Source organism: Paracoccus benzoatiresistens, assembly GCF_026913015.1.
GTDB classification, from domain to species: Bacteria; Pseudomonadota; Alphaproteobacteria; order Rhodobacterales; family Rhodobacteraceae; genus Paracoccus; species Paracoccus benzoatiresistens.
In genome coordinates this window covers 111,266-165,866 of the sequence record NZ_JAPTYD010000003.1, presented here as the reverse complement: position 1 = coordinate 165,866, position 54,601 = coordinate 111,266, and the positions used below count along the sequence as shown (strand labels likewise).

The 54,601-nt window shown below is 67.3% G+C and carries 60 protein-coding genes, 3 tRNA genes and 1 pseudogene (2 of these 64 cut by a window edge); 24 read left to right on the top strand and 40 right to left on the bottom strand.

Features of this window, described 5'->3' with window-relative positions; translation table 11 throughout:
• Positions 1–988: the 5' portion of a bifunctional metallophosphatase/5'-nucleotidase gene (locus OU682_RS04275; RefSeq protein WP_268940823.1), read on the bottom strand. It extends 614 nt beyond the left edge of the window; the window shows 988 of its 1,602 coding nt (coding positions 1–988); its start codon is at positions 986–988; the stop codon falls past the left edge of the window.
• A gap of 133 nt (positions 989–1,121) precedes the next feature.
• On the opposite strand from OU682_RS04275, the gene OU682_RS04270 reads away from it, so the two are divergent.
• Positions 1,122–1,454, top strand: coding sequence for a DUF952 domain-containing protein (locus tag OU682_RS04270; RefSeq protein ID WP_371832202.1), 333 nt, complete (start codon positions 1,122–1,124; stop codon positions 1,452–1,454).
• Positions 1,451–2,515 (top strand): quinone-dependent dihydroorotate dehydrogenase, encoded by a 1,065-nt coding sequence (locus OU682_RS04265; protein WP_268940821.1) that lies wholly within the window; start codon positions 1,451–1,453, stop codon positions 2,513–2,515. Before OU682_RS04270 ends, OU682_RS04265 begins: the two co-directional genes overlap by 4 nt.
• Here OU682_RS04265 and cysE read toward each other — a convergent pair.
• From cysE to nth, 24 genes are all read right to left on the bottom strand, one after another.
• Entirely contained in the window at positions 2,506–3,327 is an 822-nt protein-coding gene (gene cysE, locus OU682_RS04260; RefSeq protein WP_268940902.1) for a serine O-acetyltransferase, read from the bottom strand. The genes OU682_RS04265 and cysE overlap by 10 nt on opposite strands.
• A gap of 73 nt (positions 3,328–3,400) precedes the next feature.
• The gene (locus OU682_RS04255; protein WP_268940820.1) at positions 3,401–4,111 is read right to left on the bottom strand and encodes a DUF2793 domain-containing protein; all 711 of its coding nucleotides are present in this window, start codon (positions 4,109–4,111) and stop codon (positions 3,401–3,403) included.
• Positions 4,101–7,985: a baseplate multidomain protein megatron gene (locus tag OU682_RS04250; protein WP_268940819.1), complete on the bottom strand. Its 3,885-nt coding sequence runs from the start codon at positions 7,983–7,985 to the stop codon at positions 4,101–4,103. Before OU682_RS04250 ends, OU682_RS04255 begins: the two co-directional genes overlap by 11 nt.
• Positions 7,986–8,007: 22 nt before the next feature.
• Complete coding sequence (locus OU682_RS04245) at positions 8,008–8,436, bottom strand: C40 family peptidase (protein ID WP_268940818.1); 429 nt, start codon at positions 8,434–8,436, stop codon at positions 8,008–8,010.
• Complete coding sequence (locus OU682_RS04240; RefSeq protein WP_268940817.1) at positions 8,429–9,262, bottom strand: phage/gene transfer agent baseplate hub protein; 834 nt, start codon at positions 9,260–9,262, stop codon at positions 8,429–8,431. The genes OU682_RS04245 and OU682_RS04240 overlap by 8 nt, the downstream gene beginning before the upstream one ends.
• Positions 9,259–9,891, bottom strand: a complete 633-nt coding sequence (locus OU682_RS04235; RefSeq protein ID WP_268940816.1) for a DUF2460 domain-containing protein — start codon at positions 9,889–9,891, stop codon at positions 9,259–9,261. The genes OU682_RS04240 and OU682_RS04235 overlap by 4 nt, the downstream gene beginning before the upstream one ends.
• A 14-nt stretch (positions 9,892–9,905) precedes the next feature.
• Positions 9,906–10,562, bottom strand: coding sequence for an RcGTA-type gene transfer agent tail tape measure protein (locus tag OU682_RS04230; RefSeq protein ID WP_371832201.1), 657 nt, complete (start codon positions 10,560–10,562; stop codon positions 9,906–9,908).
• Between the two features lie 13 nt (positions 10,563–10,575).
• Entirely contained in the window at positions 10,576–10,779 is a 204-nt protein-coding gene (locus OU682_RS04225; RefSeq protein WP_268940815.1) for a phage tail assembly chaperone, read from the bottom strand.
• Positions 10,776–11,090 carry a gene transfer agent family protein gene (locus tag OU682_RS04220; protein ID WP_268940814.1) on the bottom strand — a complete coding sequence of 105 codons (315 nt, stop codon included), beginning with the start codon at positions 11,088–11,090 and terminating at the stop codon, positions 10,776–10,778. The genes OU682_RS04225 and OU682_RS04220 overlap by 4 nt, the downstream gene beginning before the upstream one ends.
• Complete coding sequence (locus tag OU682_RS04215; RefSeq protein WP_207465775.1) at positions 11,087–11,503, bottom strand: phage major tail protein, TP901-1 family; 417 nt, start codon at positions 11,501–11,503, stop codon at positions 11,087–11,089. The genes OU682_RS04220 and OU682_RS04215 overlap by 4 nt, the downstream gene beginning before the upstream one ends.
• Before the next feature lie 12 nt (positions 11,504–11,515).
• Positions 11,516–11,935, bottom strand: coding sequence for a DUF3168 domain-containing protein (locus tag OU682_RS04210; RefSeq protein WP_268940813.1), 420 nt, complete (start codon positions 11,933–11,935; stop codon positions 11,516–11,518).
• Positions 11,932–12,270 (bottom strand): head-tail adaptor protein, encoded by a 339-nt coding sequence (locus tag OU682_RS04205; RefSeq protein ID WP_268940812.1) that lies wholly within the window; start codon positions 12,268–12,270, stop codon positions 11,932–11,934. Before OU682_RS04205 ends, OU682_RS04210 begins: the two co-directional genes overlap by 4 nt.
• Complete coding sequence (locus OU682_RS04200; RefSeq protein WP_268940811.1) at positions 12,267–12,884, bottom strand: head-tail connector protein; 618 nt, start codon at positions 12,882–12,884, stop codon at positions 12,267–12,269. Before OU682_RS04200 ends, OU682_RS04205 begins: the two co-directional genes overlap by 4 nt.
• 190 nt (positions 12,885–13,074) lie before the next feature.
• Positions 13,075–14,238, bottom strand: coding sequence for a phage major capsid protein (locus OU682_RS04195; RefSeq protein ID WP_268940810.1), 1,164 nt, complete (start codon positions 14,236–14,238; stop codon positions 13,075–13,077).
• A 102-nt stretch (positions 14,239–14,340) separates the two neighbouring features.
• Positions 14,341–14,868: an HK97 family phage prohead protease gene (locus OU682_RS04190; protein ID WP_268940809.1), complete on the bottom strand. Its 528-nt coding sequence runs from the start codon at positions 14,866–14,868 to the stop codon at positions 14,341–14,343.
• 3 nt (positions 14,869–14,871) lie between these two features.
• Positions 14,872–15,105, bottom strand: a complete 234-nt coding sequence (locus OU682_RS04185; protein ID WP_268940808.1) for a GTA head formation protein, RCAP_rcc01685 family — start codon at positions 15,103–15,105, stop codon at positions 14,872–14,874.
• A 3-nt stretch (positions 15,106–15,108) separates the two neighbouring features.
• Complete coding sequence (locus tag OU682_RS04180) at positions 15,109–16,293, bottom strand: phage portal protein (RefSeq protein ID WP_268940807.1); 1,185 nt, start codon at positions 16,291–16,293, stop codon at positions 15,109–15,111.
• 95 nt (positions 16,294–16,388) lie between these two features.
• Positions 16,389–17,729, bottom strand: coding sequence for a DNA-packaging protein (locus OU682_RS04175; RefSeq protein WP_268940900.1), 1,341 nt, complete (start codon positions 17,727–17,729; stop codon positions 16,389–16,391).
• Positions 17,680–18,099 carry a permease gene (locus OU682_RS04170; protein ID WP_268940806.1) on the bottom strand — a complete coding sequence of 140 codons (420 nt, stop codon included), beginning with the start codon at positions 18,097–18,099 and terminating at the stop codon, positions 17,680–17,682. The genes OU682_RS04175 and OU682_RS04170 overlap by 50 nt, the downstream gene beginning before the upstream one ends.
• Before the next feature lie 277 nt (positions 18,100–18,376).
• Positions 18,377–18,814: a hypothetical protein gene (locus OU682_RS04165; RefSeq protein WP_268940805.1), complete on the bottom strand. Its 438-nt coding sequence runs from the start codon at positions 18,812–18,814 to the stop codon at positions 18,377–18,379.
• Between the two features lie 123 nt (positions 18,815–18,937).
• Positions 18,938–20,122 (bottom strand): endolytic transglycosylase MltG, encoded by a 1,185-nt coding sequence (mltG, locus tag OU682_RS04160; protein WP_268940804.1) that lies wholly within the window; start codon positions 20,120–20,122, stop codon positions 18,938–18,940.
• On the bottom strand, positions 20,119–21,381 hold the full coding sequence (gene fabF / locus OU682_RS04155; protein WP_268940803.1) for a beta-ketoacyl-ACP synthase II: 1,263 nt from the start codon (positions 21,379–21,381) through the stop codon (positions 20,119–20,121). The genes mltG and fabF overlap by 4 nt, the downstream gene beginning before the upstream one ends.
• A gap of 227 nt (positions 21,382–21,608) precedes the next feature.
• Complete coding sequence (locus OU682_RS04150; protein WP_268940802.1) at positions 21,609–22,622, bottom strand: adenosine kinase; 1,014 nt, start codon at positions 22,620–22,622, stop codon at positions 21,609–21,611.
• Positions 22,619–23,281 carry an endonuclease III gene (gene nth / locus OU682_RS04145; protein ID WP_268940801.1) on the bottom strand — a complete coding sequence of 221 codons (663 nt, stop codon included), beginning with the start codon at positions 23,279–23,281 and terminating at the stop codon, positions 22,619–22,621. Before nth ends, OU682_RS04150 begins: the two co-directional genes overlap by 4 nt.
• Before the next feature lie 213 nt (positions 23,282–23,494).
• Between nth and OU682_RS04140 the strand changes: the two genes are divergently transcribed.
• Positions 23,495–24,160 (top strand): YiaD family glycine zipper/OmpA-like lipoprotein, encoded by a 666-nt coding sequence (locus OU682_RS04140; RefSeq protein WP_268940800.1) that lies wholly within the window; start codon positions 23,495–23,497, stop codon positions 24,158–24,160.
• Positions 24,161–24,288: 128 nt separating this feature from the next.
• Here the strand turns inward: OU682_RS04140 and OU682_RS04135 are convergent, their stop codons facing one another.
• The 5 genes from OU682_RS04135 to OU682_RS04115 all read right to left on the bottom strand — a co-directional run bounded on the left by OU682_RS04135 (position 24,289) and on the right by OU682_RS04115 (position 26,937).
• Positions 24,289–24,849, bottom strand: coding sequence for a F0F1 ATP synthase subunit B (locus OU682_RS04135; RefSeq protein WP_268940799.1), 561 nt, complete (start codon positions 24,847–24,849; stop codon positions 24,289–24,291).
• Positions 24,846–25,436 carry a F0F1 ATP synthase subunit B' gene (locus tag OU682_RS04130; protein ID WP_268940798.1) on the bottom strand — a complete coding sequence of 197 codons (591 nt, stop codon included), beginning with the start codon at positions 25,434–25,436 and terminating at the stop codon, positions 24,846–24,848. Before OU682_RS04130 ends, OU682_RS04135 begins: the two co-directional genes overlap by 4 nt.
• 75 nt (positions 25,437–25,511) lie before the next feature.
• On the bottom strand, positions 25,512–25,748 hold the full coding sequence (locus OU682_RS04125) for a F0F1 ATP synthase subunit C (RefSeq protein ID WP_089388724.1): 237 nt from the start codon (positions 25,746–25,748) through the stop codon (positions 25,512–25,514).
• Between the two features lie 62 nt (positions 25,749–25,810).
• Positions 25,811–26,590 (bottom strand): F0F1 ATP synthase subunit A, encoded by a 780-nt coding sequence (locus OU682_RS04120; protein WP_268940797.1) that lies wholly within the window; start codon positions 26,588–26,590, stop codon positions 25,811–25,813.
• A 2-nt stretch (positions 26,591–26,592) separates the two neighbouring features.
• The gene (locus tag OU682_RS04115) at positions 26,593–26,937 is read right to left on the bottom strand and encodes an AtpZ/AtpI family protein (protein WP_268940796.1); all 345 of its coding nucleotides are present in this window, start codon (positions 26,935–26,937) and stop codon (positions 26,593–26,595) included.
• A 208-nt stretch (positions 26,938–27,145) separates the two neighbouring features.
• Here OU682_RS04115 and OU682_RS04110 point away from each other — a divergent pair, with 208 nt between their 5' ends.
• From OU682_RS04110 to OU682_RS04055, 13 genes and pseudogenes are all read left to right on the top strand, one after another.
• Entirely contained in the window at positions 27,146–27,493 is a 348-nt protein-coding gene (locus OU682_RS04110) for an ArsR/SmtB family transcription factor (protein WP_268940795.1), read from the top strand.
• The gene (locus OU682_RS04105; protein WP_268940794.1) at positions 27,490–28,371 is read left to right on the top strand and encodes a PfkB family carbohydrate kinase; all 882 of its coding nucleotides are present in this window, start codon (positions 27,490–27,492) and stop codon (positions 28,369–28,371) included. The genes OU682_RS04110 and OU682_RS04105 overlap by 4 nt, the downstream gene beginning before the upstream one ends.
• Positions 28,368–29,282 carry a pseudouridine-5'-phosphate glycosidase gene (locus tag OU682_RS04100; protein ID WP_268940793.1) on the top strand — a complete coding sequence of 305 codons (915 nt, stop codon included), beginning with the start codon at positions 28,368–28,370 and terminating at the stop codon, positions 29,280–29,282. The genes OU682_RS04105 and OU682_RS04100 overlap by 4 nt, the downstream gene beginning before the upstream one ends.
• 35 nt (positions 29,283–29,317) lie before the next feature.
• Positions 29,318–29,400: transfer RNA gene (locus OU682_RS04095), tRNA-Leu, on the top strand.
• 139 nt (positions 29,401–29,539) lie between these two features.
• Complete coding sequence (locus tag OU682_RS24540; protein ID WP_503634212.1) at positions 29,540–30,139, top strand: twin-arginine translocation signal domain-containing protein; 600 nt, start codon at positions 29,540–29,542, stop codon at positions 30,137–30,139.
• A 12-nt stretch (positions 30,140–30,151) separates the two neighbouring features.
• Positions 30,152–32,629: a formate dehydrogenase-N subunit alpha gene (gene fdnG / locus OU682_RS04090; RefSeq protein ID WP_503634210.1), complete on the top strand. Its 2,478-nt coding sequence runs from the start codon at positions 30,152–30,154 to the stop codon at positions 32,627–32,629.
• Positions 32,626–33,606, top strand: coding sequence for a formate dehydrogenase subunit beta (fdxH, locus tag OU682_RS04085; RefSeq protein ID WP_268940791.1), 981 nt, complete (start codon positions 32,626–32,628; stop codon positions 33,604–33,606). Before fdnG ends, fdxH begins: the two co-directional genes overlap by 4 nt.
• Positions 33,606–34,292, top strand: coding sequence for a formate dehydrogenase subunit gamma (locus OU682_RS04080; RefSeq protein ID WP_268940790.1), 687 nt, complete (start codon positions 33,606–33,608; stop codon positions 34,290–34,292). The genes fdxH and OU682_RS04080 overlap by 1 nt, the downstream gene beginning before the upstream one ends.
• A 36-nt stretch (positions 34,293–34,328) precedes the next feature.
• Positions 34,329–35,243, top strand: a complete 915-nt coding sequence (gene fdhE / locus OU682_RS04075; protein ID WP_268940789.1) for a formate dehydrogenase accessory protein FdhE — start codon at positions 34,329–34,331, stop codon at positions 35,241–35,243.
• Positions 35,243–36,619: an L-seryl-tRNA(Sec) selenium transferase gene (selA, locus tag OU682_RS04070; protein WP_268940788.1), complete on the top strand. Its 1,377-nt coding sequence runs from the start codon at positions 35,243–35,245 to the stop codon at positions 36,617–36,619. The genes fdhE and selA overlap by 1 nt, the downstream gene beginning before the upstream one ends.
• Positions 36,616–38,427 (top strand): annotated as a pseudogene (gene selB, locus OU682_RS04065) (selenocysteine-specific translation elongation factor); the annotation flags it as partial. The gene selA and the pseudogene selB, both read left to right, overlap by 4 nt.
• Before the next feature lie 105 nt (positions 38,428–38,532).
• Positions 38,533–38,628 (top strand) — tRNA-Sec (locus OU682_RS04060).
• Between the two features lie 17 nt (positions 38,629–38,645).
• Positions 38,646–39,032, top strand: a complete 387-nt coding sequence (locus OU682_RS04055; RefSeq protein ID WP_268940787.1) for a hypothetical protein — start codon at positions 38,646–38,648, stop codon at positions 39,030–39,032.
• Here OU682_RS04055 and OU682_RS04050 read toward each other — a convergent pair whose 3' ends face one another.
• Complete coding sequence (locus OU682_RS04050; protein WP_268940786.1) at positions 39,033–39,347, bottom strand: hypothetical protein; 315 nt, start codon at positions 39,345–39,347, stop codon at positions 39,033–39,035.
• Between the two features lie 238 nt (positions 39,348–39,585).
• On the opposite strand from OU682_RS04050, the gene tig reads away from it, so the two are divergent.
• From tig to OU682_RS04035, 3 genes are all read left to right on the top strand, one after another.
• Positions 39,586–40,920 carry a trigger factor gene (tig, locus tag OU682_RS04045; RefSeq protein WP_268940899.1) on the top strand — a complete coding sequence of 445 codons (1,335 nt, stop codon included), beginning with the start codon at positions 39,586–39,588 and terminating at the stop codon, positions 40,918–40,920.
• A gap of 100 nt (positions 40,921–41,020) precedes the next feature.
• Positions 41,021–41,440 carry a DUF1489 family protein gene (locus OU682_RS04040; protein WP_268940898.1) on the top strand — a complete coding sequence of 140 codons (420 nt, stop codon included), beginning with the start codon at positions 41,021–41,023 and terminating at the stop codon, positions 41,438–41,440.
• A 41-nt stretch (positions 41,441–41,481) separates the two neighbouring features.
• Positions 41,482–41,555 (top strand) — tRNA-Gly (locus OU682_RS04035).
• 144 nt (positions 41,556–41,699) lie between these two features.
• Here OU682_RS04035 and OU682_RS04030 read toward each other — a convergent pair.
• The 3 genes from OU682_RS04030 to OU682_RS04020 form a co-directional block, all read right to left on the bottom strand.
• Positions 41,700–42,443: a MipA/OmpV family protein gene (locus OU682_RS04030; protein WP_268940785.1), complete on the bottom strand. Its 744-nt coding sequence runs from the start codon at positions 42,441–42,443 to the stop codon at positions 41,700–41,702.
• A 125-nt stretch (positions 42,444–42,568) separates the two neighbouring features.
• On the bottom strand, positions 42,569–44,416 hold the full coding sequence (locus tag OU682_RS04025) for an ABC-F family ATP-binding cassette domain-containing protein (RefSeq protein WP_268940784.1): 1,848 nt from the start codon (positions 44,414–44,416) through the stop codon (positions 42,569–42,571).
• An 81-nt stretch (positions 44,417–44,497) separates the two neighbouring features.
• Complete coding sequence (locus OU682_RS04020; protein WP_268940783.1) at positions 44,498–44,695, bottom strand: hypothetical protein; 198 nt, start codon at positions 44,693–44,695, stop codon at positions 44,498–44,500.
• Positions 44,696–44,864: 169 nt separating this feature from the next.
• Between OU682_RS04020 and OU682_RS04015 the strand changes: the two genes are divergently transcribed.
• Positions 44,865–45,842 (top strand): zinc-binding dehydrogenase, encoded by a 978-nt coding sequence (locus OU682_RS04015; RefSeq protein ID WP_268940782.1) that lies wholly within the window; start codon positions 44,865–44,867, stop codon positions 45,840–45,842.
• 59 nt (positions 45,843–45,901) lie between these two features.
• Here the strand turns inward: OU682_RS04015 and OU682_RS04010 are convergent, their stop codons facing one another.
• From OU682_RS04010 to OU682_RS03995, 4 genes are read right to left on the bottom strand one after another with little or no spacing between them, the layout of a single operon-like run.
• A complete protein-coding gene (locus tag OU682_RS04010; RefSeq protein ID WP_371832200.1) occupies positions 45,902–46,756 on the bottom strand; it encodes an ATP-binding protein in 855 nt (284 codons plus the stop codon).
• Positions 46,756–47,604, bottom strand: coding sequence for a twin-arginine translocase subunit TatC (gene tatC, locus OU682_RS04005; protein WP_268940781.1), 849 nt, complete (start codon positions 47,602–47,604; stop codon positions 46,756–46,758). Before tatC ends, OU682_RS04010 begins: the two co-directional genes overlap by 1 nt.
• On the bottom strand, positions 47,605–48,093 hold the full coding sequence (gene tatB, locus OU682_RS04000) for a Sec-independent protein translocase protein TatB (protein ID WP_268940780.1): 489 nt from the start codon (positions 48,091–48,093) through the stop codon (positions 47,605–47,607).
• A gap of 28 nt (positions 48,094–48,121) precedes the next feature.
• On the bottom strand, positions 48,122–48,385 hold the full coding sequence (locus tag OU682_RS03995) for a twin-arginine translocase TatA/TatE family subunit (protein ID WP_268940779.1): 264 nt from the start codon (positions 48,383–48,385) through the stop codon (positions 48,122–48,124).
• A gap of 202 nt (positions 48,386–48,587) precedes the next feature.
• Between OU682_RS03995 and OU682_RS03990 the strand changes: the two genes are divergently transcribed.
• Both OU682_RS03990 and OU682_RS03985 read left to right on the top strand, forming a co-directional pair.
• Entirely contained in the window at positions 48,588–49,208 is a 621-nt protein-coding gene (locus OU682_RS03990; protein WP_268940778.1) for a MarC family protein, read from the top strand.
• Positions 49,205–49,774, top strand: a complete 570-nt coding sequence (locus tag OU682_RS03985; RefSeq protein ID WP_268940777.1) for a retropepsin-like aspartic protease family protein — start codon at positions 49,205–49,207, stop codon at positions 49,772–49,774. The genes OU682_RS03990 and OU682_RS03985 overlap by 4 nt, the downstream gene beginning before the upstream one ends.
• Before the next feature lie 147 nt (positions 49,775–49,921).
• Here OU682_RS03985 and OU682_RS03980 read toward each other — a convergent pair whose 3' ends face one another.
• Positions 49,922–51,346 carry an alkaline phosphatase D family protein gene (locus tag OU682_RS03980; RefSeq protein ID WP_268940776.1) on the bottom strand — a complete coding sequence of 475 codons (1,425 nt, stop codon included), beginning with the start codon at positions 51,344–51,346 and terminating at the stop codon, positions 49,922–49,924.
• A gap of 70 nt (positions 51,347–51,416) precedes the next feature.
• Positions 51,417–52,658 carry an AGE family epimerase/isomerase gene (locus tag OU682_RS03975; RefSeq protein WP_268940775.1) on the bottom strand — a complete coding sequence of 414 codons (1,242 nt, stop codon included), beginning with the start codon at positions 52,656–52,658 and terminating at the stop codon, positions 51,417–51,419.
• A gap of 243 nt (positions 52,659–52,901) precedes the next feature.
• On the opposite strand from OU682_RS03975, the gene OU682_RS03970 reads away from it, so the two are divergent.
• Entirely contained in the window at positions 52,902–53,903 is a 1,002-nt protein-coding gene (locus OU682_RS03970) for a TerC family protein (protein WP_268940774.1), read from the top strand.
• Positions 53,904–54,038: 135 nt separating this feature from the next.
• Positions 54,039–54,601, top strand: partial view of a hemolysin family protein gene (locus tag OU682_RS03965; RefSeq protein ID WP_268940773.1) — the 5' portion only. The gene runs 709 nt beyond the window's last position; only the first 563 of its 1,272 coding nucleotides appear in the window; its start codon is at positions 54,039–54,041; its stop codon lies off the right edge, out of view.

Below are 54,601 nucleotides of genomic sequence, written 5' to 3'. Positions count from 1 at the left end.
GTTCCTCGATGGGGGCGGCCATTTCCTTGACGCGGGCGGCAATCGCCTCGTCCTCGGGAACCGAGTTGTCCAGCAGGATCGGCTCGCCCTCGACCTTGGTCAGCTTGCCGGCGTCGTCGAAGGTCAGCGTCAGGTGGCCCAGATATTTGGAATAGGCATAGGCGGTGGCGATCGGAACCTCGGTCCCGTCCGGCCCGGCCACCATGGTGGGATAGGGTCCCTCGGCCTTTTCCATGCTGCCCAGAAGCGTGTGCGAATGCCCCCCGATGATGGCATCCAGCCCCGGAACCTCCTTGGCGAAGTCCTGGTCGCGCAGATAGCCGACATGGGTCAACGCAATGATCTTGTCGACGCCCTGGTCGGTCAGTTCCTGCACATCGGCCTTGAGGCTTTCGATGTCGTCCTGGAAAATCACCGACGGGCCGGGCGAGGATGTTTCCGGCGTGTCCATCGCAAGCGCGGACACGATGCCGATCTTCTCGCCGCCAACGTCAAGGGTGACGACATTCTCGACCTTGCCCTTCAGCACGTTCGACCGTGACAGATCCAGGTTTCCGGACAGGACCGGGAAGGCCACCCCGTCGGCAAGGACGGCCAGCCCCTCGGGGCCATCGTCGAATTCGTGGTTGCCGACCGCCATCGCGTCATAGCCGATGTGGGTCATGAACTCGACCACATCCTTGCCCTTGTAGGTCATGTAGAACAGCGAACCCTGGTACTGGTCGCCCGCATCCAGCACGATGACATTGCCACCCTCGGCGCGGATTCCGTCGCGAAGTTCCTTGACCTTGGACGCCAGCCGCGCCACGCCGCCGAAGCACTCGCCCGCATCCTTCGCTTCCTGCTCGCAGGTGCTGTCGTATTCGTTGATCGCCTCGATCCGGCTGTGCAGGTCGTTCGTGTGAAGGATATGCAGCACCGTTTCGGCCTGCGCCGATCCTGCGAAAAGCGCCGCAGCGGACACAGCGGTCAAAAGGCGGAATGCCATCGGTGATTCCTTTCTTCCCCAAGGGACTGGACGAAGGGAAGATTGGCGCAGCCCGCTCGGTGGGTCAAATGACGGAATCTTGGCGGTCCGGTCCCTTGACCCGCTGCATGACCACAGGGCAAATGCCCTCATGATGATCTACAAGGTTCTCCGCCCCGCCGAGTGGGCGCAGCTTCAGGCCGATGGCTCGACGCAGGGTGCGCCGGTCGATCTGGCCGATGGCTTCGTTCATTTCTCGACCGCCAGCCAGCTTGGCGCGACCCTGTCCAGGCATTTCGCGGCCGAGCGGGAACTGGTGCTGCTGGCCTGCCCTGCCGCAGGATTCGGCGATGATCTTCGGTGGGAACCTTCGCGCGGAGGGGGTCTGTTCCCGCATCTTTACCGCCCGCTGAGGCTGGATGACATCGCCTGGTCGCGCGACATCCTGCCCTGCGGCAATGGCCACGACACGGGACCGCTGGAATGAAGCTTGTTGAAAAGATCGGCCTGGCTGCCCTGCACAGGCTGGACCCGGAACACGCGCATGACCTGTCGATCCGTGCGCTTTCGTCCGGTCTGGTTCCGCTGCCGGGGGCGCCGGTCACGTCCGACAGGCTCCGCACCAGGCTTGCGGGGTTGAAGCTGCCGAACCCGGTCGGGCTTGCCGCCGGCTACGACAAGAACGCAAGGGCGGTGGCGCCCCTGATGCGCGCAGGCTTCGGCTTCATCGAACTGGGCGCCGCGACCCCCCGCCCGCAGCCCGGAAATCCGCAGCCTCGCCTATTCCGCCTGACCGAGGATCGCGCGATCATCAATCGCTTTGGCTTCAACAATGAAGGGGCGCAGGCGATAGCGGCGCGCATGGCGGCGCGGCCGGCAGGCATCCCGGTCGGGCTGAACATCGGCGCGAACAAGGACAGCAACGACCGCGCCGCGGATTTCGCGGCGGTGGTGGATATCGCCGGGGCCGCTGCCGATTTCCTGACCGTCAACGTGTCCTCTCCGAACACCGAACGCCTGCGCGATCTGCAAGGGGCGGATGCCTTGGCGGCCCTGCTGGACGGCGTCCTTCAGGCGCGCGACCGGCTGCCGCAGCGTCGTCCCGTCTTCCTGAAGATCGCCCCCGATCTGAATGACCGCGAAATAGGGGACATCGCGGCTGTCGCCGGCAAGTGCCGGGTCGATGGCATCATCGCGACAAACACGACCCTGTCGCGCGACGGCCTGTCCAGCCCCCACGCGGCCGAGACAGGCGGGCTTTCGGGCCGGCCGCTTTTCAAACGCTCGACCGTTGTTCTGGCAAGGCTCTACCGGGCGACGAACGGCGCGATCCCCCTGATCGGCGTTGGCGGCATCGCCTCGGCCGAGGACGCGTGGGAAAAGATCCGCGCCGGCGCCAGCGCGGTGCAGATCTATTCGGCGCTGATCTATCAGGGCCTTTCGCTGGTCACGCAGCTCGCGAACAGCCTGGATGACCGGCTGCGCGCCGCAGGCATGACCCTCAACGACCTCCGCGGCAGCGGAGCCGCCGACTGGTCTCAAAGATAGTCTTCGCCCAGTCCCAAGAGCTGGTTCATGCTGTGCGACGGCTCGGAACATCCCGCGTCACCGACGACGCGGGCAGGAACGCCAGCAACGGTCTTGCAGGAGGGAACCTCGTGCAGGACCACCGAACCGGCGGCGATTCGTGAATGGTGGCCAATCCGGATATTGCCCAGGACCTTGGCCCCTGCCCCAATCATCACCCCGTCGCCGATCTTCGGATGGCGGTCGCCATCCTCCTTGCCGGTTCCGCCAAGCGTGACGGAATGCAGCATCGACACGTCATTGCCGACGGTCGCCGTCTCGCCGATGACGATAGAATGGGCGTGGTCGATCATGACCCCGATGCCGATGACCGCCGCCGGATGAATGTCCACGCCAAAGCATTCCGAACAGCGCATCTGGACGAAATAGGCCATGTCGCACCGTCCCTGCTGCCACAGCCAATGCGCTATGCGATAGGCCTGCAGCGCCTGAAAGCCCTTGTAGAACAGGATCGGCTGCAACAGCCGGTGTGTCGCCGGATCGCGGTCATAGACCGCCATCAGGTCGGCACGCGCCGCATCCCCCAGTTCGGGCGAGGTGCGATAGGCTTGGTCTGCGATCTCGCGCAGGATCTGCTCGCTCATCTCGCCGCTGGCCAGCTTCAGGGAAAAGCGATAGGCCAGCGCGGCCTCCAGGCTGGGATGATGCAGCAGCCCCGCATGGATCAAGGATCCAAGCAGCGGCTCGTCACGAACCGCCGCCCGCGCCTCGTCGCGCAACTGCGACCAGATCGCATCGCGGTCAAGTCCCAGGTTCTTCTTGGTGCCTTGCATGTTCATGCCACGGGTCCATGCCAGTCTTCTGTCCCTTCTTAGCGCGAAGCATCGGCAGTTGAAAGCACGGCTGTCAGTCGGGCAGCCGCAGTTCCAGCCAGTGAACGGCAAGCCTCACGGCCCCGCCGGTGAACGCGCCGCCTTCGCCCGTCATCAGCAGGTTCGAGCCAGAGTAATAGGTCATGGGCGTCCCCAGCATGCCGCGTGCCCAGGAACCCGCGCCCTTGCCCAAGCCCTGGCCAAAGCGGTTGCTGGAATCCGCTGTGCCCAGGCGCCAGGTCTGGAGCGAACCGGTCAGCGCCTTCGTGACCCGCGCAACTGCGCCGATCACCATGACGCTGGCCGGAATCGTGATGCCGGTGTCGAAGGTTGCGCCCGCCCCGACATTCACCTCGCCTTCGGCCATGCCGAATGCCAGGCCCGAACCCATGGTGCCAAGGGTGGCCGCGCCAATGAACCACGACTGGCCGTCAAAGATGGCTTCGGCCCCACGGTCGGCCACAAATGCACGCATTCCGCGAAAAGGGCTGACAAAGATCCACCCCCCGTTCGCGCCCACCGCAATCTGCCCTGCCTTTCCCGACCAGGCACCGGTCGCGCCCGGCGGCACCGCCCAGCACTGGCCATCGATTACTACTTCGGGCAGGGTCGGGGTCGAGCAGCTTTCCAGGACGGCATTGGTCAGACCGTCCAGCCGCATCAGCGCCTCGTTGACGGTGACATGCTTCTGGGCCTGCGCGGGCTGAAGCAGCGGCATCTGAAGGCGCATGGTTTCATTCGACATTGAAAGTCCTCCTGGCATAGGGGCCCGCGCCGAACTGGTCGGACAGTTGCGCAACGGCTGCGGTAAAGGCGCCGCCCGCATGGGCGGCATTCCAGACCTGTTCGGGGAAGGCATAGGCCGGCGTGCCGACATCCGCTTCGTGCAGGACAGTGCCCGCCTGAATTATGCGCACGCGATAGCGTTCGCGAGCCTCGCCCAGCGGGATGTCCTCGCCCTCCCACCCGTCCCCGTCGACACGGCTCCGGCGGATCCAGGACAGGGTGCGGCCATCCATGCGTAGATGGCAGGGTGCATAGGGGCGCAGGCCGATCCCCCGCGCCTCGGTCACGCGCGCGCGATAGCTGGGATCGTCGAAGGCCCGCCGTGCGGGACCGATGCGCCAGAAGCGTTCCTGCCCACGCGCCGAGGGCGGCAGGTTCACCTGCTGCGCTGCGCCATCCAGGATCACCACCACGCTGCCCTTGGGCCAGACCTCGGGGATGATGCCATCGGTACCCGCCTGCCCGCGCAGCCTGCCGCCGATTTCCCACACGTCCTTCTCGACCGGATTCGCGCTGGAAAACTGCATGACCTCCCAGTTCTCCAGCGAGCCGTCTCCGATCACCAGCACGTTCGATCCCGCGAGAAGCGCCCTCATGCCGACCGACCGCAGCGAGGCATCCTTCAACCGGATGCGAAGTGGCGCTCCGCGGTCGATGATCCCCGGCCGCGCGCAATGCAACGGCGATTCGGTCCGTCCGATGAACGCCCGCTTTCTCAGCGTCGTGTTCAGTTCGAACCCGCCGTCGCTCTCGACCGAGGAATAGGCCAGCACCGACCCCGGCCAAGGCTTCGCCGTGGCGGCCAGATAGGGCGCATGCGGCTGCTCGTCCCCCTTCAGCAGCGGCAGGTCCAGAAACAGCGACCAGACCGGCAAGGTCGGGGTATGGCGGTTGATGATCCCGTCATCCTCGTTCGCCGCAGCCTGCTGATAGACGCCAGGTTCGACACGCACCGCATCGACGGTGATCACGCCCGCGCGTTCCACCCGGTCAATCCGCCAGCGCTTCGGCTCGGCACGGCCGTCATCCATGCGGATCACGTCGCCCGGCCCCAGATCGGCGGCCGAGGGCGGCAGCGCAAAGCGTGCCGTGTCGCGCGACACGGCCGCTTCCGCCAGCCAGCGTTCGGCCATGGCCCGGCCTTCGGCGCGCGTCAGGGACATGGCGAATTCGCTTTCGCTGAATGTGCTGCCGTCCGCATCGGCCAGGCTGGCTTCGGCCGTCGCTGCCGCATAGTCCGCGCCCGCCTCGACATGAGTCACCCGCAGGCGGCCCGACAGTTCAGCCTGCGCTTGCCTGACGGTTTCGAAACCGGAAACCTCCTCGCCAATCGCCAGATGCTCTCGGCCCAGCGTCCGCTTCACCAGCCCGTAGCGAGGAACGAACCGCAGCGATCCGTCGCGCTCGACCACGTCGATGGCATGGGCCAGCAGGATCGGCTGCAACGCCGCGCGCGAAGTCTCGCCGCCACCGACCTGAAAGCCGCGCACAACCCCGCTGACCGCGCTGGTGTCGAAATCCGTGACGCCCGCGTCGCGGCAGATGTCGGCGATGACTGACCCCAACATAACCGACCCCGCCCGGCCGTTCAGCCAATGCCCGCGCTGCCAGGCGGGGCCGTCAGACCACAGATCCGGCCGGCCGGGAAAGGCCGGGAAGGGCCGCGCATCCCAGCACCAGACATGCGCCCGGTCCAGATCGACCATGCGCCGGCCATCCTTCATCGCGGGGTTGTTCATAGGCTTCGACCAATAGGACGTGACCGCCTGGACATAGGCCGCCTGGATCGCATCATCGCGCTGCCCGTTGGAATAGTGGGGCAGCGTGCTTTCCGAACTCATCGCGTCCAGGAACTTGTTGGGCTGGTTGGTTGCCTTGTCCAGCGCCGCGCAGCCATATTCCGTGAACCAGATCGGCTTCGATCCCGGCACCCAAGCCGTGGCCTGCCGCGACCGCACGCCGTTCGGGCGATCGTAATGCAGGTTCTGCCACCAGCTTTTCAGATCCTTGTATTTCCAGACCCAGGCCTCGTCATAGCCGCCATCCGTGATGGGCGTGCGCCGTTGCGCATCGCGGTCGGCGTCGCTGGCATAATACCAGTCGAAGCCCTCGCCCCCGCAGACATTGGCTTCCAGATAGTCCGGGTTGCCGATGCGGCCCCATCCGGCATCCAGGTGGTCCTCTCCATCCCGCCAGTCGGACAACGGCATGTAATTGTCGATGCCGATGAAGTCGATCTCGGGATGTGCCCATAGCGGGTCCAGGTGAAAGAACAGTTCGCCGTCGCCCGGATGATGGCCGAAATACTCCGACCAGTCCGAGGCATAGCCGATCTTGACCGACGGCCCCAGTATCGCGCGCACATCCTCGGCCAGGCGGCACAGTTGCTGCACGGCGGGATAGCTGTTCCCCGCGCCACGGACCTGCGTCATGCCGACCATCTCGGATCCGATCAGGAAGGCGTCGATCCCGCCCGCCGCTGCGCACAGATGGGCATAATGCAGGATGAACCGGCGATAGGACCACTCGTCCGGTCCCTGATAGCGTACCTTGTCGCCATCCCGAACAAAGTCGCCGACAGCCGCAGAACCAAAGAACGCTTGGACCTCGGCCGCCGCAGCCGCCGTCCCGTCGGCCGACCCCGCCCGCCCCGGCGCGACCGAGGTCGTGACCCGCCCACGCCAAGGCATGACCGGCTGCTCCTCGGCGCCATAGGGGTCGGGCAGCTTGTTGCCCGCAAGCTGCTCCATCAGGATGAACGGATAGAAGACCGCCTTCCGCCCCGAGGCCGCGATGGCCCGCAGCCCCTCGACGACAGCCTGATCCGCTGGTGTTCCGCCATAGATCGGCCGGTCGTCGACGCGCGCAACCTCCGCCGCAGCCTTGCGGTCGATGCCCGCGACCATCCAGGGCATCTCGTCCCCGTCGATCTCCTTTTGCTCGACCTTGGGCTGGACGGTGCAATGGCTGATACGCAGGTCGCTGCCGAACCAGGACACGACCATCGACACCGAACCCACATTCGGCAACTCGCGCCTCAGAATGTTCATCGAGGCCGTGAAGTCGGTCCCGCCCATGGGCGTGTTCACGTTGGTTGACCGCAACTCGCCAAGACCCAGATCCTGGTTGACCGGCGTGGTCGCCAGCGAATACTCGCCCGTGCCGGGGATCAGCGCCACCGCTCGCACGTCGCGGCACAACCCGCTGCCGTCCTGCGCGGGCGAGGTGACCTCGAAGCTCAGCTGCGGCATCCGGTTGCCCCAGGGCTCCAGATTGAGATCCTCCAGCACCACATAGGCCAGCCCGCGATAGGCCGGCGCCAGATCGCCTTCATGCGCGGCGATGGCCGGGTCGGGCCGCTGGTCCTCATCGCCGTTATAGACGCGCATGTTCAGGTCGTCGGCCGAGATCTCCTCGCCATCCGCCCAGACCCGGCCCACGCCGAGGATGCGCCCCTCGCACAGTGCAAGCGCGACCGACAGGCTATAGCTGATCTGCGTGACCTGCAACCGGGGCGTGCCCTTGCCGCCGCCCGCATCCTCGGACCGCGCGATCTCCTCCAGTGGCGAGGCCCAGATGACATGGCCCGGCAGGCGCATCTGCCCCCAGATGCGGGGGATGGCCACGCCCTCGCCAGCGGTCTGCAGGCGCAGGCGGTCGATGCGGCCGGTTTCCACGGCCTTCGACCCGCTGCCCAGCAGCTTCTGGTCGATGACCTGGCCGACCGTGGCGCCGACCGCGCGGCCGATGACCGCGCCCGACAGGCCAAGAACCGCGCCGCCAAAGCTTCCGCCAATCGACGCCCCTACGGCGGACAGCACAATGGTCGCCATTTCGGCCTCCTAAGGTCTGGGTTCAGGGAAAGCGGAACCGGGCAGCGATCCGGTTCTGCCAAGGCGTCGTCAACGGGCTGTCGATGACGCCATGCGCGTTGTAGGCGTGGAGGAAGCGGGGAGCCTCACCCGCCTGCGAGAGGATGCCCAGGTGCTTGGCGACCGCGCGAGCCCGCATCCGGAACAGCAGCACGTCGCCGGGAAGCCAGTCGGCCCCGCGATCGACGGGGACCAGATGGCGCAACGCGGCCGCCATCAGGACTTCCTGACCCCCGCCCTCGCCCCAGTCGGGGGTGTAGGGCGGGGGCGCCTCGGGCTCGCCGCCATGGCGTTCCCGCCAGATGCCCCGGATCAGCCCCAGGCAATCGCAGGCCACGCCCTTGGTGCTGGCCTGATGCTGATAGGGCGTGCCGATCCAGGTCCTTGCGATGGAAACCACATCCTCAGCCACGGTTTCCTCCTGCCTGCGGCGCCATGATCCAATCCTCGGACGGCAGATGAGGGAAGCCGCGGAAGTTCACGAAATTGCCGAACTTGTCACGGCATGTCGCGGCGCGCTTGTCGCAGCCCGCCACCAGCCGGACGCGATCACCCACGACTGGCGCTATCCCCAGGCCCTGCCACAGCTCTATCTCGCGCCCGCCGTCCGGCAAGGCGGTGTCGTTCTTGACCGTGCCACGCAGGCCCTCTGCCGCGCCGCTCAGAACCAGCAGGCTGCCACGCTCGAACCAGCCGGCCTCATAGGTCGGAAAGCCTGAAAAACGCAGGATGCGCCCGTCGTCCACCTGGGCCACGGCGGTTTCGGCCATGAACGTCTCACCGGACAGCGACAGCTTGCAGCGGCCATCCCCCAGACGCGCCGAACAGCGCGGATGAAACACCCGCCCCCGCGCCGCGTTCAGCGGTTCCGACAGGCCACGAAGCTCGGCGCGGAACGCACCCTGGGACCGCGCGATCTCACCCAGGCTCCCCGCAAAGACCAGGCGCCGGGCAGCCACGTCGGTCCAGTCCACCTCCCACATCTTGACCTGCGCGCCGTCCCAGCGGCCCGCCAGCACGTCCTTTTCCGTGATCGCATCGTCCGACAGCGCCCCTTCGGCCTCCGAGTTGTCGACCGACAACCCCGTCGCCTGCACCAGGGCGCGAGCCGACATGCCGTGGTCCGGACGGAACCGGATGCCGTCGAAGACCAGCATCGCGTCATGGTCAGTAAAGCCCAGCACCATCCCGTCGGCGCGGCGCACCATCCAAGCACGCGCAATCGTCGTCGCGGTCATACCCGCACCTCGATCACCGGAATGGCCGGCATCTCGCCCGCCTGGAAAGAGGCCACGGAAACCGAGATGCGATCAGTGTCGAACCGCACCGGCACGTCGAACTCATAACCCGCCGTGATCTCGGCACCCGGCTGTGGCGCCTCGACAAAGGTGATCAGCCCCTGGGCATGATCCACGGCATAATGCGTGCCGGGGAACACCTCGTTGCCGCCAATGCCTGCCCGGACGCTGTCCCGGACCGGCTTGCTGATCGGTCGCGCATAGCTGCCGGGCCCCGACAGATAGGTCTTGGTCAGTTGAAAGACCCTGGTGACGCCGTCCCCCTGCGCGATCACCTGATCGTCAAAGGCCGGCGTGCGCGAGGGCAGGCAGCTCTTGTAGTCCGACCAGTCCTTCCAGCGGAACCCGTGCAACTGGCCCGCCCGCGCCTCGAAGAAGGCGACAAGGGACGACAGGTCGTCCAGCGACCGCAACCCCATGCCCGCGTCATAGCGGCGGCGGGCATGGGCCCAGGGGGTATTGCGTTCCTCGAATCCGCTGGCAAGGGCCACGATCTCGGTCCGCCGCTCCGGACCTCCGACCGATCCGAAGGACAGGTTCGCCGGAAATCTTACCTCGTGAAATGCCATGAACGGCTCCTGTCTCAGCTGTTGCGTTCGCCGCGCGCCAACACGCGGCCAAGCTGCGCGGCGATCTGCGACTGGCTGCGCTTGAAGCCCGCGACATCCGGCGTGGTCACGTTTACCGTCACGTTCATAGGGCGCGCGCCTCCACCGGCCGCCGCAACGCCCAGGCGGCCATCGGCGCCCCGGCGCAGCGGCATGATCGCCTCGGGACCGGCCTCGCCCATCAGGCCGGTTGCCCCGCGCATCGGGAAGTGCGTGGGCTGGCTGACAACTCCGCCCTTGGCAAAGGGCATGACCCGCCCCTGGACAAACGCCCCGCCCTTGGCGAAAGGCAGCGCGCCCGCCAGCATCCCGCCCATCCCCTGCGCCAGCGACCCGGCCAGGGCATTCTCAACGGGCTTCATCGCCATCGAGAACACCGTGTCCGCGATCGACCGGCCAATGCCCTTCAGCGCCTCGGACAGCTTGTCGCCGTCGAAGATCAGCCCGTCAAAGGACCGCCGCAGCCCCCCCTCGATCCCCGAACTCAGCGATCCGACCTCGCGCGCGGTGACCGTCATGGACCGGCGCAGCCGCTCCAGTTCCGCCTCAAAGGCGGCGGTCATGCGGCTGGTGTGGCTGAACCCCTCGTCAAGTTCGTCCAGCGTCGAGCTGAACCCATCCTTGTTGGCCATAATCCCTCGCCCCTCATGCAGATGTTTCCCCTGGCCGGTCGGGATAGAGCGCGGCCAGTTCCGCCAACCGGTCACGTGTCATGGCTGGCGGCCCCGCCTCGACCCCCAGCATCAGCGCCAGTTCCGCCGGCGTCAGGGCCCAGAACTGGTCCGGGCGCAGGCCCAGGCTGCGCATCCCCGCCCGCATCAGGCCGGGCCAGTCCAGCCCCCCGCTCATGCCGCGATCCGGAACGCCCGCGCCAGAAGCTCGGCCGCAGCCCGGCCTGCTGCCACCGGCCCGCCGCCGATCTCGACCGTCAGCAGGTCCGCTGCCGTGCCGCGCCAGCCGCCCCCGCGCAGCCCCGCGACCAGCACCGCCAGCACATCGCGGCTGCTGAAGCGGCCCTGCTCGAACCGTCCGGCAATCGCCATCAGGCTGTCCGCGCCCAGGTCATGCTCCAACTCGGCCAGCGCCCCCAGCGTCAGCCGGGCGATATGCGGGGTGCCGTCCAGCACCACCTCGACCTCTCCGCGCAACGGGTTCGTCATGGCAGTGCCACGAAGGTCAGGGCGCCGGCCGAGGCCATCGTCACCTCATAGGTCGCCTCGCCATTATAGCTTCCCGCATATTCCAGCGCGGTGATCTGGAACGGGCCCTCGACCGTGCCGAAATCCGGGATCACCACCTGGAAGCGCGGCACCTCGCCGTCAAAGAAGATCTGCCGCGCCCTCCCGTCGGTATTGGCGTCGCGAAACACGCCCGACCCGGAAATCGAGGCGCTGCGCACGCCCGCCCCGCCCAGCAACTCGCGCCAGCCGCCCTCGCTTTCCAGACTGGTCACATCGACCGTCTCGGCATTGAACGACAAGCGCGAGGCGCGAAGACCTGCAATGGTCTCGAACGCCCCGTCCCCGGTCATGTCCATCTTGATCAGCAGATCGCGTCCATTCTGTGCCGCCATTGGTCCTACTCCTCAGCCCAGATCAATCCGCGCGCGAAAGGTCAGGTCGACCCGCCGCGCGGCACCGTTTTCCACCCGCCGCGCCCTTGCGCGCAGGAACCACAGGGCGGTCAGCCGCCCCCTGCTCAGGGCCAGCGGCGCCTGGTCCAGCGACTCGGCCACGGCGGCGGCGGCGGCCTTGACCGCCGCAAAGCCCGCGCCCCGATCGGCGCCCGACAGGACCGAGACGACGAAATCATGCCGCGATCCTGCCGCCGTCATGTCGCCCGCATCCCGCACATCCTCGGGCCCCAGAGAGACGAAGACCCCTGTGGGGGCCTCGACCGGCATCGCGTCGAAGATCGCGTCGCCCACCAAGTCGTGCAGCGCGGCATCGGCGCGCAGGTGCTGATAGACCGCCCCCTGCAGGGCGACGCTTCCAACGAAGCTCATGCGTGTTCCTCCTCTCGGGCAAAGCAGGTCAGCCACAGGCCCTGCGGATCGCGCTCGGCCACCGCCTCGATGGCGAACAGGCGCTGGCCCATCCGCAGCCTCTGGCCCACGACCGGGCGGCGCGGGTCGCCGGCGCGGGCGCCCCGCACGGTGATCCGCCAGGACACGACGCTCTCGGGACCGACCTCGGCCCCGCGTTCCTGCCCCGTGCCAGCCTTCATCTCGGCCCAGAGCGACCCGACCCGCTGCCAGACCATGCGATAGCCGCCCATTCCGTCGTCCTGCCGAACCGATCCCTCAAGCTCCAGCCGGACATTCAGCCTGGGCGCGCTCATCGCCGCGCCTCGCGGTTGCCGCGGCCGGCCAGGGTGCGCACTTGCCGCCACCGTTCGATCAGCGCGCTGACGCCGAAGGGCATCGCGCCCCGCGCTGCATCGCCGCTGCGATCCTCGTAGTAACGCGCCGCCAGCATCACGACCGCCTGCGCCAGATCGGCGGGAACCGCTGCCCAGGTCTCTCCGAAGCCGGCGATGAAGGTCACGTTGACCATGCCCCGGCGCGGCACATGCGGCAGGATGACCCCGGTGGGCAGGATCATCGGCCGCTGCCCATGCGGCAAAAGCCGCCAGTTCTCGGGCGGGATCTCGGTCACCGTGCCCATGCCGTCGTCGATCTCGATCTTCTCGACCGAAACCACCGGCGCCAAGGGCAGCGTCTGGCCCAGCCTGTCGCGCCAATCGTCCAATTGCATCCGAAAGCGCCGCGTCAGCAGCACCTTGCCCGTGCGCGCCTCGATCGTCGCGATCGCGGCCCGCAGAAAGCCTGTCAGGGCCGTGTCCTCGGCGCTGTCCTCGGCAATCTCGAAACCCGTTCCAAGCCGCAAATGCTCGCGCAGCGCCGCGACAGGCAGCGCCCCGGCTGCAGGCGCCGTTTCCTCGATCAGCATCATCTCGCGAACCTCCCGTCTTGCTGTCCGCTCGTCATCCACCGGGACAAGGCCCGCCGGGGCCTTGTCGTCGCTTCAAGACGGGAAAGACCGCGCCCGCGCTCCGGCCATCAGCACGCGCGGACAGTTGCAAAGCCAGGACGGCCAGCGACCCGTGCGCGGTCTTTCCCTCACCCGATCCCGCGAACCGGGATCAGGCGAACTGCAGCAGCTTGACGGCGCGGAAATCGGTCACGCCGCCGCCCACGCGCTTGGTCGCATAGAACAGCACATGCGGCTTGGCGCTGAACGGGTCGCGCAGCACGCGCAGGTCGGGACGCTCGACGATGGTATAGGCGGCGCGGAAATCACCAAAGGCCACGGCCAGCGCATCGGTGCCGATATCGGGCATGTCTTCGCTGATCAGGACGGGATAGCCCAGCAGTTGCGGCGTCTGCCCTGCGGCCAGCGCGTCGGTCCACAGGAACCGGCCATCGGCATCCTTCATCTTGCGAATGACCGCCGCGGTTTTCGAGTTCATGACGAAGCTGGCATTGACCCGGTATTCCGCGCCCAGGGCATAGATCAGGTCGATCAGCGCATCCGCCGGGGCTATCGGGTCGAAGCCGCCCGCGGTGCCGGTCTCGACCACGCCGATCTTGCTGGTGCCCGCGGTCGCGTTCAACGCGGTCGGATAGGTCAGGATGCCTTTCGGCTTTGCCACGCCATCGCCGGTGATGAAGGCCGCGGCCTCGGACCGGGCGAACTTGTCGGCGATCCGCTCGGCCAGCCAGGCCTCGACGTCGAAGGCCGCGTCGTCCAGCAGGCGCTGGCTGGCCTTGGGCATCGCCGACAGCTCGTGCAGCGGGATCGAGATGCGCTCGATCTGGCCCGGCGTCGTCTCGGCGGCAGCGGTCTCGGTCGCCCAGCCCGCGCCCATCTCGTTCTTCTCGACCAGCACTTCATAGCTGGCGGATTCGATGGCCACGACATTGGCCAGCTTGCGCAAGGACGCGCCGGAACGCAGCACGTTCTGCACCGTCTCGGCAACCTGGGGCGCGGCCAGGAAGCCGCCGTCGCTGGCGACCGTCAGGCCCTTCTCCTCGATGACCAGGCCACGCAGGCCGTCGTCGTCGCCGCTGCGCAGATAGGCGTTGAACGCCTTCTGGTGGGGCACCTCGACCTCCGCGGTGGTGGACAGCGGGGCACGGCCACGGATGGCGGTCTTGCGATCAAGCATGTTCATACGCTCTTCCTGTGCAGTGAACTTCTTCTGGATGTCGTCCCGAAAGCCCTTGAGTTCGCTCACGAACCCCAACATGGCCCCCTTCAGGTCGGCGGCCGTGCCGCCACCCTCCGCGGCTTTCACCTCGGTCATGATCTTCTCCTCATCGCGATGATCGGGGCCGACCCGCCCCTTTTTTCGGACCGCCAAGGCGCTCCAAACCCGTAGGGTGCGTGCTCGCACGCACCGCCAATCTCAAACCCGCAGCGCTTCCGCCGCCGCCACGAACAGCGCCGCCACCTCGCGCAGATCGTCCGCCTCCTTGCGGCCCACCTTGGCCTCGGGCAGCATCGGGAAGGTGACCAGCGACACCTCCCACAACTCGACCTCGGCCAGCACGCGGCGGCCCTTGCCGTCGCGTTCGGCACGGATAGTGCGATAGCCGATCGACAGCCCGTCGATGGCCCCCGCCTGGATCAGCGCCGCGGCCTCGCGGGCCTGCGCCACCTCCGGCAGCAGGCGTCCCTTGACCCACAACCCCTTCTCGTCCTCGCGGATCTCATCCCAGACGCCGATGGGCTTCTGCGGATCGTGCTGCCACAGCATCCGCACCTTGTCGCCCTTGGCCGCCAGCCGTGCCAGCGATGCCCCGAATGCCCCCGGCAGGACCGCATCGCCGCCCTGGTCGGTCAGGCCGAACAGGCTGGCATAGCCTTCGATCACCTGTCCATCGCTCAGGACAGGCGCGCCGCCCGCGAATTTCACCTCAAGTCCCGGAACCATCCATCAGCCTCCTTTGGGCGCAAATTCCAGAATGCCCTGCACCGCCTGCGTCAGGATCACCGCGACGACGCCATAGACGGTCATCCACAAGCGCCGCTCCAGGCCCTCGATCAGCGCCTCGATCCGCTCCAGCCGCTTCTCCACGGTGCCGAACTGCAGCGCCATGATCCGCTCCTGCGCCTCGAAACGCTGGTCGTGCCAACCCAGGCTGTCCTTCACAAAGCGCGACCCCTCCATGGGTCACGCCCCGGCCAGCGGCGGCAGGCCCAGAAGGGCCCGTTTCTCCGCATCCGTCAGGAACATGGCCTCGCCGATGCGCTTCCACTGCTGGTCCCGCTCCTCGGCCAGGGCCGGGATGCGGTCCGGATCGGGGCGCAACTCGACCTCGGCCCCCAGATGCTCGGACAGCCACCAGGCGACCGATGCCGCGACCCGCGTGGCCAAGGGCAGCACCGTCAGGCGATAAAAGGCCCGGTGCGCCTCGGCATAGTTGGCATAGGTCGCGTCGCCGGGGATCCCCAGCAGCATCGGCGGCACCCCGAAGGCCAGCGCGATTTCCCGCGCTGCCGCCATCTTCGTCTCGTGGAACTCCATGTCCGAGGGCGAGAACCCCATCGGCTTCCAGTCGAGCCCACCCTCCAGCAGCATCGGACGCCCCGCATTGCGGGCGCCCTGGTGGTTCATCTCGATCTCGCCCACCAGCCGGTCGTATTGCTCGGGCGACAGCACCCCCTGCCCGTCCACGCCCTTGTAGACGATCGCGCCACTGGGCCGCGCCGCGTTATCCAGCAGCGCCTTGGACCAGGCGCTTGCGCTGTTGTGCACGTCCAGCGCCATCGCCGCCGCCTGCATGGGCGACAGTCCGTAATGATCGTCCTGCGGATGGAATGACTTGATATGGCAGATCGGATCGGGACTGCCCGTCATGTCGAACCGATGCTTGCGCCCCCCGACCGCGTAGTCATAGGCGACAGGCCAGCCATCCGCCCCCGGAACGATGCTCATCCGGTCCGACCGCAGGACATGAAGCTCCTCGGGCAGCCCCTGCGCGCCGAGGCCCGCCGCCTCGACATAGCCGTTGCCCGACAGCAGCATCTGCCCGAACAGCGCCTCGAACAGTTCCGCCCGGCCCTGCCCCGGATTGGGCCGCCGCAGCAGATCCAGCACCGGGTGGATGTCATAGCGCCGGTCGCGGTCCTCGCAGACCAGGGGCACCGCGGCCGCCGCCTCGGCGATCAGCTTGACACAGCGAAAGCCGACCGGATTGCCCACAAACCCGCCGCGCGTCAGGCTGGCGGTATCCCGAGACGACCAGACCGCCTGGCCCCCGCCACTGGCAAGGGCCACGACCCGGCCGGTCGCGCTGGCCTTCCCTTCTGGCGGAGGAGCCTGCTTCTCCTCCCGCGAAAACAACCGAAACGCCATCTCTCGCCTCCATGCCAACGAAAAAGGGCCGCCAAACGGCAGCCCCTTCATCTTGGTCCAAATATCCTGGGGGTCTGGGGGTGAAGCCCCCAGCTTCACAACCGCCGCATCTGCGGCCGCCGCCAGCTTGCCCCCGGCTCGATCACCAGTTCATGAATCGCCCAGACCAGCGCATCCAGCCGGTCGGGCGACCCGCGCCCCTCGAAGCCCCGCACCGTCATCTGGCACATCTGATCCTCCAGCGCGCCCAAGCCCCGCAGGTGCTTGACCCGCCCTTGTTCATAAAGCGCAGCCACCGGCTCGGCCCGCAGTCCCTTGCCCCGGCCGGCCCGCAGGGCGCGGAACGGGACCAAGGGATCCACCTGCCGGATCACACTCTCCACCAAGTCACCGCCCTGGTTCACCTCGGCCACCAGCCGCTCGGCTCTGTGGCGATCCATTGCGGCAATCGCCGCGCGCGCCCAGTCCAGCGGTCCGCCCTTCACGGTGGCGTCCTCCAGCACATAGGCGGTCCAGCTTCCCGGCTCACCCTCGGTCACCACACCGGCGACCACGATCCCGCATTCGTCGCTGGCCTTGCCCGCCGTCACCGCCGGATCCACAGCCACCACAACACGCGACAGCTTCGGCGCCCGTTCCACCCGCGCGCCCTCCAGCATCGCGGTCGTCCACAGCGCGCCCTCGACATCGTCCAGCAGCACGCCGTCCAGTTCCTGCCGCCCCAGCCGCGTCCCGCCGTATCGCGAGGCCACCTCGGCCAGGAAGCTTTCCGCCAGATAGGCGCGGTTCGCATCGGTCGGCGCATGGGTCGTCACGGTCGAGGCATTGCCCAGGATCCGCTTCAGCACTCCCACATTGCGCGGCGTGGTCGTGACCACCTGCTGCGGATGCTCGCCCAGGCGCAGCGCGAATTGCAGCATGTCCCAGACATCCTCCGACTTCTTCCACTTGGCCAGTTCGTCTGCCCAGGCCGCGTCGAACTGCGGCCCGCGCAGCGCCTCTGGCTCATGCGCGGAATAGACCGTGGCGGTCGCGCCATTGGCCCAGACCAGCCGCCGCCGCCCCGCTTCCCAGACGGGACGCCGGTCGGGCGGGGAACAGGCCAGGATGCCCGACTCACCAAACACCATCACCTCGCGCACCTGGTCGAAGGTTTCCCCGACCAGGGCCACGCGATGGCATTTCCCCGGTGCGGCGGCATTCGGCCCCTCGACCATCCGCCGCACCCATTCGGACCCGGCGCGGGTCTTGCCCGCGCCGCGCCCGCCCATGATGACCCAGGTCTTCCAGTCGCCCTCGGGGGGCAACTGGTGCGGCAGGGCCCAGAACTCGAACAGCCAGGGCAGCGCCATCAGCGCGTTTTCCGACAGCCCGCCCAGGAATGCGTCAACTTCCTCCGGCGCGGCGGAGGCAAGCCAGGCGGCGCCCGATTTCATCTCGTGCCGCGTCAAGGTCAAGGCTTCCGCCCCCGACCCCGCCGGCGATATCCTTGCGTAACTTGTCAACCCTGTTCCTTTCCGCCATCAGAAGGCCCACCGCCTCGCGGACGACCTTCGCGGTTTGCATGGCTTCCTTCAGCTCGGCCGGGTCCACGGCCCCGCTCTGCCGGGCCTCCAGCGCGGCCTCGTGACGCTTCAAGTCTTTGACATAGGACCAGAACAACCCTTCGGCGACGGCGATGGCCTCACTGGGGTCCATCGCTGCCTCCGCACTCGCAACCGGCTTCACGCCCGCCCGCGCCGGGTTGTCCCCGGCCACGAACGGTCCTTCGGGATCAGTGATCCCGCGCCATTCCATATCGTTCATGCAAACTGTCCCGCCTCGTGTCCTGTCCGCACGAGCCGAAAACTGAAAAAGCGGCCCTAGGGGTCGCCCCCGGCCGCTTGCCCACTTTTCCCAGCATGTGAATGTTCTACCTTAGGGCGTTCGATAAGTCAATTGCTCAACCAAGGCGCGCACGGTCCAGATGTTGTTATTCTTCCTAAACAACGGCTTGCATCGTGCAACACCCCGCGCAACACCTCTCATCCCGCCGCAGAATCGCCCGCCGAGACAGGCCGGCAGGCGCAACGGGATTCGCCGCTCACACGTCCTTCGTGTTCTTGCCCTTGCTTCGCGCCTCGGTGGCGGCGGCGATGGCATTGGCGGCCTCGTCCTGCATCCTTTGCGCGAATCCCACCATCTGCGCGGCATAGGCTTCGGCCCATTCCGGGAAATTCCCTGACTTCATGGCCGATGCGCGCATCTCCTCGCCTTTCTCGCGCATCTTCTGGAACTGCTCTTCCCATGCGGTCTGCATGGTCTGCCATTGGCTGCGGACGTTTTCCCCAGCTTCGTCGAAATAGCCGCGGATCTGGCGGTTCATCTCGTCCTGGCGCTGTATGGCGGTTTCCTGCCACTTGCGCGCGCTGGCCAGCATCTCGTCGTTGCGGACGTTCATCTGGTCCTGCCACTCGTTCACGCGCTGCTCGTAAAGACGGGCGTTGTCGGCCAGGGTCGAAAACATGTCGGACAGTTTCATGGCGCATCCTCCTGCAACAGGCGACGGCCCGGCGCGGGTTCACGCCATCGAAAAAGCCCGCCCCTTGACACGATGCTGCGCAAGGGAACGGGCTTTGTCAAACCCTTTGAACGGCTTGCGTTCTCAGCCGTCGCCCTGGACCGGGCTGGTCGGGTCGCCGCCCTGCTGCCGCTCGATCTCGCGCCAGCGGGCCACGGCGGCATTGTGCTCCTGCAGCGTGCGGGAAAAGGCGTGCCCGCCCGTGCCGTCGGCCACGAAGAACAGATATTCCGTGCTGTCGGGGTTCAGCGCGGCCCGGATCGCGGCACGGCCCGGATTGGCGATCGGAGTCGGCGGCAGCCCATCGACGCGATAGGTGTTATAGGGCGTCGGCGCCGCCAGTTCCGACCGCCGCAACCCGCGATCCAGGATGCCCTTGCCATTGGTGATGCCATAGATCACCGTCGGGTCGGTCTCCAGCCGCATTCCCTGCTCCAGCCGGTTGACGAAGACGCTGGCGACCTGAGGACGCTCCTCTGGCTCCCCTGTCTCCTTCTCGACGATGGAGGCCATGATCAGCGCCTCCTCGGGCGTCTCGTAGGGCAGACCGAAGGGACGCGCCTCCCATTCCTCGGCCAGGATCGCGGACTGCCGCTGCGCCATCTCGGCCAGCAGGGCCGTGCGGCTGCCGCCCTTCTCGACCTCATAGGTGTCGGGTGCAAGGCTGCCCTCGGCCGGGACGTCCTCGACCTCGCCGGTCAGGAAGCTCGCCGCCTTCAGCGCCTCGACCACCTGCCAACTGGTCACACCCTCGGCCATGGTAACACGCAGCCGCGCGCCGGGCTTTTCCGCCGCCGCCGTGATGGCCTCCGGCGCCGTGTCCGTCGAGGGGTTGTAGCGCGCCATCTCCTCGAAGGCGCCTGTATCGGGGTTCATGTCGCGCAGCAGCACGGTATTTTCCCGCACCCCCACGCGCACCAGCACCTCGGTCCCGCAGGTGGATGGCCCGCCTGCCGTGATGACGCCCACGATCTGCTCCATGCTGGCATGGGGCGGCACCAGATAGCTGCCGAACTTCAGATCCCGGGCTTTGTCCATGTAATCCGTCCCGGCGCGGAAGACATAGGCGTTGCTGATCGCCCCCTGCTCGGCCAGTTGCTGGCTGACGGCGTTCAGGCTCGCCCCCGGCGTGACCTGCACGCATTGCGCGACCGCACTCGGCCCCGGTCCGGTGAACTGGTGCCGTCCCCAGGCCACCGCCGCCGCCGCCGCGATCAGCAGGACGATCAGCAGCGTCAGGAAATTCGAGGCGATGTTGCGCCAGATCATTCCTTGACCGCCCCCAGGACCAAGCTTGCATTGGTGCCGCCGAAGCCGAAGCTGTTGGACAGCACCACATCCACCTTGCGCCGCACGGCGGCATTGGCCGCCAGGTCAAGCTGCGGCTCGACCGCGGGGTTGTCCAGGTTGATCGTCGGCGGGCAGATCTGGTCGCGGATCGACAACACGCAGAAGATCGCCTCGACCGCGCCCGCAGCTCCCAGCAGGTGCCCGATGCTCGACTTGGTGGACGACATCACCACGTTCTTCGCGTGATCGCCCAGCAGTCGCTCGACCGCGCCAAGCTCGATGGTGTCGGCCATGGTGCTGGTGCCATGCGCGTTGATATAGTCGATCGCCGACGGCTCCAGCCTGGCGTTGCGCAACGCGTTCTGCATTGCGCGGAAGCCGCCGTCGCCATCCTCGCTCGGGGCGGTGATGTGATAGGCGTCGCCCGACAGGCCATAGCCCAGCACCTCGGCATAGATCGTGGCACCGCGTGCCCTGGCGTGCTCGTATTCCTCAAGCACAAGGCAGCCCGCGCCTTCGCCCATGACGAAGCCGTCGCGGTCCACATCCCAAGGCCGGCTGGCCGCCTGCGGATCGTTGTCGCGCTTGGTGGACAGCGCCTTGCAGGCATTGAAGCCCGCGATCCCGATCTCGCTGATCGGGCTTTCCGCGCCGCCCGCGACCATCACGTCGGCATCGCCCAGCATGATCAGCCGCGCCGCATCGCCGATGGCATGCGCCCCGGTGGAGCAGGCCGTGACGACCGCATGGTTCGGCCCCTTGAAGCCGAAGCGGATGCTGACCTGCCCCGACACCAGGTTGATCAGCGCGCCCGGAATGAAGAAGGGCGACACGCGTTTCGGCCCGCGTTCCTTGATCAGCACCGCCGTTTCCGCGATGGAGGTCAGCCCGCCGATCCCCGACCCGATCATCACGCCGGTCCGCTCTCGGTCTTCCTCGGTCTGCGGCTCCCAGCCGGAATCCTTCACCGCCTGCTCGGCCGCGGCCATGCCATACAGGATGAAGTCATCGACCTTGCGCCGGTCCTTGGGTTCCATCCAGTCGTCGGGATTGAAGCTGCCGTCGCTGCCGTCGCCCAAGGGGATCTCGCAGGCGTATTTCGTCACCACATCCTTGGAATCGAAGCGGGTGATCGGTCCCGCGCCGGATTGCCCGGCCAGCAACCGCTCCCATGTCGCCTCGACGCCGCAGGCCAGCGGCGTGACCATGCCCAATCCGGTGACAACAACCCTGCGCATCCGCCATGTCCTTCAAGCTGCAAATTCGTTCCGGCCCTGATACACGCCACGCGATATCCGCGCAACGCCGCGACCTCCGACCCAAGGGCCTTTCACTTTGGCCCAAATATCCCAGGGGGGGCTTCGAAGCGCCCGGAAAAAGGTCCAGTGGACCTTTTTCAGCGGAGAAGGGCCGGCAGGCCCGGGTGGGGGACGTGAAGTCCCCGGCAGTCGCGGGACGCAAAGCCTCAGATCAGCCCTTCGGCGCGGAAATCCGCCCGCAGGTCACGCTCGGGCCGCGGGCCGACATGCGCGATCACCTCGGCGGCGGCGATGCAGCCCATCCGGCCCGCCGCCTCCAGCGGGGCACCCGTCGCCAGCCCATAGATCAGCCCTGCCGCGAACTGGTCGCCCGCCCCGGTCGCATCGACCGGCACGATCCGGTGGACCGGCGCCGTCACACGCTCGCCATTGCGGATCAGGATCGCGTCCTCGCCCGATCGCGTGCAGATCACCGTGTCGCAGTCGGCAGAGGCAAGCCGCAGCGCCTCTTCCAGATCCGTGACCTGATAGAGAGACTGCCATTCGTGGATGTTGCCGATCACGTAATCCATCGGTCCGGCGACCAGGCGCCGGAAATCGTCCCGATGGCGGTCCACGCAGAAGGGATCGGACAGCGCGATCCCCGCCTGCCCGCCCGCCTCGTGGCAGGACCGTGCGGCCTTCAGGAACGCATCCTTCCCCTTGGGCTTGTCGAACAGGTATCCTTCGAGGAACAGCCAGCCAGCCCCTTGGAAAACCGCGGGATTCACGTCATCCGGCCCCAGCTCGGCCGAGATCCCCAGGTAGGTGTTCATCGACCGCTCGCCATCCGGCGTGACCAGGATGATGCTGCGCGAGGTCGGCAACTGGTCCCCCGCGACCGGAGGGTTCACGAAGACCGTCCCCGCCGCCTCGGTCTGCTCGGCATAGGACAGGCCCAGCGGATCGTCGGCGACCCGCCCGATAAAGGCCGTGCGCAGCCCCAGCATCCCGATGCCCGCCAGCGTGTTGGCCACCGACCCTCCCGGCACCATGCGCGACTGCAGGCGACCCGGCCCGTGGTCGTCCGCCTGCGCGGCCATCAGGTATTCCGACCGCTCGCGCTCGATCAGCTGCATGATGCCCTTCTGCACCCCAAGCGCCGCCAGCCGGCCGTCGTCGGTGGGCGAGATCACGTCCATGACCGCATTGCCGATGCCGATCACATAGGGGGTGGTCATGCGGTCTTCTCCTCATAGGGGCACAAATCGTGGATGATGCAGACCGCGCAGCGCGGGCGGCGGGCCTGGCAGATATAGCGGCCGTGCAGGATCAGCCAGTGATGGGCATTGTCTTGGAAACGCGCGGGCACGTTGTCCTCGATGGCGCGCTCGACCTCGTCCACGTCGCGGCCCGGCGCGATGCGGGTGCGGTTGCCGACGCGGAAGATATGCGTGTCGACCGCCTGCGCGGGATGGCCGAAGGCGCTGTTCAGCACCACGTTCGCGGTCTTGCGCCCCACGCCCGGCAAGCGCATCAGCGCCGCGCGGCTGTCGGGAACCTCGCCGCCGAACTCCTCGACCAGGATGCGCGACAGGGCGATGACGTTCTTCGCCTTCTGGCGGAACAGCCCGATGGTCTTGATATGCTCGGTCACGCCCTCAAGCCCCAGGTCCAGCATCTTCTGCGGAGTGTCGGCCATGGCGAACAGCCCCCTGGTCGCCTTGTTGACGCCCACATCGGTCGCCTGCGCCGAAAGGGCGACGGCGACCACCAGCGTGAAGGGATTGGTGAATTCCAGCTCGGTCACAGGCCTCGGATTCGCCTCGGCCAGGCGCGAGAAGATCGCGACTTGCTGGGCGAAGGGCAAGGGCTGCGGCAGGCGGCGGGTCTGGACCATGGCCCGCCGCTTTTGGCCGCCCCCGCCCGCCAATGCAAGCCCCGCCCCCAAGGCAGGTTTTTTTCCGCCGATCCAAGGGCTTCCACAAAGCCGTGACTTCCCTTTGCCCCGGAACCGGGCCAGCGTGGCGATGTTGAGCGACGGCCGCAGAATCATGGCCGCCATGACATGAAGGGGCCGGGGGCCCGCTGACAGACCGAAAAGGACGATTTCATGAACCTTCGCCTCACCACCATGCTTGCCGCCACGGGCCTTGCAGCACTTGGCGCCTGCGCACCGACCGACGGCACCGGCACCACCACGGGGATGAGCCGCACGCAGCAGGGCGCCTTGGCGGGGGCCGCCGTCGGCGCGGTCCTTGGCGCCACCCGTGACAGCGACAGCAACAACGAAGGCCGCGACGCGGCGCGCGGGGCGATCCTTGGCGCGGCGGCGGGCGCCGTCGCGGGCAACATCCTGGACCGCCAGGCGCAGGCGCTGCAGCAGTCCCTGTCCAACCCGAACATCCAGGTCATCAACCGCGGATCCTATCTGCAGGTCGTGATGCCCGAAGGCATCCTGTTCGCCACCGGCTCGGCCGCCGTGTCGGGCGCCGCGCAGAACGACCTTTATGCGGTCGCGCGCAACCTGAACCAGTATCCCAACAGCCGGGTCGAGGTCGTGGGCCACACCGACAACACCGGCAGCGCCGCGCTGAACATGGACCTGTCGCAGCGCCGCGCCCAATCGGTCGCTGGCATCCTTGGGGCGGCAGGCGTGTCGTCCTCGCGCCTCGTCGCCACGGGCGCGGGCTTCAACCAGCCCATCGCCTCGAACGACACCGCCCAGGGCCGCGCACAGAACCGCCGGGTCGAGATCCTGATCCGCCCGACCAGCTGATCCGTCAAGGCGGCGGGGCCGGTGTCACGACCGGGCCGGTTCCGACCGTCATGGCAGACAAGGAAAAACCCCCGCCGCTTTCGCGACGGGGGTTTCTTTTTCACTGTCCCTGATCCGGCCTGCGCCCGTCAGTTCAGCCGACGCGCCACGTCTTCGATGGCGTCGTCGATCCCGGCGGAACGCTGTCCGGCGCCCACCTGCTGCGCCAGCAGGGTCGAGGCCGCAGCCACCGCCGTCTGCACGGCCCGGTCGCGCACCGCGCGGACCGCGTCGTTCTCGGCGCTGGCGATCTGGTCCTCGGCGGCCTTCAGGCGGCGCTCGATCGAGGTTTTCAGGTCGGCCTTGGCCTTGGCGGCCTGCGCCTCAGCCTCGCGCTTGGCATTGGCCACGATCTGCTCGGCCTGGCCCGCCACCTCGCGCTGGCGGCGTTCAAAGCTGGCATAGATCTCCTGCGCATCCTCGCGCAGGCGCTTGGCCTCGTCTAGGTCGCGGCGGATGCCGTGGGCGCGCTGGTCCAGCAGCGTGCCGATCCTTGCGGGAACCTTGAAATAGAACAGGATGCCCACGAACACCAGGAAGGCGATCAGGACGATGAAGTTCGTGTTCCGCAGCGAGAAGAACGGACCCGTCGCGGCAAAGGCCGGACTGGCGACCAGGCCCGCGGCGGCAATGACGGCAAGCTTCTTCATTGCAGGGTCCCTTTCATGCGGCTGTCCACCGCCTGGTCCACCGCGGCCTGATCGACCACGCCGCCAAAGGCGCGGACCAGTTCGGCGGTGACGTCGCGGGCAACCTCGCGGGCATCGTTGTCCGCCGAATCGCGGATCTCGCGGATGCGGCGTTCCGATTCCGTGGCGCGCGCGGCGATCTCGGCATCGGCATGGGCGATGGCGGCATCCAGTTCCTTCTGGATTTCCGCGCGGTTCGCCGCGACGATCTTGCCGGCCTCGGCCCGGGCATCGGCCAGCGCCTTGTCATAGGCGGCCTCGGCCTCGCGGGCCTTCAGCTTGAATTCCTCGGCAGCCATCAGGTCGCCGGTGATGGCGCCCTGGCGGTCCGACAGGACGGCGCCGATGCGCGGCAGCGCAACCTTGGCGACGATCCAGTAGAGAACGACCATCGCGACGACCAGCCAGAAGATCTGGTTCCCGAAGGAGGTCAGATCCAGCTGGGGCAGGCCCGTGGCCGTTTCGGTCTCGCCATGCGCGACGGAACTCGCCACGCTTTCGGTATGTTCGGCCGCAGTATGGGCGGCCTCTTGCAACAGGCTGATCATGTCCTACCCCTGGCCTTGAAAGTCACGAAGGGGCGGGGCAAGCAAGCCCCACCCCGCCGCAAGGATGGCTTGGGATCAGACCGCGAACATCAGCAGAAGCGCGACCAGGAACGAGAAAATCCCCAGGGCTTCCGCGAAGGCCATGCCGATGAACAGCGTGGCGGTCTGGCTGGCGGCGGCCGACGGGTTGCGCAGGGCGCCCGACAGGAAGTTGCCGGCCACGTTGCCCACACCGATGGCAGCCCCGCCCATGCCGATGGCCGTCAGGCCGACGCCGATGTACTGGCCCAGTTCTCCGATATTGCCTTCCATTATGATGCTCCTTGCGGTTGGAAGTTGTGGATTGGGGTGATGATGACCTGTGCAGCCCGGCGTCAGTGCGACGGGTGCAGCGCGTCTTTCAGGTAAACGCAGGTCAGGATGGTGAAAACGTAAGCCTGGATAAAGGCCACCAGGATTTCGAAGGCATACATGCCCACGACCGCCAGGATCGAGACGGGGGTCACAAGCGCGCCCAGACCGGGATTGATCAGGATAAGCGCCGCAAAGCCCGCGAACACCTTGATCACGGCGTGACCGGCGATCATGTTGCCGGCAAGTCGGATGGAAAGGCTGAGGGGCCGCACGAAATAGCTGATCACCTCGATCACGGCCAGCACCGGGCGGATCGCCAGCGGGGCCGAGCGCACCCAGAACAGATCCAGGAAATGCGCGCCGTTCTTGACGAAGCCGATGACCGTCACCGTCAGGAACACCGCCAGCGCCAGAAAGCCCGTCACCGCGATATGCGAGGTCACCGTGAAGGCCATGGGCAGCAGGCCGAGGAAGTTCGCGAACAGCACGAACATGAACAGCGTCATGATGTAGGGAAAGTACTTCAGCCCGTCCTTGCCCGCGATGTCGCCCACCATCTTGTGGATCATGCCATAGGACATCTCGGCCATGGACTGGCTGCGGTTCGGCACGATGGCGCGGCCGCGGGTGCCCAGCACCAGCAGGGCCAGCGTGGCCAGGACGATGGCGAACAGCCACAGCGTCACGTTGGTCGGCGTGTACCAGTGGACCGGGCCGTCGCTGAACAGCGGGCGCACGATGAACTGATCCATCGGGTGGAAAGACAGGCCGGTTGCCTCGCCATGCGCTTCTGTCGCCACGATCAATCCCTCTCGTCGGTGCCCGGCGGCTTGCCGGATGTGCTGCCAAGTTCGGCTGCCGTGCGCATCATCACCTTGATGCCGGCCACGAAGCCGATAAGTATGAACAGGATCAGCATGACCGGCAGGGTGCCGAACACGTAATCCAACCCGTATCCGATCCCGGCGCCCAGCACGATGCCTGCGACGATCTCGGTGACCATGCGCCAGGCGATATGCGCCTTGTCATAGCCTGCCATCGGCATGTTCGCCTCTGGCTTTTCGGTAAGCCTGGACAGCCGGTCCTCCAGTTCGCGCAACCGGGCAGCATCCGCGTCCCTGTCGTCGTTCCGGGGCTCCTCGGCCATCTGTAACGCCCCCGTCATCAGTTGCCGGGCTGTCTAGGGTGGAACGCGTCGCAAGTCAAGCAATCAAGGGCGATGCCCAACCCCCTGATAAAGTTGGTATTTGCGCTTCACCCCCTGCCCGCGGGGTTTGATTGCAATCCCCGCGCGGCCCGGACATTATTCAACCGCAAAGTTGACCATTCCGGTCATCCGGCTGCATGGACCCGTGATGAACACCCCCTCGCCCGACCGGCTGGACCTGATCTTCGCGGCCCTGGCCGACGCCACGCGGCGGCGCGTGCTGTCGATGCTGCTTGAGGACGACATGGCCGTCAGCGACGTGGCGGCCCCCTTCCAGATGAGCCTTGCCGCCATCTCCAAGCACCTGTCGGTCCTTGCGGCGGCGGGCCTGATCCGGCAGGAACGCCGGGGCCGGATCACCTGGTGCAAGCTGGACCCGGACGGGATGCGCGCGGCCTCGGTCTGGATGCAGGGATTCGGGCAGTTCGATCCCGTCGATCTGGACGATTTCGAACGCTTTCTGGAAGCCGAGATGCAAAGCTGGACCAAGGAATGACGACAGGCCCCGATATCCTCTGCATCGGCGCGATGCTGTGGGACGTGATCGGCCGCGCGCCGCGCCGCATGGCGCCGGGCGCCGACGTACCGGGCCGCATCCGCCACATCCCCGGCGGCGTGGCGCTGAACGTGGCGGTGGCACTTGCCCGCTGGGGCCTGCGCCCCGCCGTCCTGTCCGCCGTCGGCCGCGACCCCGAGGGCGAGGCCCTGGTGGCCGAGGCCGGGCGGCTTGGCGTCATCACCGCGCATCTGGCGCGCGACACGGGCCTTCCGACCGACACCTACATGGGCATCGAGGACAGCGAGGGGCTGATCGCCGCCATTGCCGATGTCCACAGCCTGGAGGACGCCGGCACGGCGATCCTGGCGCCGCTGGACGGCGCGCTGTCCGGCTGGACCGCCCCCGTCGTCCTGGACGGCAACCTGACCGAGGATCTGCTGGCCACCATCGCCCGAGACCCGCGCCTGGCCCGGGCCGACCTGCGCGTGGTCCCGGCCAGTCCCGGCAAGGCCGAGCGGCTGGAGCCGCTGATCGCCGCCCGCCGCGGCTGCTTTTACCTCAACCGGCTCGAAGCCGAGATCCTGGCCGGGCGCGCCTGCCCCGATGCCGCGACAGCCGCGCAGGCCGTGGTCGCGCGCGGCGCCGCCCGCGTGCTGGTGACCGACGGCCCCCGCCCCGCGGCCGAGGCGATGGCGGGCGCGCCCACCCTGACCTTGACCCCGCCCGCCGTCACCGTGGCCCGCGTGACCGGCGCGGGCGACTGCTTCCTTGCGGCGCATCTTGCCGCCGAACTGAACCACCAGCCGCGCGAGGAAGCGCTGCGCCGGGCCGTCGAGGCCTCGGCCGCCCATGTTTCCGGAAAGGACGTTCCATGACCGCCCCCCTGACCTTCTCTCCCGAAGTCTCCGACGCCCTTGCGGCCGGGCGCCCCGTTGTCGCGCTTGAATCGACGATCATCACCCACGGGATGCCCTATCCGCAGAACCTGGAGATGGCGCGTCAGGTCGAACAGGTGATCCGCGACAACGGCGCCGTGCCCGCCACCATCGCCGTGATGGGCGGGCAGATCCATGTCGGCCTGACCGACGACGCCCTGGAGGCCCTGGCGCAAACGCCGTCAGACCAGGCCATGAAGCTGTCGCGCGCCGATCTGGCGGTCTGCCTTGCCAATGGCCGCACGGGCGCCACAACCGTCGCCGCCACCATGATCTGCGCGCATCTGGCGGGCATCCGCGTCTTTGCGACCGGCGGCATCGGCGGGGTGCATCGCGGGGCGGAAACCAGCTTCGACATCTCGGCCGACCTGCAGGAACTGGCCCAGACCCCGGTGACGGTGGTCGCCGCAGGGGCCAAGGCGATCCTGGATCTGCCGAAGACATGGGAGGTTCTGGAAACCCTGGGCGTTCCCGTGATCGCCTATGGCCAGGACGAACTGCCCGCCTTCTGGTCGCGCAGCAGCGGCATCAAGGCGCCGCTGCGCATGGACAGCGCGGCGGAGATCGCCGCCGCCGCCGACATGCGCGCCCGGCTTGGCCTGAAGGGCGGCCAGCTGGTCGCCAACCCCATCCCGCCCGACGCGGAAATCGCCCGCGACGCCATCATGCCGGTGATCGAACAGGCCCTGTCCGAGGCCGAGGCCCAAGGCATTGCCGCCAAGGAGGTCACGCCCTTCCTTCTGCAGCGCATCTTCGAACTGACCGAAGGCCGCTCGCTGGCCTCCAACATCGCCCTGGTCCTGAACAACGCCCGGCTTGCCGCGCAGATCGCCATCGCGATGACCCGTTGACCGCGCCGCCCGTCCCGGCGTAAGGCTGGGCGCGTGCGCGGCTGGCGGAATTGGTAGACGCAGTTGGTTTAGGTCCAACCGCTTCGGCGTGGGGGTTCGAGTCCCTCGCCGCGCACCAGCAAAAAAGGTCCTTGCAGACCGACGGTCCGTCGCGTCACGTTACCTTGTCCTCCCCCCTGCTTGCCTTGACTTTTGACCGTCCGGTCAGCAGAATCTTCTCTTGTACCTATCTATCGACAGGCAGCAGGAGGGGTCTCATGAACATCGACCTTTCGCGCCGCGGCTTTCTGAGGCTGGCGGGTGCGGGGGTTGCGGCAACATCGCTTGGAGCCATGGGCTTCGGCGAGGCCGAGGCGGCGGAACAGGCGCATGTGCGCGCCTTCAAGCTGGCCACGACCACGGAAACGCGCAACACCTGTCCCTACTGCTCGGTCGCCTGCGGGATCATCTTGTATTCCAAGGGTGACGTGAAGGCGGGCGAAACCGCGGAACTGATCCATATCGAGGGCGACGCGGACCACCCGACGAACCGCGGGACGCTGTGCCCCAAGGGCGCCGCGCTCAAGGACTTCGTCCACGCGCCGACGCGCCTGACCAAGCCGCGCTACCGCCCGGCAGGCGCCAGCGAATTCCAGGACATCACCTGGGAAGAGGCGCTGGACAAGATCGCCCGCGCCATGAAGGACGACCGCGACGCCAACCTGATCCAGACGAACGAGGCGGGCGTGCCCGTCAACCGCTGGACCACGACCGGCTTCCTGGCGGCATCGGCAACCACAAACGAAACCGCATGGCTGACCTACAAGACGGTCCGGTCCATGGGGATCGTCGGATTCGATAACCAGGCGCGCGTCTGACACGGCCCCACGGTGTCCAGTTTGGGCCCGACATTTGGCCGTGGAGCGATGACCAACTCCTGGACCGACATCAAGAATACCGACCTTGTCATCGTCATGGGCGGCAACGCCGCTGAAGCGCATCCCTGCGGCTTCAAATGGGTGACCGAGGCCAAGCACCATCGCGGCGCCAAGCTGATCGTGGTCGATCCGCGCTATACCCGCACGGCCTCCGTGTCGGATTTCTATGCGCCGATCCGTCCGGGCAGCGACATCGCCTTCCTGATGGGCGCGATCCGCTGGATGATCGAGAACGACAAGGTGCAGTGGGACTATGTCCGCAACTACACCAACGCCAGCTTCCTGGTGAAGGACGAGTTCGGCTGGTCCGACGGGCTTTTCACCGGCTATGACGAGGAAAAGCGCGACTACGACAAGTCCTCGTGGGACTACAAGATGGGCCCGGACGGCTTTGTCCAGACCGATCCCACGCTGCAGGACCCGCGCTGCGTCTGGAACCTGCTCAAGGCGCATGTCGATGCCTATACGCCGGAATTCGTCGAACGCATCTGCGGCACGCCCAAGGACAAGTTCCTGACGATCTGCGAGATGATCGGGGAATGCTCGACGCCGACCAAGACCATGACCTCGATGTATGCGCTTGGCTGGACGCAGCACTCCAAGGGTGCGCAGAACATCCGCGGCATGGCGATGCTGCAGCTGATCCTGGGCAATATCGGCGTCCGGGGCGGCGGGATGAACGCGCTGCGCGGCCATTCCAACATCCAGGGCCTGACCGACATCGGCCTGATGTCGAACCTGATCCCGGGATACCTGAACATCCCGACCGAGATGGAAGCGGACTGGGCGACCTACATGTCCACCCGCGGCTTCAAGCCGATCGTGCCGGGCCAGACCAGCTACTGGCAGAACTACTCCAAGTTCATGGTCAGCTTCATGAAGGCCATGTGGGGGGATGCCGCCACGGCCGAAAACGACTGGGCCTATCACTATCTGCCGAAGCTCGACGTGCCCGCCTATGACGGCATGCGCATGTTCGAGCTGATGAACCACGGCAAGGTGAACCTGTACTTCTGCCAGGGCTTCAACCCGCTTCTGTCCTTCCCCAACCGCGGCAAGATGACCGAGGCGTTTTCCAAGCTGAAGATGCTGGTGATCATGGATCCGCTGGCCACGGAAACGGCGCATTTCTGGCAGAACCACGGCATCTACAACGACGTGGACAGCGCGGCCATCCAGACCGAGGTGCTGGAGCTGCCCACCACCTGCTTTGCCGAGGACGAAGGCGCGCTGGTGAACTCGGGCCGCTGGCTGCAATGGCACTGGGCGGGGGCGACCCCTCCGGGCGAGGCCAAGCACGACACCTGGATCATGGCGCAGATCTTCCTGCGGGTGAAAAAGCTCTACCAGGAGGAAGGCGGCGTCTTCCCCGACCCGATCCTGAACCTGACCTGGGACTATGCCGACCCGGGCGAGCCGATGCCGGACGAACTGGCGCGCGAAATGAACGGCCGCGCGCTGCGGACCGTCTATGACCTCAAGGACACGACCAAGGTCGTGGCCGAGGCGGGTCAGCAACTGGCGAACTTCGGCCAGTATCGCGACGACGGATCGACGATGGGCGGCTGCTGGATCTATGGCGGCAGCTGGACCGAGGACGGCAACATGATGGCGCGGCGGGACAACAACGACCCCGACGACACCGGAGCCTTCCTCAACTGGTCCTTCGCATGGCCCGCGAACCGGCGGATCCTGTACAACCGCGCGTCCTGCGACCTGCAGGGCAAGCCCTGGGATCCGTCGCGCAAGATCATCGAATGGACGGGCGAGAAGTGGGAAGGCTATGACGTGCCGGACATCCCGGTGACGGCAAAGCCGGGCGAGGTGCATCCCTTCATCATGAACCCCGAAGGCGTGTCGCGCCTGTTCAGCCGGGGCATGATGCGGGACGGCCCCTTCCCCACCCACATGGAGCCGTTCGAGGCGCCCATTGCCAACGTGTTCAACCCCAAGATGCGGGGCAATCCGGTGGCGCGGGTCTTCGAATCCGACGCCGAGAAGTTCGCCGCCATCGGGGATCCCGAATTCCCCTGCGTCGCGACCTCGTATCGCCTGACCGAGCATTTCCACTACTGGACCAAGCACAACCCGGTGAACGCCGTGTTGCAGCCCGAGTTCTTCGTGGAGATCAGCGAGGAACTGGCGGCCGAGCGGGGCATCGAACGGGGCGGGCGCGTCCGCGTCTGGAGCAAGCGGGGCGAGGTCTGGGCCAAGGCGCTGGTGACCAAGCGGATCCGGCCGATGCAGATCGACGGCAAGACCGTCCATGTGATCGGCATTCCGCTGCACTGGGGCTTCATGGGCGCGGCGCGCAAGGGCTTCGGCCCGAACAGCCTGTCCTCCCAGGTCGGCGACGCCAACGTGGAGACGCCTGAATTCAAGGCCTTCATGGTCAATATCGAACCTTCAGCCGAGGAGCCGGTGGCATGAGCGAAACCGCGCCCCAACCCAAGACCGCGGCGTCGAACCCGCCGGTCCAGCCCATCGCGTCCAATCTGCTGCCCTCCGACGTGGTCCGGATTTCGGCCACCAAGGACGTGCCGCAGCCTGAACGCCAGCTGACCAAGGTCGCCAAGCTGATCGATGTCAGCAAGTGCATCGGCTGCAAGGCTTGCCAGTCCGCCTGTATCGAGTGGAACGACACCAAGCCCGAAGTCGAGGAGAACGTGGGGGTCTATGAAAACCCCCACGACCTGACGCCCAACATGTTCACCCTGATGCGCTTTACCGAATGGGTGAACCCGGAAACCGACAACCTGGAATGGCTGATCCGCAAGGACGGCTGCATGCATTGCGAGGATCCGGGCTGCCTCAAGGCCTGCCCGGCGCCCGGCGCCATCGTGCAGTATTCCAATGGCATCGTCGATTTCATCCACGAGAACTGCATCGGCTGCGGCTATTGCGTGACGGGCTGTCCCTTCGACATCCCCCGCATCAGCAAGGTCGATCACAAGAGCTACAAGTGCACGCTCTGTTCCGACCGCGTGGCCGTGGGCCAGGGCCCGGCCTGCGCCAAGGCCTGCCCGACGCAGGCGATCGTCTTCGGCACCAAGGAGGACATGATCGCCCATGCGAACGACCGGGTCGCGGATCTGAAGTCGCGCGGCTACGACAACGCCGGGATCTATGACCCCCCCGGCGTCGGCGGGACGCATGTCTTCTATGTGCTGCATCATGCGGACAAGCCTTCGATCTATGACGGGCTGCCGGACGAGCCGCGCATCTCTCCGGTGGTCGAGGGCTGGAAGGGCGTGACCAAGACGGCGGGTCTGGCCGTCATGGGCGTGGCTGCCGTCGGCGCCGCGATCCACGGCATCTTCGCCCGCGCCAACAAGGTTGACGCGCACGAGGAGCAGGAGGCCGAGAAGCTGGTCCAGTCCGGCGATGGCGACGGGGGAAGTGTCTGATGGCGCGCCCCCTGTATTCCGAACCGGGCGACCGGATCGAAAGCATCCATCCGGTGACGGTCAGCCGTTACCGGGGCTTCATCCGGGCGAACCACTGGATCACGGCGATCACGCTGATCCTTCTGCTGATCTCGGGCTTGGCCTTCTTCCACCCGTCGCTGTACTTCCTGACCGGGTTGTTCGGCGGCGGGCAGAATGCCCGCTGGCTGCACCCTGTCATCGGCGTAGTCCTGTTCGTCAGCTTCATGGTCATGTTCATCCAGTTGTGGCGGCTGAACCTGCCCACGCCCGACGACCGGAAATGGCTGTCCCAGATCGGCGACGTGGTGAAGGGCAACGAGGAGAACCTGCCCGAGCTTGGCAAGTACAACGCGGGGCAGAAGTTCATCTTCTGGGGCATGACGATCCTGATCGTCGTGCTGATCGTCTCGGGCGTGATGATCTGGGAACAGTTCTTCGGCGAACTGGTCACGATCCCAACACGCCGCTGGGCCGTGCTGACCCATTCGCTGGCGGCTGTGGCGATCATCCTGGTCTTCATCCTGCATGTCTATGCGGCCTTCTGGACGCGCGGCACGCTGCGGGCGATGACGCGGGGCACGGTCACCGGCGGTTGGGCCTATCGCCACCATCGCAAATGGCTGCGGGAACTGGCTGGACGCCGCCAGAAGGGCCCTGCAGAATAATGCGGATGCAAGTGGCCGGTCCGGCCCGGAGAAGACATGAACAACACTCTCAATCCCGATCCCTCGGTCATCGGCGGCGTCCCCACGGCGCCGCTGGCTTTTTTGCCCGACGCGGCAGCGGTCTTTGACAAGCGCGCGGGGCGGTTCGCCTTCCTGGCGGATCACGGCGGCAACCTGGCGCCCTACCTGCGCTTCCTGGCCGACCTGACGGCCCTGCAGGCGCGGCTGGCCCGCGAACTGCCTGCGGTGACGCCGATCCCCGCCGACCGGGTCGAGCTTGCCCGGTCCAGCCGGATGCCCCCCATCGACCGGGTGGCCATGGCAGCGGACGAAGCGATGCACGCCACCCTGGACCGCTTCCTGGCCGAGGCCGGCGCGCTGACCATGCCCGAACCGGCGCGGCTTGCGCTGTCGGCGGTGACGGCGGCGGGCATCGCCGACCGACACTGGCTGTTGGAGAACATCCTGTCCGACCGCATCCCGGAAGACAGCGCCGCGCCCCATCTGTTCGTCGGCGCTGCGGTGCAGCTGCATCTGGCGCGGCTGGCAGCCACGCTGGATCCGGCGAAGCTGGTCAAGATTCGGACCGGCACCTGCCCCACCTGCGGCGGGCGTCCGGCGACGTCCTCGGTCCAGGGCGCGGCGGGGGTCGAGAACACCCGCTATGCGACCTGCGGCTGCTGCGCCACGCAATGGAACGAGGTGCGCGTGGTCTGTCTCTGCTGCGGCTCGACCAAGGGCATCAGCTATCGCAGCGTGGAAACCGACGAGGCGACGGTGAAGGCCGAATTGTGCGGCGAATGCGGCAGTTGGGTGAAGATACTCTACCAGAACAAGAATCCGAGCCTTGAGCCCATTGCCGATGACGTGTCCAGCCTGGGCCTGGACATGCTGATGAAGGACACCGACTTCCGGCGAGGCGGCTTCAACCCCTTCATCGCAGGCTACTGATGCAGGGATTCCGCGCGCTGCCCTCGGTCGATCAGGTCCTGCTGTCCGAAATGGGCCGCGCGCTGGTCGACAGCCATGGCCGCGCCGCGGTGACAGGCGCCCTGCGCGCCCGACTTGACGCGGCGCGCGACGCGATCCGCGAGGGCGCCGATGGCGGGGCCGAGGCCGCGCGCCTGCCCCATCTGCTTGCCGCCGACCTGGCCGCCGCCGCGCAGTCGAAGCTGCGCCCGATGCTGAACCTGACGGGCACCGTGCTGCACACCAACCTGGGCCGCGCGATCCTGGCCGACGCGGCGATCCGCGCCGCATCCGCCGCCATGGCCGCGCCGCTGGCCCTGGAATTCGACCTTGGCACCGGCGGGCGCGGGCAGCGCGACGATCACCTGCGCGGGCTTCTGTGCGAGCTGACCGGGGCCGAGGATGCCACGATCGTCAACAACAACGCCGCCGCCGTGCTGATCGCGCTGAACACCTTCGGGCAGGGACGGCAGGCCATCGTTTCGCGCGGCGAGCTGATCGAGATCGGCGGTGCCTTCCGGATGCCCGACATCATGGCCCGCGCGGGCGTCCATCTGGTCGAGGTCGGCACGACCAACCGCACCCATCCCCGCGATTACGAAGACGCGATCACGCCGGACACGGGGCTGATCCTCAAGGTCCATACCTCGAACTACCGCATCGAGGGCTTCACCGCCGAAGTCCCCGCCCCCGCCCTGGCCCGGATCGCGAAGAAGGCGGGCGTGGTGCTGCTGAACGACCTGGGCTCCGGGTCGTTGGTCGATCTGGCGGCCTACGGCTTGCGCCGCGAGCCGACCGTGGCCGAAGCCGTGGCCGAGGGCGCGGATCTGGTCACCTTCTCGGGCGACAAGCTTCTGGGCGGGCCACAGGCCGGCTTTGTCGTCGGCCGGCGCGACCTGATCGCGCAGATCAACAGGAACCCGTTGAAGCGGGCCGTCCGCCTGGACAAGATCCGCATCGCGGCGCTGGAGGCAACGCTGCGCCTGTATCGCGACCCGGATCGTCTGGCCGAACGCCTGCCGACACTGCGTTGGCTGTCGCGACCGCAGGCCGACATCGCCGCGCAGGCCGCCCGGCTGGCGCCGCAGGTGGCCCCCCTGCTGGCACCTCATGGCTTCGACGCAGGCGCGACCGATTGCGCCAGCCAGATAGGCTCGGGTTCGCTGCCGACCGAGACGATCCCCTCGGCGGGGCTGCGGCTGACCGGCAAGGGCGGCGACGCGCCCGACCGGCTGGCCGCGTCACTGCGCGCCCTGCCCTGCCCGGTCGTCGGCCACATCCGCGACGGCGCGCTGATCCTGGACCTGCGCTGCCTTGATCGCGACGAGGATCTGCTCGGGGCCCTGGCCGCGCTATGATCGTCGGCACGGCGGGGCATATCGACCACGGCAAGACCGCGCTTGTGAAGGCGCTGACCGGCACCGATGCCGACCGGCTGGCCGAGGAGAAGGCGCGCGGCATCACCATCGACCTGGGCTTTGCCTATGCCGACCTGGGCGGCGGCAGCGTCACCGGCTTTGTCGATGTGCCGGGGCACGAACGGCTGATCCATACCATGCTGGCGGGCGCGGGCGGCATCGACATGGCGCTGCTGGTGGTCGCCGCCGACGACAGCGTCATGCCGCAGACCCGCGAGCATGTGGCGATCTTGGACCTGCTGGACATCGGGCGCGGCCTCGTGGCCCTGACCAAGGCCGACTTGGCCGATGAGGCGCGGCGCGCGGCTGTCACCGCCGAAATCCGCGCGGCGCTTGAGGGTACCGCCCTGGCCGACGCGCCGATCCTGCCCGTGTCCTCCCTGACCGGCGAGGGGGTCGAGGCCCTGCGCAGCGCCCTTGTCGCAGCCGAGGCCCAGACCACCGCCCGCCATGCCGAGGGCCCGGTGCGGCTGGCCGTGGATCGCAGCTTTACCCTGTCCGGCGCGGGCACCGTCGTCACCGGGACCATGCTTACGGGGCGGGTGGCCGTTGGCGATCAGGTCATCGTCAGCCCTTCCGGCCTGCCCGCCCGGGTGCGCGGCATCCACGCCCAGAACCGCCCCGCGACCGAAGGCCTGGCAGGCCAGCGCTGCGCCCTGAACCTGGCCGGAGAGGCGATCAGCAAGGACGCCATCCATCGCGGCGACCTGGTGCTGGCCCCCGCGCTGCACGCGCCCACCGACCGGATCGACGCCTGGCTGACGGTGCTGCCGTCCGAACTCAGGCCCATCGGTACTTGGTTCCCCGCCCGCCTGCACAGCCACGCGGTCGAGGCGGGCGCGCGGATCGTGCCGCTGTCCGACCCGATCCAGCCGGGAAGCAGCGGCCCGGTGCAGATCGTCCTGGACCGTCCCATCGCGGCGGCGGTCCACGACCGCTTCATCCTGCGCGATGTCTCGGCCAACCGGACGATCGGCGGCGGGCGCTTCCTGGACCTGCGCGCCCCCGCCCGCAAGCGCCGCACGCCCGAACGGCTGGCCCTGATCCGGGCCGCCCGCGCCGAGGATCCCGCCGCGGCGCTGGCCGCGATGCTGGCCGTGGCCCCCGTCGACCTGCCCGTCTTTGCCCGCGACCGCAGCCTGTCGCGGGCCGCTTTGGCCGAGGCCATCCGCAACGCCGATGCCGCGACCATCGGCGACCTGGCGATCGGGCGTCACACGCTCGGCAGCCTGCAACGGCAGTTGACCGAGGCGCTGACGCAGTTCCACGAGGACAATCCCGACCTGCCCGGACTGGGCCGCGAACGCCTGCGCTTGGCTTTGCAGCCGCGCCTGCCCAAGGACGCGGCCCTTGCCTTCCTGCGCAGCGAAGCCGATGCGGGCCGCGCCGTGCTGGATGGCGCCTTTGTCCGCCTGCCCGGCCACGAGGTCCGCCTGACCCCCGAGGACGAGGCCCTATGGAACCGCATCGCCCCCGCCCTGGTGGGAGAGATGCGCTTCCGCCCGCCCCGGGTGCGCGATTTCGCCGCCGAATTCGGCATCGACGAACGCGAGGTCCGCCGCGTCCTGCGCCTGACGCAAAGGCTGGGCCGCACCGACCAGATCGCGCAGGATCATTTCTTCGCGCGGCCCGTCACGGCGGAAATGGTGGCGATCATCCGCGACGTGGCGGCGCAGGCGCCCGATGGCTGGTTCACCGCCCCCGCCTTTCGAGACCGGGTGCAGAACGGCCGCAAGGTCGCCATCGAGATCCTGGATTTCTTCGACCGCCACGGCCTGACCTTGCGCCGGGGCGATTTACGTCGCATCAACCCGCATCGCGCCGACCTGTTCGGCGAACCCAAGTCAGAACACGGAAGGGAATCGTCCCCGGTGGGGCGGCCGGACTTCAAATCCGGTTGGGGCAGCGAGACTGTCCCGGGTGGGTTCGACTCCCATTCCCTTCCGCCATCCTCCGCAGGCCAGCCATGAGTGACACCGATTTCGACGACTGGCTTTGGGCGACCTTTGCCGAAACCCAAGGGTTCACCGTGCTGATCGTCCTGGTCGGCATCGGCGCAGGGCGCGTCGATCTGCTGAAGTCCACCCATTTGCATGTGATCGGCGACGATATCGACTGGCCGCAGATGGCCGATCACCTGGACCGATCTGGCGTGGCCTGGGACGGTGTCGTGATGTTCCGGGCAGGGCGCGAAGGGCTGGTGGCGGACAACATCGCCCGCGACCGGCTGGACCAGTTGGTGCGCGCGCTGAACGGCGACCGGACGCTGATCCGCGACGGAGAGTTCTTCAACCGCGGCGGGCTGCGCCTGCGGCTGGACGACGCCGAACCGACCGTCCCGATCCTGAACTGATCAGCACCCGGCGGGCACGAGAGCCGCTACGGGCTCGGCCCGGCCCTTGAGATCCAGTCCGCGCGCCGTGGGCGGCTGCCAGGTGGGCGAGGCCGTCACCGCGCCCTGCGTGTTGGTGCCGAGGTGGGAACCGCCCAGGCCCCCGCTCCATCCGCTGGTGCCGGAATTGTTGGCCTCGGTGCTGTCGGAACCCGGCTGCGGGGGGGTCGCTGCCTCGGCCACGGTGTCGCGGGCGGGGCAGTTGCCTTCGCCGGACTGGCCCTGTTCCTGGGTTTGTGCCGCCGGAGCCTGGTCCGCGGCGCGGGGCTGGCTCACGGCAGGGGCCGGGGTCGGGGCCGGGGTGGTTTGCGCCCAACCGGTGCCGAGCGCGAGGAAACTGGTGGCAAGAAGGACGCTGATGCGGGTCATGACGGGCCTCGGACAGGAAAGGGGTGGTATAAAACGCCGTCCTCGCCGCCGCAGTTCCGCTTGCAGCGGCCCGCCCCCGCGACTAGAAGGGCGGGAATTTTTCAGGCCGCCGGGCTTTGGCGGCCCTTATGGCATGAGGACGATGATGCAGGTCAAGGAAACCCAGAACGAAGGTCTCAAGCGGGGCTACCAGTTCACCCTGCCGGCAGCCGATCTGGCCGCAACGGTCGATGCGAAGCTGAAGGAAGCGCAGCCCGAAGTCGAGATGAAGGGCTTTCGCAAGGGCAAGGTCCCGATGGCCATGCTGAAGAAGCAGTTCGGCCCGCGCATCCTGGGCGACGCCATGCAGGAAGCCATCGACGGCGCGCTGAAGAAGCACCTGGACGAATCCGGCGACCGTCCCGCGACCCAGCCCAAGGTCGAGATGCAGAACGGCGAGACCTGGAAGGAAGGCGACGATGTCGTCGTCAACGTCTCGTACGAGGCGCTGCCGCCCATCCCCGAGGTGGACCTGTCCAGCCTGACGCTGGAAAAGCTGACCGTCCCGGCCGAGGAAGCCGCGATCAACGAGGCGCTGGAAAACCTGGCGAAATCGGCCCAGTCCTTCGAGGACCGCAAGAAGGGCAGCAAGGCCAAGGATGGCGACCAGGTCGTGATCGACTTCAAGGGCTTCGTCGACGGCGAAGCCTTCGAGGGCGGCGAGGCGCAGGACTATCCGCTGGTTCTGGGCTCGAACAGCTTCATCCCGGGCTTCGAGGATCAGCTGGTCGGCGCCAAGGACGGTGACGACGTGACCGTGAACGTCAAGTTCCCCGAGGAATACGGCGCCCCGCACCTGGCCGGCAAGGACGCCACCTTCGAATGCAAGGTGAAGGCCGTCAAGTCGCCCGCGGAAGCGCAGATCGACGACGAGCTGGCCAAGAAATTCGGCGCCGAGGATCTGGACGCGCTGAAGAAGCAGATCGCCGGCCGCCTGGAGCAGGAATATGCCGGTGCCGCCCGCGCGATCCTCAAGCGTTCGCTGCTGGACCAGCTGGACGAGAAGGTGAAGTTCGACCTGCCCGAATCGCTGGTCGAGGCCGAGGCGCACCAGATCGCCCACCAGCTGTGGCACGAGGAAAACCCCGAGGTCCACGACCACAACCACGGCAGCATCGAGCCGACCGACGAGCACAAGAAGCTGGCCGAGCGCCGCGTCCGTCTGGGCCTGCTGCTGGCCGAGATCGGCCAGAAGGCCGAGGTGACCGTCACCGACCAGGAGATGACCCAGGCCGTGCTGCGCGCCGCGCGTCAGTATCCCGGCCAGGAACGCGCCTTCTTCGAGTTCGTGCAGCAGAACCAGGCGGTGCAGCAGCAGCTGCGCGCCCCGATCTTCGAGGACAAGGTCGTCGACCACATCGCCGAGCAGGCGAAGGTCGAGGAAAAGACCGTCACCAAGGAAGAACTGGAAAAGGCCGTCGAGGCTCTGGACGAGCTGTGATCGTCCTTTGACAACTGTCCGAAAGGCCGCGCCATTCCGCGCGGCCTTTTCGCTTGCGGGCGGCCTTGTGACGCCCTGCCCTGCCCCTTATCTTGCGGTCATGTCAGCACAACTCCACCTCATGAAGCTTTGCGTGGGCGCCGAAGGCCCCGAGGATCTGGCCCATTGGCAGCGTCGCTTCGGCGACGGCCATGCGGTCCACGTCACCCGCATGTGGCCCAAGCGGGAAGAAGAGCTGCTGGCGGGGGGGTCGATCTTCTGGGTGTTCAAGGGTGTCATGCTGGCCCGCCAGCGCATCATCCGGCTGGACGAGCATTTCCACGAGGACGGCATCCGCCGTTGCGCCCTGATCCTGGACCGCGACCTGGTGCCGGTGACCGCCGTGCCGCGCCGCCCGTTCCAGGGCTGGCGCTACCTGCAGGCCGGCGACGCCCCTGCCGACATGCCGCGCGGCCGCGAGGGCGACGAGATCCTGCCGCCGCAAATGGCCGCCGCGCTGGCGGAAATGGGCCTTGTCTGACGCTTGACGCCGCGCTTGCCATGAGTTAGCGAAGGCGCCACGCGGGTGTAGCTCAATGGTAGAGCAGCAGCTTCCCAAGCTGAATACGAGGGTTCGATTCCCTTCACCCGCTCCAATCCCCCCTCCTCGAAGATCGACAGCCCAGGCAGCATTCTGGCGCGCCGTGACCTGCGCAATGAAAAAAGCCGCGGGCGATGCCGCGGCCTTTCCTGAATGTCGTCGTCCGATCAGAACTGGGCCCGATCGGAACTGGTCCCGATCAGAACTGGAACGAGAACTTGCGCACGATCCCGACGCTGAGCGAGGGCTGGTATTCGTCCTGCACGACCGGGGAATCCCCCGCGTCGCCGATCAGCTTGCCGTATTTGATCTCGCCCACCAGGGCGATGTTGTCGGTCACGGCGTAACGCGCCTCGAAGCTGATGGCGGCCAGGTTGAAGCCGCCGCCGATGTCGTAGGCGGGGCGGCCGGGGATGGCCTCGGCAGGAGTCACGCCGAAATAGGTGCCGTTGTAGTCGCCGTCACCATAACCCAGCGACAGGCCCGACCACAGCGACAGGCGGTCCGACAGGTCGGTACGATATCTGCCGCCGATCTCGCCCGTCAGGCCCTCGTGCCCCTCGAAGCCCTGGCGCAGCGTGCCGAAGGCAACGAGCGGGCCCCAGGCGTAGCTGACCCGCAGACCCAGTTCGTAGGCGCGGTCGATGTCCTCCATCCCCGCAAGGTCCTCGTTGTCCGAGGCCTCGCGCTCTCCCTCCATGTTGAAGGAGGGCGAGATGCCGAGGCCCTGGCGCACGTCGCTGCCGGGCTCGGTGAAGCCCGCGTTGCGCCAGATCAGCACGGGTCGGGCTTCGGCGTCGTCGGAACCCGGGTAGTCGGGGCCGACATCCACGCCGACCCCCAGATCGACCGAGAACTCGCGGCCTTCAAGACCGAAATCCTGCGCGTGGGCACCCGTGGCAGCGGATGCGGCAAGAACGGCAAGGGCCAGCAGGGATTTCATGGTCGGATCCTTCAAGGGGGTCGGCGGGATGTAAACGCTTCCTAGGGTCGAATCGTCAATCCGCACAAGGCGCGACGCGCCGTCAGCGCGCCATGGCCCGCCAGGCGGCACATTTGCGCAACAGCCTATCCCCGTTCGGCAACATCAAGGCTTTCCAAGGCCGCCATCCACAGATCCTCGGCCCGCGCCATGGCCTGAACGGCCTCGGCGCGCTTGGAGGTCCAGCGCTTGGCCTCGTACGGGTCGTTGTACAGGGCGGGGTCGGCCAGCTTCACGTCCAGCTTTTCCAGCATGGCGGTCAGCTTCTCGACGCGCTCCTCGGCCCGGCGGACCTCGGCGCGGAGCGCCAGCACCTCGTCCCGGGCGGCGCGCTTGGGGGCGGCTTTCGGCTTTTCCTCCACCCGCCTGGGTTCGTCCCCGCCCAGCAGAAAGCGGCGGTAATCGTCCAGATCGCCCTCGTAGGGGGCCACCGCGCCGTCCTTGACCAGCCACAGCCGGTCCGCGACCAGCGCCAGCAGATGCATGTCGTGGCTGACCAGCACCACCGCGCCGGTATAGTCGTTCAGCGCCTCGGTCAGCGCCTCGCGGGATTCGATGTCCAGGTGGTTGGTCGGTTCGTCCAGGATCAGCAGATGCGGCGCGTCGATGGTGGCGATCAGCAGCGACAGCCGCGCCTTCTGGCCGCCCGACAGCTGGCCAACCTTGGTTTCGGCCTGCGCCTCCATCAAGCCGAAGCCCGCCAGCCTTGCGCGCAGCCTTGGGGGCGTCTCGTTCGGGCGAAGCCTGCGGATATGGTCCAGGGGCGTCTCGGCCAAATCCAGTTCGTCGACCTGGTGCTGGGCGAAATAGCCGATCCGCAGCTTGGACGACCGGGTCAGCTTGCCCTCCATCGCGGGCAGGCGCTCGGCCAGAAGCTTGGACAGCGTGGACTTGCCCTGCCCGTTCCGGCCCAGCAGGGCAATGCGGTCGTCCTGGTCGATGCGCAGGGTCAGCTTGCGCAGCACCGGGCGGCCGTCATAGCCGACGCTGGTCCCCTCCATCGCAACGATGGGCGGGGACAGTTCCTCGGGCTGGGGAAAGCCGAAGCGGTGGAACTTCGCCTCCTCGGGCGCGGTGATCGGCTCCATCTTGGCCAGCATCTTGACGCGGGCCTGCGCCTGGCGGGCCTTGCTGGCCTTGGCGCCGAAGCGGTCCACGAAGCTTTGCAGATGGGCGCGGCGGTCGGCCTGCTTCTTCGCCTCGGCCGCCTGAAGGGCGCGGCGTTCCGCGCGCATCCGGGCGAAATCGTCATAGCCGCCGGTATACAGCGTCAGCTTGCGCGCCTCGAGATGCAGGATATGGCCCACAGCGCGGTTCAGCAGGTCGCGGTCGTGGCTGATGATGATGACCGTATGGGGATAGCGCGCCAGATAGGTTTCCAGCCAGAGCGCGCCTTCCAGGTCCAGATAGTTCGTGGGTTCGTCCAGCAGCAGCAGGTCGGGCTGCGCGAACAGAACGCCCGCCAGCGCGACCCGCATCCGCCAGCCGCCGGAAAAGTCGCTGGTCGGCCGCGCCTGGTCGGCGGTGGAAAAGCCCAGGCCGTCCAGGATCGAGGCCGCCCTCGCCTCGGCCGACCAGGCGTCGATATCGGCCAGCCGGGTCTGGATTTCGGCGATGCGATGGGCATCCGTGGCGGTGTGGCTTTCCGCGAGCAGGGCCGCGCGCTCCTTGTCCTCGGCCAGCACGGTTTCCAGGACCGTGGTGGCGGTGCCCGCCGCCTCTTGCGCGACGCCGCCGATGCGGGCGCGGGACGGCAGGCTGATCTCGCCCCCGTCAAGCGACAGTTCGCCCCGGATCAGGCGGAACAGCGTGGTCTTGCCCGCGCCGTTGGGGCCGACAAGGCCGACCTTGTGGCCTTCGGGGATGGTGGCCGAGGCGCCCTCGAACAAGGGGCGCCCCTGGATGGAATAGGAGATGTCATCGATGCGCAGCATGCGCGGGGCATGGCCGATGCAGGGCGTGGCGTCAAGCGAGCATGGCTGCCGGACGCCGCCATCGACGACACGTGGGCAGAATCAGTTGGAGGTTTCCGTCGTCCCCTCGGTCGTCTGGGTCACTGGCGCCCCCTGCTCGGCTGCTGCCTCGGCCGCCGTTTCCGTCGTGTCCCGTCCCGACAGCACCATGAACGCGACCATGAGCAGGAACCCTGCCGGGATCAGCGCATAAATGAGCGAACGAGGCATACCGCGCTTGGGTTTGGGTTCCTGGACCATTCGGCACTTCCTTGTCAGTTGCATCTGGCACAACAGCGGGAGAGTGAAGAAGTTGCAGGCAAAAGCGATCTGTCTGGCGTACGCCCGGCACCTGGGGCGGGGTGTCGCAGTGGAACTGTCGCGTTCGGCGAACTAGATGCAAAGGCCGATGACACGCAAGGAGATCACGATGCGCAGTATCCGGTACGACACCTTCGGCGATCCGGCCCAGGTCCTGACCTCGGCCGACAGCCCCGAGCCCGCGCCCGGTCCGGGGCGGATCCTGGTCCGCACGCTTCTGGCGCCGATCCACAACCACGACCTGTGGACCGTTCGCGGCACCTATGGTGTGCGCCCTGCCCTGCCCGCCATCGGCGGCAGCGAGGCGGCCGGCATCGTCGAGGCCGTCGGTGAGGGCGTGGACGCCGCCCTGGTCGGCCGCCGTGTCGCCGTGGCGGGGATCGAAGGCGCTTGGGCCGAACGGTTCACGGCCCCGGCAGCCGGAGCCATTCCGGTGCCCGATGCCATGCCGGACGAGGCCGCCGCGCAACTGATCGCGATGCCGTTCAGCGCCATCACCCTGGTCGAGTTCCTGGGCGTGAAGCCCGGCGACTGGGTAATCCAGACCGCCGCCAATGGCGCGGTTGGCAGGATGGTCGCGGTTCTGGCGAAATCCCGTGGAATCCGCCTGTTGAATCTGGTTCGTCGCGCCGATGCCGCGCGCGAGCTGACCGGTCTTGGCATGGACAACGTGGTCTCCACCGACCAGTCCGGCTGGCAGGACCACGCGCGCGAGATCATCGGCCCGGAGGGCGCCCGCGCGGCCGTGGATTCGGTCGGCGGCGAAGTTGCGACCGCCCTGACCGGACTGCTGGGCAGCGACGGATTGCTGGTGACCTTCGGGTCAGCCACCGGCGGCACGCTGCCCCTGAACACCGGCGACATCATCTTCAAGGAACTGACGGTGAAGGGGTTCTGGGGGGCCAAGGTGGCTGCGGCAACATCGCCTGCCGACAAGCAACGCCTGTTCGGCGAACTGATCGGGCTGGTGCTGGACGGATCCCTGCCCTTGCCCGCGGGCGGCATCTTCGGTCTGGATCAGGCAGCCGAGGCCATCGCCGCCGCAACGACGCCAGGCCGCAGCGGCAAGATCATGTTCCGGCCCTGAGGCGGTCCGGGGGGAAGCCTGCGCCCGACGCCAGAACAAGGCGACGGCCGACCCCCGACCTAGACGGCGATCCCGTGCCGCCCGGCCAGGTCGGTGAAGAACTGCCAGGCCACCCGGCCGGACCGGCCGCCCCGGGTGGCCTGCCATTCGACCGCCTCGGCGCGGAGCGTCTGGGGGTCGATCTTCAGATCGTAGGCGGCGCAGTAGCCGTCGATCATCGCCAGGTATTCGTCCTGCGAGCAGGGATGGAAGCCCAGCCACAGCCCGAAGCGATCCGACAGCGACACCTTTTCCTCGACCGCCTCGCCCGGATGGATGGCGGTGGCGCGTTCGTTGTCGATCATGTCGCGGGGCATCAGGTGACGCCGGTTCGACGTGGCGTAAAGGATCACGTTCGCGGGCCGCCCGCTGATGCCGCCGTCCAGCACCGCCTTGAGCGACTTGTACTGGGTGTCGTCGTGGCTGAAGGACAGGTCGTCGGAAAACAGCAGGAAGCGCTTGTCCCGCGCCTTCCCCAGGATCGCCAGCAGCCGCGCCACCGATCCCAGGTCGTCGCGGGCGATTTCCACCAGCACCAGGGGCAGGCCTTGGGCCACGGCCTCGGCATGGACGGCCTTGACCAGGGACGACTTGCCCATCCCCCGCGCGCCCCACAGCAGCGCGTTGTTGGCGCCGAAGCCGCGCGCGAATTGCAGCGTGTTGTCCAGCAGGATCCGCTTGGCGCGGTCGATGCCGATCAGTTGCACCAGATCGACGCGGGCGACGGTCTCGACCGGCTCCAGCCGGTCGGGATCGGGATGCCAGACATAGGCCGCCGCTTCGGTAAAGGCGGGCGCGGGAACGGGCGGCGGGGCCAGCCGCTCCAGCGCCTCGGCAATGCGGGTCAGGGCGTCGGGATCAGACACGTCGCGCATCATTCGCCTTCGTCAAGCAATCCTTCGGCGCGCAGTTCGGCATCGCGCTTCTTCTCGATCCGCCGCACGATCTGGATCGAGATTTCGTAAAGCCCGTAGATGACCGAGAACAGCACCAGCTGGCTGCCCACGTCGGGCGGCGTCAGGCAGGCGGCCAGCGTCAGGATGACGACGACGGCATAGCGGCGCGTGCCGGCCAGCGTATCGGCCGACACCAGCCCGGCCCGGCCCATCAGCGCCAGCGCCACCGGCAGCTGGAAGGACAGCCCGAAGGCCAGGATGAAGCGCGTCGTCAGGTTCAGGTATTCGCTGACCGAGCCCTGGAACACGATGCCTGCCAGATGCGTGGCCCCCTGGGTCGCGTCGGGATCGTCCGGCAGCGCCAACGGCCCCTGCTGGAAGCCCAGGAAGAAGGTGAACACCATCGGCAGGATGATGTAATAGGCGAAGGCCGCGCCAAGCGCGAACATCAGGGGCGACGCGACCAGGAAGGGCAGGAAAGCCCGCTTTTCGCTGCGGTAAAGGCCCGGCGCCACGAAGCGCCACAACTGATAGCCGATCACCGGAAAGGCCAGGATGAAGCCGCCGAAGAACGAGATCCGGATGGCGACCGTGAAGCCTTCCTGCAGCTTCAGCAGGATCAGCCCGCATTCCTGGCCCCGCTCCTCCAGCGCGGCGCAGATGGGCTGCGTCAGGAAGTTGTAGATCGGGTTCCAGACGATATAGCACAGGATCATCGCCACAACGAAGGCCAGCACGGACCAGATGATCCGGGTCCGCAGCTCCTTCAGGTGTTCGATCAGCGGGGCCGAGCTGTCGTCCAGCTCATCGACGTCTTGCGATGCCACTTAGTGGTCCTTCATGTCCGAGCGGCGGACCCCGGCGATGCGGCGCGGGCTGTCGGGCGCAGCCGCCACGGGGTCGTTCGCCGCCTGCATTGCCGCAGGCACGGCGGGCGCGTCAACGGCCCGGTTCTCGGCCCTGGTCTCGGCGGGCGCGACAGGCGCCGCCGGATCGGGCCTGGCCTGCGTGCCCTTCTCGAGGCTGGCCTTGGGGTCCCACTGCTCGAACCGCGTCGCGGCACGGTCCAGAGCATCCAGGCCCAGGGACTTCTTCGAGGTCAGGGACTTCAGGTCCCTGATATCCTTGGTCACGTCGCCGATCCCGGATCCCTTGGCGGCATCCTCCATCGCGCTTGTGAATTCGCGCGCCATGGACCGCGCCCGGGCCGTGATCCGGCCCAGGGTATGGAACAGCTTCGGCAAATCCTCGGGGCCGATGACGATCAGCGCGACAACGCCGATCAGCAGCAACTCGCTCCACCCGACATCCAGCATTCAGGAACCCCTTTCCCGGGCTTCGGGATCAGACGCGGGGTTCGTTCGAGGGTGTGACGTCGCGCGCCTCGGTGCCCGGGACGGGCTGGATGGGCTGGACAGGCTGGACGGGCTTGTCCAGGGCGGCATTGCGTTCGGCGCTGGCTTCCGAGGTGCCGTCGTTCAGGCCCTTCTTGAAGGCAGTGATGCCCTTGCCGAATTCGCCCATCAGCGAGGAAACCTTGCCGCGGCCGAACAGGACCAGGACCACGATGGCGATGACGAGCAGTGCCATGGGGGACGGTGCGTGCATTCCAGTTCTCCGTTCCAGAGTCAGGCCAATGACCTGGGTTCAACCAATCTGCGAAATATAGAGCTTCGGCCCCCGCAGCGAAACCCCACCTGCCACGATTCGCGGCTTTCGTCATCAATCTGCGACAAAGTGACGTTATTTCTACGCTACTGCCCCCGGCCGCCCGGCTTGGCAGGGCCGGGCGTGCGGGCGATAAGGCAACATGGACCTGTCGCTTTATGTCACCGCCTTTGTCACTCTGCTCGTGGTGATCGACCCGGTCGGGCTGGCGCCGGTCTTTATCGCGCTGACCCCGGGAATGAGCGCAGCGCAGCGCCGGCGCATCGGCTTCCGGGCGCTGGTGATCGCGGCGATCCTGATGATGATCTTCGGCTTTGCGGGCGAATCGATCCTGTCGGCGATCGGCATCTCGATTTCCGCCTTCCGCATCGCGGGCGGCCTGCTGCTGTTCCTGACGGCGCTGGACATGCTGTTCGAACGCCGCACCCAGCGGCGCGAGCATCAGGGCGAGGGCGAGCCGCTGCATCACGATCCTTCGGTCTTTCCGCTGGCCATGCCGCTGTTGGCGGGGCCCGGGGCGCTCGCCTCGATGATCCTGCTGATGGGCGAGGCGCCGGGCTTTGTCCACATGCTCATGGTGAACCTGGTGATGCTGTTCGTGCTGGCCATCGCCATGGCGCTGTTCATCGTGGCGACGCCTCTGGCCAATGCCCTGGGCCGGACCGGGGTCATGGTTGTCACCCGCCTGCTGGGGATGCTTCTCGCCGCGCTGTCGGTGCAGTTCGTCATCGACGGGCTGAAGGGATCGGGGTTGTTCCCATGACCGCCAACGACACCATGCAACTGGCCTATTACGGCGTCCTGCTGCTGGTGATCGGCGGGGCGATGATCTTCGAACTGGCGGGTCGGGGCGGGCAGGTCCTGCGCCAGATCATCCTGTGGGCGGTGATCTTCGCGGGCGCGACGGTGGCGGCGGACTGGTACATCCAGGGCAACGCCCCCCGCCAGCAGGTGCTGGACAGCGGCCGGATCGAGATCCCCGTGGGCCGGGACGGCCACTTCCACCTGACCGCCCAGGTGAACGGAGAGGAGGTGCGCTTCATGGTCGATACCGGCGCGTCATCCATCGCGCTTGGTCCTGCCGATGCCCGCCGCGTCGGGCTGGAGCCGAACGATCTGGCCTATATCGGCACCGCCATCACCGCCAACGGCCGGGTGCAGACCGCCCCCGTCACCATCGACGAGATCGCCATCGGCGACATCGTGGACCGCCATGTCCGGGCCTGGGTGATCGGCGGCGACATGGAGGGGTCGCTGCTGGGCATGTCCTACCTGCGCACCTTCGCCCGCGTCAGCTTCGAGGGGGACCTGCTGATCCTGGAGCGATAGGCGCAAAGGTAGACACGCATCTGCCCGTCAGCGGCGAAGGCCATTACCTTCGCCACGCGCTGCCCTGTCCAGCCATGCTGCCGACCCCGAAGGCCATCGCATGCGGGCCGCGAAACGCATGCGTTTCCTTGTCCCGCCCGCCGCCGGTCAATCCTGATCCAGCGCCATTGGCGGCGTCGGCCCGCTGTCCTCCAGATGCCAGACCGCCTGCCAGCGTCCGTCCCTGCGGTCTAGCGTGAGATAGTTCCGTTCCGCCGCATAGCGATGGCGGTGGCCCGGCAGCGGCTTGATCCGGATCGGATGGCCGGGAAGCGGCGCCTCGCCCAGGCCCGCGAACAGGCCCAGCCCTCGGGCATAGGCCTGGGGCGGCGCGCGGTGCGAGATGCCCGAGGCGACAAGCTGGTGGACCAGCAGCGCCTCGGGCCCCATCTCGGCCCGGGTCGCCAGGTGGATCTCGCCCGACAGGATCGTGACGGGCGCGGTCTGCCGCATCCGCAGCACATGCCGCAGCATCCGCCGCCATTCGTCGCGATGCGCGTGGCTTTGCCACTGGTCGCGCAGGTCGTCCTCGTAGTGCTGCATCCGGGGGATCGCCATCAGCAGCGTTTCCACCAGCGAAAGCCGAGGCCCCAGCAGCGGCACGCTGGACACCATAAAGACGTGGTCCCCGGTCGGCTGCAGGGCCTTGATGGCGTTCCAGCCGCCCGGTCCCATGACCCGGTTGCGGTGCCGCTCGGACCGTAGGTCGGGCGCGAACAGCGTGACCCCCGGCAGGTCGCGCCGCCAGCCGAGGTTGCGGCCCGCGGGATCCATGAACAGGTCGGGCACGTCGGCCTCGGTCGCGCCATGCTGGAACAGCAGATACATCTGCCGCGCGACAGTGAACAGCACCTGCCCGATTGCCGAATTCGTGCGGCTTTCCGGCAGCGACCCCCAGCCGTCGCAGATGTCGTGATCGTCCCAGACCGACAGCGACGGCACGGTGGCGAACAGCTCCGCGCAGCCCTCGGCCGCCAGCACCATCATGTAGCGTTCCACGAACCTGCGCCGAAGATGCGCGGCCAGGTCGTCCAGGTCCGCGGCCGAGGGGTTGCGGGACACGTGCTTCGGCCAGTCCTCGGTCAGCGGGTGGCCATGCGTCGCCTCGTCCGCATAGATCTGGTCGCCCCCTTGCAGCAGCAGCGCAAAAGGCGCGCGGGCATGGTCCGCCCGCAAGCGCGCCCACATCAGGTTGCGTTCGGCCGAATCGCGGTCGAGATCGCCATTTTCCTCGCCATTGCAGGACACGAAGGCAAAGCGGATGTCGCCGTCGAGGCGGGTCGCGACGGGATGAAGGCGGCCCTCCAGCCGATAGCCGGGTTCGCCGGCTGCCAGGCTGAAATCGTGGCGCCAGACAGACAGCCCGGCGACCGAAGCCAGCAGCACCGGAGCCACCGGGCCCGCCTGCGTTTCAAGAACGCCGGGCGGCGACGCGCCCTCGGGCCGGACCGTGATGGCGGCAAGGTGCATCCCGCCCGTGTCGCAGCCCCGAAAATGCAGGATCGGACCCGCGAAACCCTCTGTTGCAGCCATGCCGAAATGAAATCCCGTGTTCCGTGTCAGGATGCCAGATATGCGCTTTCGCGTGGATTACACCCCCGGATCAGGATTTTAGCGGCCGCGCCCTGGCCAGCGTCCTGGCATGCTGCGAAAGACCCGGCACCAGCGGGAACAGATCGGCCTGCAGGGCGTGATAGATGTCCGGCTTGCCAAGGAACTGTCCGGTGCCCGGGCGGCCCTCCGCGCCGGGCTCGGGGAACCAGCCGCCGCAGTCGTGGTCGATCAGCGTCGCATCGGCAAAGCGCCACAGGCGGCGATACCAGTCCTCGTCCGCGGGCCAGGGTTCGATCTTGATCAGCGCGGCCATGGCGCCGATGGCTTCGGTCACCGGCCACCAGTAGCGGTCCGGCCGCGCCACGCGGCCATCGAAATCCAGCGTATAGGCCAGCCCGCCCCCCGGCAGCCAGGCATCGGCCAGCGCCGTTTCCACCAGCAGCCGCGCCTGGCGGGGCGCGTCGGTGTCGGGCCTGCCGGCCAGGTCCCAGTGCTGCAGCAGCAGGCGCGCCATCTCGACCGAATGGCCGGGCGTGGTGCCTGCGGGGCGGAACATCGGGTTGCCCTCGTAGCCGGGATCGGGGGACCACCCGGCGTCGTAATGCTCGGGGATCCGCCAGCCATGCGCCGCGGCCTGCCCGGCGATGAAGAAATCCAGGATCCGCCCCGCGCGGCGCAGGTATTCCCCCTCGCCCGTGGCCTCATGGGCGGCCAGCAGCGCTTCGACCCCGTGCATGTTGGCATTCATGCCGCGATAGCTTGAGAAAGGCTGCCAGTCGCGCGTGAACTCGTCGCAAAGCAGCCCGGCCGAGTCGTCCCAGAACCGGTCGTGAAGCACCTGCGCGATGTCGGCCAGCAGCCGGTCCGCATGGGGATGGCCGGCAAGCTTCGCGCTGGATGCGGCCAGCAGCACGAAGACATGCCCATAGGCCAGCTTGGTGCCATCCGCGACGGAGCCGTCCTGCACCGACCAGACAAAACCGCCATGCTGGGCGTCGCGGTGGGCGCGCCACAACAGATCCATGCCGCGGTCGATGATTCCGGCCTCGTCCGCCCGCCCGGCAAGATGGCCCAGAGCATAGGAATGGACCAGCCGCGTCGTGACGTGCAGCTCCAGCGGCGCCGGCAGCGGCCGCCCCGAAAGATCCAGCGTCTGGAAACCGCCGTCGCTTCCGATGCTTGCATCGAAGAATTGCAGCGCGGCCAAGGCATCGCGGACCAGAAAGCGGCGATGCGCCGGATCGTCCAGCCAGTGGACCATGCCGTCCACCCCCAGTTCTGCCCGATTCATGATCACTCTCCGGTCGCCCTGCCAGAAAGGTGCCGCCATGACGGCCGGGTTGCAATCTTTTTGCCGCAACCCCCTTGTCTTTCCGTCGGGAATCCGCCACCTTTGCCTTCAGCGGGACCGGGCTCCTCTGGCGACATGATTATGTCGTGATGTCGGACCGCATCGAGCGTGCCTCGGTGCAAAGCGGCCCTGATCTGACAAAGCCCTATGCATTGAAGCACATCCAGCAACGATGAGGGCAACGTGGAACTGCTTTTTCTGTTATTCTTGGGCAAGCCGCTGTGGATGTGGCTGCTGTTCGTGGCGATCGTGATCGCGCTGCTGGTCTTTGACCTGGGCGTGCTGCACAAGGAGGACCACGAGATCGGCGTGTCCGAAAGCCTCAAGCTTTCGGCCATGTATCTGTCCATGGGCGTGCTGTTTTCGGGATTTGTCTGGTGGCAGATCGGCGCCGAGGAAAGCAAGCTCTACCTGACGGCCTTCGTGGTCGAAAAGACCCTGGCGATGGACAACGTCTTCGTCATCGCCATGATCTTCACCTATTTCGCGATCCCGGCGAAGTATCAGCATCGGGTGCTGTTCTGGGGCATCCTGGGCGTGATCGTGCTGCGTGGCCTGATGATCGGCCTGGGCGCGACGCTGGTCAGCCAGTATTCCTGGGTGCTGTATATCTTCGCGCTGTTCCTGATCTTCACCGGCGTCAAGATGATGATGGTCGGCGACAAGCCGCTGGACATTTCCCAGAACCCCGTCCTGCGCTTCATGAAGCGCCGCATGAACGTGACCGAGGAGATCCACGGCCACGACTTCTGGGTCAAGAAGCCGCACCCGACCTCGGGCAAGCTGGTCTGGTTCGCCACGCCGCTGTTCCTGGCCCTTGTGATGGTCGAGATCGTGGACGTGATCTTCGCCGTGGATTCGGTGCCCGCCGTCTTCGCGATCACGTCGGACCCGTTCATCGTCTATACGTCGAACATCTTCGCCATCCTGGGCCTGCGGGCGCTCTACTTCGCCTTGGCGGCGATCATCCACCGCTTCCACTATCTGAAATACGCGCTGTCGGTGCTGCTGATCTTCATCGGATCGAAGATCTTCGTGGCCGACCTGCTCGGGTGGGAAAAATTCCCCGCCTCGTGGTCGCTGGGGATCACTTTCGCGATCCTGGGCGCGGGCGTGGTCTATTCCCTGTGGAAAACGAAGGACAACGTGCCTGACCCGCAGATTTCCCGCGCACCGGGCGAATAACACCGGATCACCGGCAAGGCGCCCCGTTGGCGCCTTGCCTTGCGATTCTGTCTTGCAAGCGGCCTTCATGCCTTTGCACCGGCGCGCGCTTCGTGCAGACTGTGAACAGCCCGACTTGTTGGACAACGTGAACTGATGCTTCTTGAAATTCTCATCGTCCTGCTGCTGACGATGTTCAACGGCGTGCTGGCCATGTCGGAACTGGCCATCGTCTCGGCCAGGCCCGCGCGGCTGAAGGTCATGGCGGCCGAAGGCAGCGGGGGCGCGCAGACCGCGCTGGAACTGGGCGCGGAACCCGGCCGCTTCCTGTCCAGCGTCCAGATCGGCATCACCCTGGTCGGCGTGCTGTCGGGCGCATTTTCCGGCGCGACGCTGGGCGCGCGTTTGGCGGCGGCGCTGATGGAAGGCGGAATGTCCCCTGCCCTGTCCCAAGGCCTGGGTGTCGGCGGCGTGGTCGTGCTGATCACCTATCTGTCGCTGATCGTCGGAGAGCTTGTGCCCAAGCAGATCGCGCTCCGCTCGCCCGAAGGGGTCGCCAGCCGCATCGCGCCGCTGATCCTGTTCATCTCGCGCATCGCCGCGCCGATCGTCTGGATTCTGGACAAGTCGGGCAATATCCTTTTGCGGCTTCTGGGCCAGTCGGGCGAATCCGACCGCGGCATCTCGGACGAGGAAATCCGCGTGATGCTGTCCGAGGC

Coding starts and splice junctions, on each gene's coding strand:
- OU682_RS04175 (WP_268940900.1), bottom strand. CDS start 17,729: ATGAAATCGGGCGCCGCCTGGCTTGCCTCCGCCGCGCCGGAGGAAGTT.
- OU682_RS04220 (WP_268940814.1), bottom strand. CDS start 11,090: ATGACGAACCCGTTGCGCGGAGAGGTCGAGGTGGTGCTGGACGGCACC.
- OU682_RS04055 (WP_268940787.1), top strand. CDS start 38,646: ATGAGTGACACCGATTTCGACGACTGGCTTTGGGCGACCTTTGCCGAA.
- OU682_RS04010 (WP_371832200.1), bottom strand. CDS start 46,756: ATGCGCGACGTGTCTGATCCCGACGCCCTGACCCGCATTGCCGAGGCG.
- tatB (WP_268940780.1), bottom strand. CDS start 48,093: ATGCTGGATGTCGGGTGGAGCGAGTTGCTGCTGATCGGCGTTGTCGCG.
- OU682_RS04265 (WP_268940821.1), top strand. CDS start 1,451: ATGAAGCTTGTTGAAAAGATCGGCCTGGCTGCCCTGCACAGGCTGGAC.
- OU682_RS04230 (WP_371832201.1), bottom strand. CDS start 10,562: ATGGCCAACAAGGATGGGTTCAGCTCGACGCTGGACGAACTTGACGAG.
- mltG (WP_268940804.1), bottom strand. CDS start 20,122: ATGATCTGGCGCAACATCGCCTCGAATTTCCTGACGCTGCTGATCGTC.
- OU682_RS04190 (WP_268940809.1), bottom strand. CDS start 14,868: ATGGTTCCGGGACTTGAGGTGAAATTCGCGGGCGGCGCGCCTGTCCTG.
- OU682_RS24540 (WP_503634212.1), top strand. CDS start 29,540: ATGAACATCGACCTTTCGCGCCGCGGCTTTCTGAGGCTGGCGGGTGCG.
- OU682_RS03980 (WP_268940776.1), bottom strand. CDS start 51,346: ATGGCTGCAACAGAGGGTTTCGCGGGTCCGATCCTGCATTTTCGGGGC.
- selA (WP_268940788.1), top strand. CDS start 35,243: ATGCAGGGATTCCGCGCGCTGCCCTCGGTCGATCAGGTCCTGCTGTCC.
- OU682_RS04170 (WP_268940806.1), bottom strand. CDS start 18,099: ATGAACGATATGGAATGGCGCGGGATCACTGATCCCGAAGGACCGTTC.
- OU682_RS04030 (WP_268940785.1), bottom strand. CDS start 42,443: ATGAAATCCCTGCTGGCCCTTGCCGTTCTTGCCGCATCCGCTGCCACG.
- OU682_RS04235 (WP_268940816.1), bottom strand. CDS start 9,891: ATGGCATTTCACGAGGTAAGATTTCCGGCGAACCTGTCCTTCGGATCG.
- OU682_RS04255 (WP_268940820.1), bottom strand. CDS start 4,111: ATGTCGAATGAAACCATGCGCCTTCAGATGCCGCTGCTTCAGCCCGCG.
- OU682_RS04180 (WP_268940807.1), bottom strand. CDS start 16,293: ATGGCGTTTCGGTTGTTTTCGCGGGAGGAGAAGCAGGCTCCTCCGCCA.
- OU682_RS03995 (WP_268940779.1), bottom strand. CDS start 48,385: ATGCACGCACCGTCCCCCATGGCACTGCTCGTCATCGCCATCGTGGTC.
- OU682_RS03985 (WP_268940777.1), top strand. CDS start 49,205: ATGACCGCCAACGACACCATGCAACTGGCCTATTACGGCGTCCTGCTG.
- OU682_RS04110 (WP_268940795.1), top strand. CDS start 27,146: ATGAACACCCCCTCGCCCGACCGGCTGGACCTGATCTTCGCGGCCCTG.
- OU682_RS04080 (WP_268940790.1), top strand. CDS start 33,606: ATGGCGCGCCCCCTGTATTCCGAACCGGGCGACCGGATCGAAAGCATC.
- OU682_RS04140 (WP_268940800.1), top strand. CDS start 23,495: ATGAACCTTCGCCTCACCACCATGCTTGCCGCCACGGGCCTTGCAGCA.
- OU682_RS04195 (WP_268940810.1), bottom strand. CDS start 14,238: ATGACCGAGGTGAAAGCCGCGGAGGGTGGCGGCACGGCCGCCGACCTG.
- fdhE (WP_268940789.1), top strand. CDS start 34,329: ATGAACAACACTCTCAATCCCGATCCCTCGGTCATCGGCGGCGTCCCC.
- OU682_RS04130 (WP_268940798.1), bottom strand. CDS start 25,436: ATGATCAGCCTGTTGCAAGAGGCCGCCCATACTGCGGCCGAACATACC.
- cysE (WP_268940902.1), bottom strand. CDS start 3,327: ATGCAAGGCACCAAGAAGAACCTGGGACTTGACCGCGATGCGATCTGG.
- OU682_RS04210 (WP_268940813.1), bottom strand. CDS start 11,935: ATGAGCTTCGTTGGAAGCGTCGCCCTGCAGGGGGCGGTCTATCAGCAC.
- OU682_RS04025 (WP_268940784.1), bottom strand. CDS start 44,416: ATGCTGCGCATCGATGACATCTCCTATTCCATCCAGGGGCGCCCCTTG.
- nth (WP_268940801.1), bottom strand. CDS start 23,281: ATGGTCCAGACCCGCCGCCTGCCGCAGCCCTTGCCCTTCGCCCAGCAA.
- OU682_RS04100 (WP_268940793.1), top strand. CDS start 28,368: ATGACCGCCCCCCTGACCTTCTCTCCCGAAGTCTCCGACGCCCTTGCG.
- OU682_RS04200 (WP_268940811.1), bottom strand. CDS start 12,884: ATGATGCTGATCGAGGAAACGGCGCCTGCAGCCGGGGCGCTGCCTGTC.
- OU682_RS04015 (WP_268940782.1), top strand. CDS start 44,865: ATGCGCAGTATCCGGTACGACACCTTCGGCGATCCGGCCCAGGTCCTG.
- OU682_RS03975 (WP_268940775.1), bottom strand. CDS start 52,658: ATGAATCGGGCAGAACTGGGGGTGGACGGCATGGTCCACTGGCTGGAC.
- OU682_RS04270 (WP_371832202.1), top strand. CDS start 1,122: ATGATCTACAAGGTTCTCCGCCCCGCCGAGTGGGCGCAGCTTCAGGCC.
- OU682_RS04150 (WP_268940802.1), bottom strand. CDS start 22,622: ATGACCACCCCCTATGTGATCGGCATCGGCAATGCGGTCATGGACGTG.
- tig (WP_268940899.1), top strand. CDS start 39,586: ATGCAGGTCAAGGAAACCCAGAACGAAGGTCTCAAGCGGGGCTACCAG.
- OU682_RS04250 (WP_268940819.1), bottom strand. CDS start 7,985: ATGGCGACCATTGTGCTGTCCGCCGTAGGGGCGTCGATTGGCGGAAGC.
- OU682_RS04240 (WP_268940817.1), bottom strand. CDS start 9,262: ATGACCGCGACGACGATTGCGCGTGCTTGGATGGTGCGCCGCGCCGAC.
- OU682_RS04125 (WP_089388724.1), bottom strand. CDS start 25,748: ATGGAAGGCAATATCGGAGAACTGGGCCAGTACATCGGCGTCGGCCTG.
- OU682_RS04185 (WP_268940808.1), bottom strand. CDS start 15,105: ATGGAGGGGTCGCGCTTTGTGAAGGACAGCCTGGGTTGGCACGACCAG.
- fabF (WP_268940803.1), bottom strand. CDS start 21,381: ATGCGCAGGGTTGTTGTCACCGGATTGGGCATGGTCACGCCGCTGGCC.
- OU682_RS04115 (WP_268940796.1), bottom strand. CDS start 26,937: ATGGCCGAGGAGCCCCGGAACGACGACAGGGACGCGGATGCTGCCCGG.
- OU682_RS04135 (WP_268940799.1), bottom strand. CDS start 24,849: ATGAAGAAGCTTGCCGTCATTGCCGCCGCGGGCCTGGTCGCCAGTCCG.
- OU682_RS04040 (WP_268940898.1), top strand. CDS start 41,021: ATGTCAGCACAACTCCACCTCATGAAGCTTTGCGTGGGCGCCGAAGGC.
- fdxH (WP_268940791.1), top strand. CDS start 32,626: ATGAGCGAAACCGCGCCCCAACCCAAGACCGCGGCGTCGAACCCGCCG.
- OU682_RS04020 (WP_268940783.1), bottom strand. CDS start 44,695: ATGGTCCAGGAACCCAAACCCAAGCGCGGTATGCCTCGTTCGCTCATT.
- OU682_RS03990 (WP_268940778.1), top strand. CDS start 48,588: ATGGACCTGTCGCTTTATGTCACCGCCTTTGTCACTCTGCTCGTGGTG.
- OU682_RS04215 (WP_207465775.1), bottom strand. CDS start 11,503: ATGGCGGCACAGAATGGACGCGATCTGCTGATCAAGATGGACATGACC.
- OU682_RS04165 (WP_268940805.1), bottom strand. CDS start 18,814: ATGAAACTGTCCGACATGTTTTCGACCCTGGCCGACAACGCCCGTCTT.
- OU682_RS04205 (WP_268940812.1), bottom strand. CDS start 12,270: ATGAGCGCGCCCAGGCTGAATGTCCGGCTGGAGCTTGAGGGATCGGTT.
- OU682_RS04105 (WP_268940794.1), top strand. CDS start 27,490: ATGACGACAGGCCCCGATATCCTCTGCATCGGCGCGATGCTGTGGGAC.
- OU682_RS04225 (WP_268940815.1), bottom strand. CDS start 10,779: ATGAGCGGGGGGCTGGACTGGCCCGGCCTGATGCGGGCGGGGATGCGC.